This is a genomic window from Pseudomonas sp. 44 R 15, assembly GCF_900004965.1.
Lineage (GTDB): Bacteria > Pseudomonadota > Gammaproteobacteria > Pseudomonadales > Pseudomonadaceae > Aquipseudomonas > Aquipseudomonas orientalis_A.
The window spans coordinates 192,186-236,659 of sequence record NZ_CVTU01000099.1 but is presented as its reverse complement, the minus strand read 5'-3'; the positions used below and the strand labels follow the sequence as shown (position 1 = coordinate 236,659).

40 protein-coding genes and 1 pseudogene are annotated in these 44,474 nt (G+C 62.7%); 21 read left to right on the top strand and 20 right to left on the bottom strand.

Annotated features, from left to right (window positions below):
• The 13 genes from tagH to BFP93_RS17255 all read left to right on the top strand — a co-directional run.
• Window positions 1-585, top strand: a 585-nt coding sequence (tagH, locus tag BFP93_RS17315) for a type VI secretion system-associated FHA domain protein TagH (RefSeq protein WP_141687984.1), incomplete at its 5' end; no start/stop codon positions are given.
• 56 nt (window positions 586-641) lie between these two features.
• Entirely contained in the window at window positions 642-1,151 is a 510-nt protein-coding gene (gene tssJ, locus BFP93_RS17310; protein WP_065886923.1) for a type VI secretion system lipoprotein TssJ, read from the top strand.
• 18 nt (window positions 1,152-1,169) lie between these two features.
• Window positions 1,170-2,504, top strand: coding sequence for a type VI secretion system baseplate subunit TssK (gene tssK / locus BFP93_RS17305; protein ID WP_065893988.1), 1,335 nt, complete (start codon window positions 1,170-1,172; stop codon window positions 2,502-2,504).
• Window positions 2,505-2,510: 6 nt separating this feature from the next.
• On the top strand, window positions 2,511-3,800 hold the full coding sequence (locus BFP93_RS17300) for a DotU family type VI secretion system protein (RefSeq protein WP_065886925.1): 1,290 nt from the start codon (window positions 2,511-2,513) through the stop codon (window positions 3,798-3,800).
• Complete coding sequence (tssM, locus tag BFP93_RS17295; RefSeq protein WP_065893987.1) at window positions 3,797-7,297, top strand: type VI secretion system membrane subunit TssM; 3,501 nt, start codon at window positions 3,797-3,799, stop codon at window positions 7,295-7,297. The genes BFP93_RS17300 and tssM overlap by 4 nt, the downstream gene beginning before the upstream one ends.
• Complete coding sequence (gene tagF / locus BFP93_RS17290; RefSeq protein WP_065893986.1) at window positions 7,294-7,947, top strand: type VI secretion system-associated protein TagF; 654 nt, start codon at window positions 7,294-7,296, stop codon at window positions 7,945-7,947. The genes tssM and tagF overlap by 4 nt, the downstream gene beginning before the upstream one ends.
• Complete coding sequence (locus tag BFP93_RS17285) at window positions 7,948-8,667, top strand: PP2C family protein-serine/threonine phosphatase (protein WP_065893985.1); 720 nt, start codon at window positions 7,948-7,950, stop codon at window positions 8,665-8,667.
• Window positions 8,664-11,654, top strand: coding sequence for a serine/threonine-protein kinase (locus tag BFP93_RS17280; protein WP_065893984.1), 2,991 nt, complete (start codon window positions 8,664-8,666; stop codon window positions 11,652-11,654). Before BFP93_RS17285 ends, BFP93_RS17280 begins: the two co-directional genes overlap by 4 nt.
• The gene (locus tag BFP93_RS17275; protein ID WP_065893983.1) at window positions 11,654-12,358 is read left to right on the top strand and encodes an ABC transporter ATP-binding protein; all 705 of its coding nucleotides are present in this window, start codon (window positions 11,654-11,656) and stop codon (window positions 12,356-12,358) included. The genes BFP93_RS17280 and BFP93_RS17275 overlap by 1 nt, the downstream gene beginning before the upstream one ends.
• Entirely contained in the window at window positions 12,358-13,542 is a 1,185-nt protein-coding gene (locus BFP93_RS17270) for an ABC transporter permease (RefSeq protein WP_065893982.1), read from the top strand. The genes BFP93_RS17275 and BFP93_RS17270 overlap by 1 nt, the downstream gene beginning before the upstream one ends.
• Window positions 13,535-15,247, top strand: a complete 1,713-nt coding sequence (locus BFP93_RS17265; RefSeq protein WP_065893981.1) for a formylglycine-generating enzyme family protein — start codon at window positions 13,535-13,537, stop codon at window positions 15,245-15,247. Before BFP93_RS17270 ends, BFP93_RS17265 begins: the two co-directional genes overlap by 8 nt.
• Before the next feature lie 84 nt (window positions 15,248-15,331).
• Window positions 15,332-16,255 (top strand): type VI secretion system-associated lipoprotein TagQ, encoded by a 924-nt coding sequence (gene tagQ / locus BFP93_RS17260; RefSeq protein WP_065893980.1) that lies wholly within the window; start codon window positions 15,332-15,334, stop codon window positions 16,253-16,255.
• Window positions 16,256-16,379: 124 nt separating this feature from the next.
• Window positions 16,380-16,754 (top strand): hypothetical protein, encoded by a 375-nt coding sequence (locus tag BFP93_RS17255; RefSeq protein WP_057723695.1) that lies wholly within the window; start codon window positions 16,380-16,382, stop codon window positions 16,752-16,754.
• A gap of 129 nt (window positions 16,755-16,883) precedes the next feature.
• Here BFP93_RS17255 and BFP93_RS17250 read toward each other — a convergent pair whose 3' ends face one another.
• The 7 genes from BFP93_RS17250 to exbB all read right to left on the bottom strand — a co-directional run bounded on the left by BFP93_RS17250 (window position 16,884) and on the right by exbB (window position 24,550).
• A complete protein-coding gene (locus tag BFP93_RS17250) occupies window positions 16,884-17,129 on the bottom strand; it encodes a DUF6124 family protein (protein WP_065893979.1) in 246 nt (81 codons plus the stop codon).
• 505 nt (window positions 17,130-17,634) lie between these two features.
• Window positions 17,635-19,035 (bottom strand): aminoacyl-tRNA deacylase and HDOD domain-containing protein, encoded by a 1,401-nt coding sequence (locus tag BFP93_RS17245; RefSeq protein ID WP_065893978.1) that lies wholly within the window; start codon window positions 19,033-19,035, stop codon window positions 17,635-17,637.
• A 206-nt stretch (window positions 19,036-19,241) separates the two neighbouring features.
• Complete coding sequence (recG, locus tag BFP93_RS17240) at window positions 19,242-21,317, bottom strand: ATP-dependent DNA helicase RecG (protein ID WP_065886936.1); 2,076 nt, start codon at window positions 21,315-21,317, stop codon at window positions 19,242-19,244.
• A gap of 8 nt (window positions 21,318-21,325) precedes the next feature.
• Window positions 21,326-22,246, bottom strand: coding sequence for a hydrogen peroxide-inducible genes activator (locus BFP93_RS17235; protein WP_057723306.1), 921 nt, complete (start codon window positions 22,244-22,246; stop codon window positions 21,326-21,328).
• A 157-nt stretch (window positions 22,247-22,403) separates the two neighbouring features.
• The gene (locus BFP93_RS17230; protein WP_065886937.1) at window positions 22,404-23,150 is read right to left on the bottom strand and encodes an energy transducer TonB family protein; all 747 of its coding nucleotides are present in this window, start codon (window positions 23,148-23,150) and stop codon (window positions 22,404-22,406) included.
• Complete coding sequence (gene exbD / locus BFP93_RS17225; protein ID WP_003195519.1) at window positions 23,147-23,572, bottom strand: TonB system transport protein ExbD; 426 nt, start codon at window positions 23,570-23,572, stop codon at window positions 23,147-23,149. Before exbD ends, BFP93_RS17230 begins: the two co-directional genes overlap by 4 nt.
• A gap of 6 nt (window positions 23,573-23,578) precedes the next feature.
• Window positions 23,579-24,550, bottom strand: coding sequence for a tonB-system energizer ExbB (gene exbB, locus BFP93_RS17220; protein ID WP_065893977.1), 972 nt, complete (start codon window positions 24,548-24,550; stop codon window positions 23,579-23,581).
• 190 nt (window positions 24,551-24,740) lie between these two features.
• On the opposite strand from exbB, the gene BFP93_RS17215 reads away from it, so the two are divergent.
• Entirely contained in the window at window positions 24,741-25,592 is an 852-nt protein-coding gene (locus tag BFP93_RS17215) for an SDR family oxidoreductase (protein WP_065893976.1), read from the top strand.
• A gap of 187 nt (window positions 25,593-25,779) precedes the next feature.
• Here BFP93_RS17215 and BFP93_RS17210 read toward each other — a convergent pair whose 3' ends face one another.
• The 6 genes from BFP93_RS17210 to BFP93_RS17185 all read right to left on the bottom strand — a co-directional run bounded on the left by BFP93_RS17210 (window position 25,780) and on the right by BFP93_RS17185 (window position 31,088).
• A complete protein-coding gene (locus BFP93_RS17210) occupies window positions 25,780-26,520 on the bottom strand; it encodes a hypothetical protein (RefSeq protein WP_065893975.1) in 741 nt (246 codons plus the stop codon).
• A gap of 56 nt (window positions 26,521-26,576) precedes the next feature.
• Window positions 26,577-26,957: a RidA family protein gene (locus BFP93_RS17205; protein ID WP_003176922.1), complete on the bottom strand. Its 381-nt coding sequence runs from the start codon at window positions 26,955-26,957 to the stop codon at window positions 26,577-26,579.
• Window positions 26,958-26,996: 39 nt separating this feature from the next.
• Entirely contained in the window at window positions 26,997-29,102 is a 2,106-nt protein-coding gene (spoT, locus tag BFP93_RS17200) for a bifunctional GTP diphosphokinase/guanosine-3',5'-bis pyrophosphate 3'-pyrophosphohydrolase (protein ID WP_058424246.1), read from the bottom strand.
• Between the two features lie 60 nt (window positions 29,103-29,162).
• The gene (gene rpoZ / locus BFP93_RS17195; protein WP_003176920.1) at window positions 29,163-29,426 is read right to left on the bottom strand and encodes a DNA-directed RNA polymerase subunit omega; all 264 of its coding nucleotides are present in this window, start codon (window positions 29,424-29,426) and stop codon (window positions 29,163-29,165) included.
• A 167-nt stretch (window positions 29,427-29,593) separates the two neighbouring features.
• Window positions 29,594-30,214 (bottom strand): guanylate kinase, encoded by a 621-nt coding sequence (gene gmk / locus BFP93_RS17190; protein WP_003213284.1) that lies wholly within the window; start codon window positions 30,212-30,214, stop codon window positions 29,594-29,596.
• A gap of 10 nt (window positions 30,215-30,224) precedes the next feature.
• Window positions 30,225-31,088 carry a YicC/YloC family endoribonuclease gene (locus BFP93_RS17185; protein ID WP_065886942.1) on the bottom strand — a complete coding sequence of 288 codons (864 nt, stop codon included), beginning with the start codon at window positions 31,086-31,088 and terminating at the stop codon, window positions 30,225-30,227.
• Between the two features lie 289 nt (window positions 31,089-31,377).
• On the opposite strand from BFP93_RS17185, the gene rph reads away from it, so the two are divergent.
• Both rph and BFP93_RS17175 read left to right on the top strand, forming a co-directional pair.
• On the top strand, window positions 31,378-32,100 hold the full coding sequence (rph, locus tag BFP93_RS17180; RefSeq protein ID WP_016975928.1) for a ribonuclease PH: 723 nt from the start codon (window positions 31,378-31,380) through the stop codon (window positions 32,098-32,100).
• Window positions 32,101-32,122: 22 nt separating this feature from the next.
• Complete coding sequence (locus BFP93_RS17175; RefSeq protein WP_065893974.1) at window positions 32,123-32,491, top strand: DUF4870 domain-containing protein; 369 nt, start codon at window positions 32,123-32,125, stop codon at window positions 32,489-32,491.
• A gap of 223 nt (window positions 32,492-32,714) precedes the next feature.
• Here the strand turns inward: BFP93_RS17175 and BFP93_RS17170 are convergent, their stop codons facing one another.
• Entirely contained in the window at window positions 32,715-33,494 is a 780-nt protein-coding gene (locus BFP93_RS17170) for an exodeoxyribonuclease III (RefSeq protein WP_003195493.1), read from the bottom strand.
• Window positions 33,495-33,576: 82 nt separating this feature from the next.
• On the opposite strand from BFP93_RS17170, the gene pyrE reads away from it, so the two are divergent.
• Window positions 33,577-34,221: an orotate phosphoribosyltransferase gene (gene pyrE / locus BFP93_RS17165; protein WP_015373297.1), complete on the top strand. Its 645-nt coding sequence runs from the start codon at window positions 33,577-33,579 to the stop codon at window positions 34,219-34,221.
• Window positions 34,222-34,353: 132 nt separating this feature from the next.
• Here the strand turns inward: pyrE and argB are convergent, their stop codons facing one another.
• From argB to coaBC, 4 genes and pseudogenes are all read right to left on the bottom strand, one after another.
• Window positions 34,354-35,259: an acetylglutamate kinase gene (argB, locus tag BFP93_RS17160; RefSeq protein ID WP_065893973.1), complete on the bottom strand. Its 906-nt coding sequence runs from the start codon at window positions 35,257-35,259 to the stop codon at window positions 34,354-34,356.
• 20 nt (window positions 35,260-35,279) lie between these two features.
• Window positions 35,280-36,695 (bottom strand): annotated as a pseudogene (locus BFP93_RS17155) (phosphomannomutase/phosphoglucomutase); the annotation flags it as partial.
• Window positions 36,696-36,941: 246 nt separating this feature from the next.
• The gene (gene dut / locus BFP93_RS17150; protein ID WP_065893994.1) at window positions 36,942-37,397 is read right to left on the bottom strand and encodes a dUTP diphosphatase; all 456 of its coding nucleotides are present in this window, start codon (window positions 37,395-37,397) and stop codon (window positions 36,942-36,944) included.
• A 5-nt stretch (window positions 37,398-37,402) separates the two neighbouring features.
• Entirely contained in the window at window positions 37,403-38,611 is a 1,209-nt protein-coding gene (gene coaBC, locus BFP93_RS17145) for a bifunctional phosphopantothenoylcysteine decarboxylase/phosphopantothenate--cysteine ligase CoaBC (RefSeq protein WP_010207499.1), read from the bottom strand.
• 154 nt (window positions 38,612-38,765) lie between these two features.
• On the opposite strand from coaBC, the gene radC reads away from it, so the two are divergent.
• A complete protein-coding gene (gene radC / locus BFP93_RS17140) occupies window positions 38,766-39,440 on the top strand; it encodes a RadC family protein (protein WP_065893972.1) in 675 nt (224 codons plus the stop codon).
• A gap of 54 nt (window positions 39,441-39,494) precedes the next feature.
• On the opposite strand, the gene BFP93_RS17135 is transcribed toward radC, so the two are convergent.
• Window positions 39,495-41,087, bottom strand: a complete 1,593-nt coding sequence (locus BFP93_RS17135; RefSeq protein WP_065893971.1) for an ABC transporter substrate-binding protein — start codon at window positions 41,085-41,087, stop codon at window positions 39,495-39,497.
• Between the two features lie 458 nt (window positions 41,088-41,545).
• Between BFP93_RS17135 and rpmB the strand changes: the two genes are divergently transcribed.
• Both rpmB and rpmG read left to right on the top strand, forming a co-directional pair.
• Window positions 41,546-41,779, top strand: coding sequence for a 50S ribosomal protein L28 (rpmB, locus tag BFP93_RS17130; RefSeq protein ID WP_003176907.1), 234 nt, complete (start codon window positions 41,546-41,548; stop codon window positions 41,777-41,779).
• Window positions 41,780-41,790: 11 nt separating this feature from the next.
• Window positions 41,791-41,946 carry a 50S ribosomal protein L33 gene (gene rpmG / locus BFP93_RS17125; RefSeq protein WP_003176906.1) on the top strand — a complete coding sequence of 52 codons (156 nt, stop codon included), beginning with the start codon at window positions 41,791-41,793 and terminating at the stop codon, window positions 41,944-41,946.
• A 254-nt stretch (window positions 41,947-42,200) separates the two neighbouring features.
• Here the strand turns inward: rpmG and BFP93_RS17120 are convergent, their stop codons facing one another.
• A complete protein-coding gene (locus BFP93_RS17120) occupies window positions 42,201-42,563 on the bottom strand; it encodes a cupin domain-containing protein (RefSeq protein ID WP_065886947.1) in 363 nt (120 codons plus the stop codon).
• 230 nt (window positions 42,564-42,793) lie between these two features.
• Here BFP93_RS17120 and BFP93_RS17115 point away from each other — a divergent pair, with 230 nt between their 5' ends.
• The gene (locus BFP93_RS17115) at window positions 42,794-44,287 is read left to right on the top strand and encodes an aldehyde dehydrogenase (RefSeq protein ID WP_065893970.1); all 1,494 of its coding nucleotides are present in this window, start codon (window positions 42,794-42,796) and stop codon (window positions 44,285-44,287) included.
• Window positions 44,288-44,474 lie beyond the last annotated feature (187 nt).

Sequence of the window (44,474 nt, the reverse complement as noted above, 5' to 3'; positions counted from 1 at the left end):
GCCGACCTCTTGCAAGCCTTCCTGCGCGGTGCCGGCCTCGATCAGTTGCGTCTGGATCGGGCCGATGCCTGCGCCCAGATGGAAAGCATCGGCCGCAGCTACCGCCTGATGGTCGAAGGCCTGATCGACGTGTTGCGTGCCCGCACCAGCCTCAAGGGCGAATTTCGCATGCAGCAAACCATGATCCGCCCCGCCGAAAACAACCCGTTGAAATTCGCTCCGAATGCCGACGAAGCGTTACTGCTGCTGCTTCGTCACGGCAACCCGGCCTTCATGGCGCCGGACGTTGCCGTGCGTGACAGTTTCGACGACCTGCGCGCGCACCAACTGGCCGTGATGGCGGGTGTGGAAGCGGCGCTCAAGCACTTGCTGCTGCGCTTTGAACCGGCGCAATTGGAGGAACGCATGGGCAAGCCCGGTGGCCTCTCAAGTATTTTCAACGGCTCGCGCCAAGCCCAGTACTGGCAGCAATTCACCGAGCTCTACAGCAATATTTCCCGCGAGGCCCAGGAAGATTTCCAGGACCTGTTCGGCCGCGAATTCAGCCGGGCCTACGAAGCGCACAGTGCACGACAGCGACGCTGAGCCGCGTCGCAGTAATGGATAAAACGGATAGCTAAAAACGTCATTGAGGACGCAGGATGATTCCCAGGTTTTTACTTGCAGCCGCCACCGCGCTGCTGCTGACGGCGTGTGCCAAAGACGCGACCAAACCCGAAACCGCCGCCGACGCTGAAGCGGACACGGCCGCCGTCGAGCTGCATTTTCACGCGATCGCCGGGCTCAACCCCGGTGCCAGCGGGCAGCCCGCGCCCGTGCGGGTGCGCATTTTCGAGCTGAAAAACGCCGCGACGTTCGCGCGCTCCGACTACTTCGCCCTGGCTGACCGTGCGCAATCCACCCTTGGCCTGGACCTGCTGGACCAGGACGAAGTGGTGATCCAGCCCGGCCAGCAACTGAGCATTCAGCGCGATCTTGACCCGGCCACCCGGCAGATCGGCCTGCTGGTGGGCTACCGCGAGCTGGACCGTGCGCAATGGCGCGCCGTTATCAACGTGCCGCCACGCCAATACAGCGAATATCAGATCAGCCTCGATGTGCGTGCCGTGCGCGCCGACGTCGTGGCTACCCCCTCCAGCCCAGCCCAATAACAAGCAATCGGAGCCCCCATGTCCTGGAACAATCGCGTGGTCTGGTCGGAAGGCATGTTCATCGGAACGCAGCACTTCCAGCAGCATGACCGTTACCTGGAAAACCTGATCGACGCCCGCAGCCGCCCTTTGTCCGCGGGTGCCTGGGGTTTTTCCGAGTTGCTGATCGACCAGGGCCTGCTCGCCCAGGGCAAGCTGGCAATCGTGTCGGCCCGTGGCCTGCTGCCTGACGGTACGCCGTTCAATATCCCCCAGGACGATCTGGCGCCGAGTCCGCTGAACATCGACGACAGCCTGCGCGACGGCCTGGTGTACTTGGCCCTGCCGCTCAAGCGTGCCGGTGCGCGTGACACGGTGGATGAAGGCGAGGCGTTGGAAGCCGCGCGTTATGTGAGCCAGGTGCGCGAAGTGCGCGACGATAACGCGCCCTTCGAAAACCGCGCGCCGGTGGCCGTGGGTTCCCGCGCCCTGCGCCTGCTGACCGCCCAGGACGGCATCAGCGACTACGCCGCCATCGGGCTGGTGCGCATCAAGGAAAAGCGCGCCGACCGCGCACTGGTGCTCGACGACACGTACATTCCGCCCGTGCTGGATGTAGCTGCGAGCAAGCCGCTGACGGCCTTTCGCAGCGAACTGCTCGGCCTGCTGCACCAGCGTGGCGAAGCCCTGGCCGGCCGCGTGGTCGCGTCGGGTGCCGGTGGCGCATCGGAAATCGCTGACTTCATGCTGCTGCAACTGGTCAACCGCGCCCAGCCGCTGATCCAGCATGTGAGCCAGTTGAGTCCGTTGCACCCGGAGCGTTTCTTCAGTGAGCTGGTGAGCCTGGCCGGTGAGTTTTCGACATTCTCCACCTCTGGCCGCCGCCCCCAGGAATATCCGCAGTACCAGCACGACGATTTGGCCCTGAGCTTCACCCCGGTCATGGCCGCCCTGCGTGAGGCGCTGTCGATGCTGATCGACAGCAAGGCCACGCCGATTCCGATTGTGGAGAAAGCCTACGGTATCCATGTGGCGATGCTGGCGGACAAGACCCTGCTCGACAGCGCCAGTTTCATCCTCGTGGTACGCGCCGACGTGCCCGGCGAAACCCTGCGCGCGCGCTTCGGCCAGCAGAGCAAAGTCGGCGCGGTGGAGCACATCCGCGACATGGTCAACCTGCAATTGCCGGGCATCGGCCTGCTGCCATTGCCGGTGGCGCCACGCCAATTGCCCTACCACGCGGGCAGCACCTATTACGAGCTGGACCGCGGCAGCGAGCACTGGCAGCAGTTGAGCAATTCCGGCGGTTTCGCCTTCCACATCGCCGGGCAGTTCCCGGGCTTGAACCTGGCCTTCTGGGCGATCCGAGGATAATCCGCGATGCATCCCAATGATGATGACCGCACTCAGTTCATGCCGCGCCCGGGCGGCCGAGCACCCGAACCTGCGCGCGCGGAACCTGCACCGTTGTCGATGCCGGCCGCGCCGATGCTCACCGGCAAAAGCCAGGGCCTCAACCCGCTGGAAAGTGCCGCCGGCCCCTTGCTGGCCTTGCTGACGCGGTTGCGCAACACCATCGCGCACCCGGCGCCGGCCAGTTTGCGCGCGCAATTGCTGGCCTATCTGCGCCAGTTCGAAGAGCGCGCCGAAGCCGCCGGCGTGGCGCGCAACGAGGTGCTGCTGGCGCGTTACGCGCTGTGCACCGCCCTCGACGAAGCCGTGCTGAGTACGCCCTGGGGCAGTACCAGCGATTGGGGCAAACAGAGCTTGCTGATCACCGTGCACAACGAAGCCTGGGGCGGTGAAAAGGTCTTTCAACTGCTCGACCATTGCCTGCAAAGCCCACGGGAACGCCTGTACCTGCTGGAGCTGCTGTACCTGTGCATGTGCCTGGGGTTTGAGGGCCGCTACCGCGTGATGAACGACGGGCGCAGTCAATTGGAAGCCTTGCGCGAGCGCACTGCCGCCGCGATTCGCAGTGCCCGTGGCGAACACGAGCGTGAGCTGTCGCCGCACTGGCGCGGCGTGACCGTGGCGCGGGATCGCCTGGCGCAATTCATGCCGCCGTGGATCGCCGTGGCGATTGGCCTGGCGCTGTTGCTGGCGCTGCTGTTTGGCCTGCGCATGAAGCTGGCCTCGGATGCGGAGCCGGTGTTCAAGAATATCCATGCCCTGGGCGAGATCCCGGTGCAGGCCATCGACCGTCCGGTGGCGCAACCGAAAGTGATCGAGCGGCCGCGCCTGGCCGGCTTTCTGGCTGAAGACATCAAGGCCGGCCGCGTGGCTGTGGAAGACAAGGTCGACCGCTCTGTGGTGACGATTCGCGGTGATGAGCTGTTTGCGTCCGCCAGTTCCAGCATTGTCGATGACTACCAGCCGCTGATGCTGCGCATCGCCGACGCCATTCGCAAGGTCAAGGGTCAGGTGCGTGTCACCGGTCACAGCGACAACCGTCCGATTGCGACGTTGCGCTTCCCGTCGAATTGGGCGCTGTCCGAAGCGCGGGCCAAGTCGGTGCTGGAGATCCTGGCGGCCAAGACCGGCCAAGGTGACCGCTTCAGCGCCGAAGGCCGCAGCGACACCGAGCCGTTGGCGACCAACAGTACTGCCGAAGGCCGTGCCCGCAATCGTCGGGTTGAAATCACCGTATTGGCGGAGGGCGTCGAGTGAAGGCGTTTTTCAGTTTCATGATTCGCTGGGTGATCCCTGTGCTGGGGTTGATCGCCCTGGGCCTGATCATCTGGTTTGTCGGGCCGTTGCTCGACGTATTGGTGCCCGAGGGACGCCGCTGGGCGCTGATCATCCTGGTGTTCGCGCTGTGGATTGCCTACCGCGTGTTGCGCATCATCCAGGCCCGCCGCCAGGCCGCCGAAGTGATGCGCAGCCTGGCCGCCGAAACCCCGGCCGACCCCAACAGCGTGGCCACCGCCGAAGAGCTCTCGACCCTGCGCCAGCGCATGGACGAAGCCCTGACGCTGCTCAAGAAAGCCAAGCTCGGCGGCGACGAACGCCGCAATCTGTATGAGCTGCCGTGGTACGTGATCATCGGCCCGCCGGGTTCGGGCAAGACCACCGCACTGGTCAATTCCGGGCTGCACTTCCCGCTGGCGGCGCAATTGGGCGCCGGTGCTGTGCGCGGCGTCGGCGGCACGCGCAACTGCGACTGGTGGTTTACCGACCAGGCCGTGCTGCTCGACACCGCCGGGCGCTACACCACCCAGGACAGCAACTCCACAGTGGATAAAGCCGCGTGGCTGGGCTTTCTCGACCTGCTGAAAAAACAGCGCTCGCGTCGACCCATCGACGGCGCCTTCATCGCCATCAGCCTGTCGGACCTGCTGCTGGGTACAGACGCCGAGCGCGCCGCCCATGCCGCTGCGATTCGCCTGCGCATCCAGGAGCTGTACACCCAACTGGGCGTGCGCTTCCCGATCTACCTGATGCTGACCAAGCTCGACCTGGTGCCGGGTTTCATGGAGTTCTTCGACAACCTGAGCAAGGAAGAGCGCGCCCAGGTGTGGGGCATGACCTTTGCCCTGGACGACGGCAAGCACAGCGACAGCCCGCTGGTGCACCTGCAAAGCGAATTCGCCGGTCTGGAACAGCGCCTCAACGAACGCCTGGTCGAACGCCTGCAACAGGAACGCGACCCGGCGCGGCGCGACCTGATCTACGGTTTCCCGCAGCAATTCGGCGCCTTGAAGGACTGTCTGCAGAGCTTCCTTGAGGGCGTATTCAAACCCAATGCCTTTGAAGAGCGCGTGCTGCTGCGCGGCGTGTACTTCACCAGCGGTACCCAGGAAGGCAGCCCGATTGACCGCCTGATCGGCACCATGGCCCAGAGCATGAACCTGGACCGCCAGCACCTGGCGCGCCAGAGCGGCACCGGGCGCAGTTACTTCATCGAAAAACTCTTCACCGCCGTGGCCTTTGCCGAACGTGGCCTGGTCGGGGTCAACCCGAAAGTCGAGCGGCGCCGCAAGTGGCTCGCCCGGGGTGTCCTCGCGGCCACGGTGGCCTTGGTGGTGGTGGTCAGCAGCCTGTGGTGGGTGAGTTATCGCGCCAACCAGGCGTATATCGCCCAGGTCGATCAGAAGGTCGCACCCCTGGGCCAGACCGTGCAGAACCTGAGCCCGGCGCAGCGTGACGTAGTGGCCGTGCTGCCCTTGCTCAACGCGGTGAAGCACCTGGCCGGGGATTCGCCAAGCTGGTCAGAGGGGCTGGGGCTGTACCAGGGCGACATGCTCGAAGCCGAATCTGCAAGCGTCTATCGCAAGTTGCTGATCGCGGTCTTCGCCCCGCGCCTGGTCACGCGCATCGAAGAGCAACTGCACGGCGGCGGCAACTCGGACTTCCTCTACGAAGGCCTCAAGGCCTACCTGATGCTGGCCGACAACGAGCATTACGACCCGGACTTCATCAAGGCCTGGATCGCCCTCGACTGGGACCGCAACCTGCCACGCGACCTGCCGGCCGATCAGCGCCAGGCCTTGACCGGGCACTTGCAGGCACTGTTTGACCGTCACCCACCGAATGCGCGTCTTGACCCACGCCTGATCGACGACCTGCGCCGCCAACTGCAACAACTGCCGGTGGCCCAGCGTGTCTACGACCGGGTCAAGCGCCAGAAACTGCCTGAAGGGGTACCGGACTTTCGCCTCAACGAAGCGGCCGGCCGTGATGCCGCACTGGTGTTCAGCCGCAAGAGCGGCAAGCCGTTGGGCGAGCCGTTGAGCGGGTTTTTCACCGCCAAGGGCTATCGCCAGGCGTTTTTGCTGAGCAGCCTGAACCAGACCGGCACCCTGGCTGAAGAGCAATGGGTACTGGGCCAGGCACAGGCCGACCAGCAGAACGTGGTCAGCCTGGCCGCCGATGTGCGCCGCCTGTATTTCCAGGACTATCAGCGCCAGTGGGACGCGTTGCTCGCCGACATCGACTTTGTGCCGATCACCAGCGTGGCCCAGGCTGCCGATGTGCTGCGAGTGATTTCCGGCCCCACCTCGCCGTTGAAGAAACTGCTGGTGGCAGTGGCCAGGGAAACCGACCTGCAGGCCGAAGAGCGCCAGTTGGCCGCCAAGAGCGTGCCGGTGGAGGGCGGCGTCGACAAGCTCAAGGAGCGTCTGGGCAGCCTGCTGGGCCAGGAGCAGCCGAGCGCCAGCGCGCCCGCAGCGGCGGATGATCCGGTCACCGCGCACTTTGCCGAACTCAACAGTATCGTCAGTAAAAACGAAGGCGAGCCGGCGGCTATCGACGGACTGCTGGCGGATATGAATGCGCTGTATGTGCAGGTCAGTGCAATGGTCGGTGCCAGCGGCGATGCGTTGCTTGGCGAAGCGAAGAACCAGGCGGCGGCTGCGGCCACGCGGGTCAGCCTGAATGCCGAGCGCCAACCGCCGCTGGTGCAGGGCATGGTCAAGTCGGTGGTCAATTCCACCACCAACAGCATGATGGGCGGGGTGCGTAACCAGCTGAACGCGGCCTGGGCCAGCGAAGTGGTCAACGTGTATCGCCAGTCCCTGGCCGGGCGCTACCCGATGTCGCCCGGCAGTGCGCGGGACGCGACCCTGGATGACTTCGGCCAGTTCTTCGGCGTCGGCGGGGTGATGGATAACTACTTCCGCAAGTACCTGCAGCCCTATGTGGACACCTCGGCGCAGACCTGGCGCTGGCAGCCGGGCGCGGCGCAGAAGCTCGGTATCGCGCCGGGCGTGCTGCAGACCTTCCAGCGCGCGGCGGCTATTCGTGATGCGTTCTTCAGGTCCGGTGGCACGCAACCTGTGGTGCGCTTCGAACTCAAGCCGGTGTCGATGGACCCGACCATCACCCAGTTCCTGCTGGACCTCGACGGCCAGCAACTGAGCTACGACCACGGCCCGAGCCGCCCGGTGGCGATGCAATGGCCGAACCCCGGCAGCATTGGCGTGGTGCGTATTTCCATCATGCCGCCGTCGGCCAGCGGGCGTTCCGGTGTGACGCTGGACGGCCCGTGGGCCTGGTTCCGCCTGCTGGAGCAATCGGACCTCACCCCCGGCAACTCGCCGGACCGTTTCAACCTGCGCCTGCGGGTCGACGGCGCGAGCATCGCCTACGAATTGCGCGCCAACAGCGCCTTCAACCCGTTCAAGAGCCGCGTGCTCAGCGGCTTCAGCCTGCCGGAGCGGCTATGACGACGCTGGGTTTCTACGGCAAGTTGGCCAGTCGCGGTGACTTTGTCAGCCGCGCCTTGCCCCAGAGTTTTATCGGCCCCTGGGACAGCTGGCTGGCGGCGGGGCTGCTCGCCAGCCAGAACAGCCTGGGCGGTGACTGGCTCAACGCTTATCTGGTCAGCCCGCTGTGGCGTTTTGTGCTGGCGCCCGGGGTGTGCGGACCGGATGCGGCGGCAGGTGTGGTGATGCCGAGTATCGACCGGGTCGGGCGGTATTTCCCGCTGGCCGTGGTGGTGTTGCTCGACCACGACACCAACCCCGCGTCTCTGGTCGGCGGGCCGGATGCCTGGTTTGAGCAGGCCGAAGAGCTGTTGCTCAGCACCCTGGACAGTGGCGCTACCTTCGAAAGCTTCAATGCCGGCCTCGACGCCCTGGGCGTTCCGGCGAGTGAGCCGCGTGCGGTCGACAGCCGTTTCGCCGGCCTGCAGCGCGTGGCCGCCACCGAGCCCCACGGGCGCATCACCGCGCTGGCCGAACAAGCCTGCGAAGGTGCCAGCCTGTGGTGGGGACGCGGTTCGCAGCGTATTTCTCCCGGTTTATTACGGTGTCAGGGCTTGCCTGCCGCCAGCGATTTTGCGCAGTTTCTGCTCGGACAAGAAGGTGTGGTGTAGATGGGGGCAACTTACAAATCCGCGAGCAAAAGCCATGTGGGCATGGTCCGCCAGGTCAACGAAGATGCGTGCCTGGAGCTGCCGGAGAACCGCCTGTGGGTGGTCGCCGATGGCATGGGCGGGCACGCGGCGGGGGATTACGTCAGCAGCCTGATCGTCGACAGCCTGCGCGCCGTCCCGGTGGGGCGCTCCCTCGACGAATACGCGGCCGCCTTGCGCAACGACCTGATCCGCATCAATGCGGCGGTACGTGAAGAGACCGCCAACCGTGGCGTGACCATGATGGGCAGCACCGTAGTGGTGCTGGCCGCGCGCGGCTTGCGCGGGGTGTGCCTGTGGGCCGGTGACAGTCGCCTGTATCGCCTGCGCGACGGTGAGCTGGAAAGCCTCTCGCGCGACCACAGCTACGTGCAGGACCTGCAAGACAGCGGCCTGCTCAGCGAAGCCGATGCCCGCGTGCACCCACGGGCCAATATCGTCACCCGCGCAGTGGGCGTGGAAGCGCAACTGGACGTGGCGTCGGTGGAGCTGTTGATCGCCCCCGGCGACAGCTACCTGCTGTGCAGCGACGGCCTGACCAAGACCGTCGAGGATCATGAGATTGGCGAAGTGCTCGGCCACGACGCACCGGATGAAATCGTGCGCAGCCTGGTGCACCTGGGGCTCAATCGCGGCGCGCCGGACAACATCACCACGATCGTTGTGAAGGTCTCCTCATGAAGATCGAGATCCCGGGCTATGTCATCGAAGGCGAGATCGGCGAAGGCGCCATGGCCAACGTCTACCTGGCGACCCAGCGCTCGCTGGAGCGCAAGGTGGCGTTGAAGGTGATGGCGGCAGCGCTGGCGGCCGATCCGACGTTCTGCGAACGCTTCCTGCGCGAGGGCAAGACCCTGGCGCGCCTGTCGCACCCGCACACGGTGACCATCCATGACATCGGCAATGTCGGCGAGCTGTATTACATGGCCATGGAGTACCTGCCCAACGGTACGCTCAAAGAGCGCATTGCCGCCGGGCTGACCCCGGAGCAGGGCGTGACGCTGATCCGCCAGATTGCCTCGGCGCTCGGTTATGCCCATGCCCAGGGGCTGGTGCACCGCGATGTGAAGCCGGCGAACATCCTGTTCCGCGCCGATGGCACGGCGGTGTTGTCGGACTTCGGTATCGCCAAGTCCCTGGACGACCGCACCCAGTTCACCCAGGCCGGTTTCGCCGTGGGCACGCCGAGCTACATGAGCCCGGAGCAGGCACGCGGTCAGGAGATCGATGGTCGCGCCGACCTGTATGCGCTGGGCGTGGTGCTGTACGAGATTCTGGTCGGCGAGTTGCCCTACCGCGGAACCGATGCGCTTTCGACGGCGCTCGCGCACCTGACTGAGCCGTTGCCGGAATTGCCGGTGCACCACGGCCGTTACCAGGAGGTGCTGCGCAAGCTGTTGGCCAAGGACCCGGCGGAGCGTTATCCGGATGCCGACGCATTAGTGCTGGCCCTGGACAACCTGCCGGCGGACTCGTCGGAGGCCACCTTGGTACGGCCGCTGCCGATCCCGCTGAGTTTTGACTTGGCGGGCATCACGCCTGTCACCGTCGACATACCCACCGACAAACCGCAGCCGCAGCCGATAGTGCGCCAACCGGTCGTGACGCCAACGCAGCACAACGCCCCGTCCGAACAGCGCCGTGGGCCAGTGTTGGCATTGGCCGCCGTGGCGGTTGCGGTGGCACTGGCCATCGGTGGTGCCAGCTATTGGTGGTTGAGCGGCGCCGACGAGCCGGTCAAGCCGCCCGCTGCCGTGGTGCCTGAAAAGGCGCCTGCAGCGGTGCCGCCAGCGGCGGTCGCGGTGGCTGATGGCGGCCAGCGTCCGTTATTGATGGCCGGCAAGAAAACCCTGTTCCAGCGCGTGCTCAGCAAGCCCGGCGCCAAGCTTTCAGCGGACGCGGGCAGCGCGCCGGGCAAGGCGCTTCCGGCGTTTTCCGTGCTCTACGTCTACCAACGCAAAGACATCGACGGCAGCCCTTGGGTACGTGTCGGCGCCGCCACCGACGGGCGCAGCGACGGTTGGCTGCCGGCCGCCCAGGTCAGCGACTGGAAGCAAAGCCTGGTATTGAAATTCACCGAACGCTCGGGGCGTGCGCCAGTGATGTTCCTGCGCCAGTCCGGCGAGGTGGAAAAACTGCTCGCCGATCCGGCTGCGGCGAAAAGCGCGTTGGCCAGGGCGCAGAACAACCGCGAGGACAACCAGCAAGTCCTGGCCCTGGAACCCACCGCCAGCGCGGTGCCGCAAAACCAGTTCTACCTGTTGCCGATTTTTGATTCCAAAGAGAGCTTCGACGAAAACGGCCAGCCGGTGCAGCTGCTCAACGTGGCGTCCATCGACCCTGGCAGCAGCGCAGTCGCCAGGCCTTCGGCGCCCGCAATCAATGCCCATGCCGACGCCTTCCGTACCGCCGTGGTGCTGGTGGTCGACACCACCGTGTCGATGCAGCCCTATATCGATCAAGTGCGCGATGTGGTCCACGAGCTGCAAACACGCATCGCCGAGCGCGGCGAGTTGGACAGCGTCAGCTTCGGCCTGGTGGGCTTTCGCAACAGCATCAAGAAAACCCCCGGCCTGGAATATGTGGCCAAAACCCTGATCACCCTCGATCAGGGCCGCGATCCGCAGCGTTTCCTCGACCTGGCGCGGCAGGTCAAGGCCTCGACGGTGTCCAGCCACTCGTTCAACGAAGACGCGTTTGCCGGCGTGATGCAGGCGGTGGACGGCATGGACTGGTCCGGCTACGGCGGGCGCATCATCCTGCTGGTCTCCGATGCCGGCGCGCTGCGCAAGAACGACCCGTTCGCGGCCACCCAGATGAACGAAGCCGAAGTGCGTCAGGCGGCGCTGGGCAAGCAGATCAAGATCTACGCGCTGCATCTGCGCACCGATGCCGGCAAGAAAACCCATGCCGGCGCCGAAAGCCAGTATCGCGTCCTCACCGCCGACGCCAACCCGCAGATCGGCGACCTGTACACCCCGGTGCCGGGTGGCGATGTGCGCAAGCTGGGCGAGCGCGTCGATGAGATCGGCACGGTGTTTGCCAACCTTGTGCATCAGGTGCGCAGCAACGCGCCGCAGCCGGTGCCGTTACTCAGTGCCGCGCCGAGCCTGGCGGACAAATCCGCAGCCGTCGGTTATGCCATGCACATGGACTTCCTCGGCCGCAAGACCGCCAGCCAGGCGCCGCAACTGGTCAGCGCCTGGACCGCCGACCGCGACCTGACCAACCCGGCGCTGCCGGCGTTCCAGGTGTGCGTGATGCTGACCAAGCTGCAACTCAACGACCTGCAACAGTCGCTGAAGTTGATCGTCGATGCGGCGCGCAAGACCCAAAGCTCGCCCAAGGACTTCTTCCAGGAAATCGCCAGCGCCTCGGCCTACATGAGCCGTGACCCGCAAGCCCTGCGCAAGGGCGGCAACCTGGCCGACGGCGGCCTGTTGGGCGAGTACCTGGAGGGGCTGCCGTACCGCAGCAAATCGCTGAACATGACCCAGGACCTGTGGTTGTCGTTGAGCGTGGCCGAGCAGGAGGATTTCATCGACGAGCTGGATTCGAAAATCCGTCTCTACGAGACCTTCCACAATGACCTGGCCAACTGGGTACGGTTCGGCGATGCCGAGCCGGGCGATGCGTTGTACCGCGTGCCGTTGTCGACGCTGCCGTGATGCTGAGCCTGAACGCGGTGCACAAGAGCCGGGGCGTCGGCAGCCAGCGCTACAGCCTGATAATTCCGGCGCTGCACCTGCGCGCGGGTGAGCAACTGGCGATTGTCGGGCCCAGCGGCTGCGGCAAGAGCACCTTGCTCGATATGCTCGCACTGGTGCTGGCGCCGGACCGGATCGGGCAGTTCGAACTCAACCGGATCGACATCGATGGGCTGTGGCGCGCCGACCGGCAAACCGATCTCGCCCAGTTGCGCAGCCGGCATTTGGGCTATGTGCTGCAAACCGGCGGGCTGCTCGAGTTTCTCGATGTGCGCGGCAATATTGCCTTGCCCCGGCAGTTGCTGGGTTTGAAGGACGACGGCAGCGTGGTGCACCTGGCCGAGCAATTGCAAATCAGCGATCAACTGCACAAGCGTCCGGCGGCGCTGTCGGTGGGCCAGCGCCAACGCGTGAGCTGCGCCCGCGCCCTGGCCCATGCACCGCAACTGGTGTTGGCCGACGAGCCGACGGCGTCCCTCGACCCGCTCAATGCCGAGCGCGTGATGCAAGCCCTGCTGGCCCAGGCCCGTGAACACCGCGCCGCCTGTGTGATCGCCACCCATGATGAACCCCTGGCCCGCGCCAGTGGCTTGCAGGTGCGCCGCATCGGTTGCCGTCGCGATGCCGACGGCGGTGTCACCGCGACGCTCGGGGAGGCCTGCTGATGCGCATCGGCCTGGTGGCGTCCCTTGCCTGGCAGGACTACCGCAACGATGCGTGGCTGTCGGCCTGCTCGGTACTGGCGCTGGTGGCAGTCATCGCGCCGTTGCTGGTGTTATTTGGCCTGAAATTTGGACTGGTTGGCAGTTTGACCCAACGCCTGGAGACCGACCCCGCGACCCGTGAAATTATTCCGTTGGGCGGCGGTCGATTCAGCAGCGCTTTCGTCGAGCAGCTTGGCCGGCGTAGCGATGTGGCGTTTGCCATACCGCGTACGCGGCAGATTGCGGCGACCGCGCAAGTGGGTGGCCTGGTTTTGGAAATGCTGCCGACCGCGCCGGGTGACCCGCTGCTGGCCGGCTTGCCGATCCCTGAGGGCCTGGACCAGATCGTGCTCAGCCACACCGCCGCCGAGAAGCTCGCGGCGCGGCCCGGCGACTGGCTGGAGACGCGCTTTGCGCGGCAACTGGCGGGGCGCGTCGAGGCCCAGCGGACGCGGGTGCAGGTGCGCGCGGTATTGCCGTTGGAGGCCTTTGCCCGTGACGGGCTGTTTGCGGACCTGGTGTTGCTGGAGGCGGTGGAAGATTATCGCGATGGCCGCGCCGTGCCGGCGCTGGGGTGGGCGGGTGACACCGTGGCGGTGGGCGAGCAGCGTGTGTACCCGGCGTTTCGCTTGTATGCGCGCGGACTCACCGACGTGGAACCGCTGCGCCTGTATTTCGCCGGGCAGAATCTGCTGGTGTCGACCCAGGCGCAGACCATCGCCCAGGTGCAGTCGTTGAGTCGTAACCTGTCGGTGGTCTTCTGGATCATCTGCGGGTTGGCCTTGGCCGGTGCGTTTGCGGCGACCTTCGCCGGCGCGTTGGCGGCGGTGGCGCGCAAGCGTCGGGAGTTGTCAGTGTTGCGCCTGCTGGGGTTTTCCACCGCCGCGTTGTTGCTGTTCGTGGTGCTGCAGGCGCTGTACAGCGCGAGTGTTGCCGCGGTGCTCAGTGCCGGGTTGTATGGCCTGGCCGAGGCGGGTTTGAACCGATTATTCGTGCAGGTGCCGGGCGAATACGCCAGTCATCTGTTGGCGCGTCACTACGGCCTGGCCCTGGCTGCCGTGCTCGGCGTCAGCGCCGTGGCGGCGGCGTGTGGGGGTTGGCGAGTGGCGCGTATCCAGGCTTCTGAAGGAATCAGAGATGTTTAAGTTACTGGGCGCCTGTATGGCGCTGAGCCTGGCCTCGCTGGCCTGGGCCGATGAGGCAAGCGACAAGCTCGACAACCCCAAGCCGTTGCCGGACGACGTGAGCCTGCCGCTGCCGTGCGAAGGCCAGATGGTGTTCCGCTACGCCTATGTGTTGGCCCAGGGCACCCTGGACGACCGCGAGGTCAGCCTCGGCTATCCCTTTGCCGAAGGCGAGGCGGGCTACCAGCAATCGTTTATCTCCGGTTACCGGCGCGACTTCATCAATGGCCAGTTCACCCTCAAGGATCTGCCGAAAGACTGGAACAAGGTCATCGCGCCGCTGATGCCCAAGACCGACGCCAAAACCCCGCTCAAGCCGATGCTCTACTTCATCGGCAAGTACGAAGTGACGGCCCGCCAGTACGCCCAGGTAATGTCCCAGGCGCAGTCCCTGGCCAGCGGCGAGCCGGCCCCTGCCTGCGATGCGCCTGAGGGCATGGCCGGGCGTCTGCCCAAAGTGAAATTGTCGCGTTTCGAGGCCGAGCGTTTCTCGGCGGTGTACAGCGCCTGGCTGATGAAATACCACCGCGAGTTGCTGCCGGTGAGCGGCCGTGGCGCCTCGGCCGACGATGGCGGCCTGGGCTTTGTGCGCTTGCCCACCGAAGTGGAGTGGGAGTACGCCGCGCGCGGTGGCCAGGCAGTGAGTCGTCAGGATTTGGAAGGGCGCCTGTTTCCACGCCGCGTCGAGGGCAGCGAAAGCGACGGGCCACTGGGCGATTACGCCGTGTTCAACCAGGTCGCCGGTGGCACCGGGCAGGCCGCGCGGTTGATGCCCATCGGCACCAAATTGCCCAACCCGATCGGTATGTTCGACGTTATCGGCAACGCTGCGGAAATGGTCCAGGAATCCTTCCAGCTGGTGCACGCCGGGCGCCGCCAGGGCACCTATGGCGGCTTCGTGGTCAAGGGCGGCAATTACCTGGAGGGCGAAGGCACGTTGTTCACCGGCATGCGCCGCGAATACCCGCTGTTTGCCGCCGACGGCACCGAGCAAAGCAACGAGACCACCGGGTTTCGCGTGGCGATTGGCGCGCTGTCGGCGCCGCGTTCGCGCTACAAGGAACTGTTCGCCCAGTGGCAGAAAGAAGGTCGCCTCGCCTCGCTGACCGACGCCATCGACGACGCCCAGGACCCGACCAAGCGCCTGGACAGCATCATTGCCGCCAGCGTCGATCCCAAGCTGCAAGCCGAACTGGGACTGGTCAACGAAGAACTCAAGCGCAACGTGTCGCTGATCGCCCAGCAGCGCGAAGAGGCGGCGGGCAACCTGATCCAGTCCGCTGCGTTGGTGGCCGAGACCATCAGCAACTACAACATCCGCCTGGCCAACCTGCAGAAAAGTCGCCAGCAGGCTGTGGATAACAAGGACACGGCCAGCGCGCAGTTATTTGACATGGCCATTACCAATGGGCGCAGCGCGCTGGATGGTGCAGTGTCGATTTACATCGACAACCTGGCCACCGGCACGCGCTACACCGATGCGGTGATCCAGGCCCAGTTTCAACGGATCAAGGAAGAGTTGGATCGCAAACCGGTGCTCGGCAAGAGCCTGGTGACGCGCGCAACACTGTTCGTTCGCCATGTCGGCAACTACCGCAAGCAACAGCGGGCCGACCCGGCAACGATCTTGAAGGAATTGCTCGCAGCAAGCGGTCAGCGGTCTTGATCGTTGGCTGTCCGGCGAGCTTGGAAGGGACTCAGACGGCGGTGGGCCGTGCTGGGCAAGTCAAACTTAATAGAGATCACACCTATGCTTTTTTCCCGTAAGTCGGTTTCCAAGCGTCACCTGCTGCTGATCGCGGCCGGTTTCAGCACCGTGCTGACCGGTTGCGCTACGTCGCCTGCGTCCAAGGTCGCGTCGAGCACCAAGGTCGAGTACTACCCGAACTGCTACGAGCCGGTGCAGCACCTGCGCGCCACCGACTCGAACATGACCAAGTCGGTCGTGACCGGTGCCGCGATCGGCGCGGCAGGCGGTGCATTGCTCGGCGCCCTGACCGGCGACAAGGAAAAGCGCGGCCGTAACGCGGCTATCGGCGCAGCGGGCGGTGCCCTGGCGGGCGGCGCGGCGGGCTACTACACCGAGCGTCAGAAGCAGATCGCCGATGACAACCAGCGCATCGCTTCCTACTCCACCGACTTCAACAAAAGCGCCTCCGACATCGACCGCAGCACCGCCTATGCCAAGGCTTCGCAGCAGTGCTACCAGAGCGCATTCACCAAGCTGGTGGCAGACCGCAAGGCCAAGACCGTCAACGACACCGAAGGCCGCAAGCGCCTGGCGGAAATCGTGGCAGGCTTGAAGGAATCCAACGACCTGATCGTTGCGGTCAACGGCAAAGCCAGCGAAGACCTGAACAACTACACCCAGGCCTACGAGAAAGACCTGCAGCAAGTGGGTGTGCAGCGTAACGACGTGGTCACCGTCGCCACTGCCGACACCACACCGGTCGCGCCGCCGGCCAAAGGCAAGAAAGTCGTCAAGCCGCCGAAAAAGAAAGTGCTGCCTGTGGTGCCAAAAGAAGCGGTGACCACCGAGAAGAGCATCCAGACCGTGCAGGCCAAGCAAGCTGAAAGCAAGCAGGTCGCCAGCGCCGGCAAGGCTCAGCTCGAAGGCAGCTGCCGCGATCCAAACCTGGCCGACTGGGCGCCGGTGCCTTGCCCTAACGTTTAAGCAACATGTTGCTATAAGCGTTAAACGCCAACCGATCTCCCGCTAAAGCGCGAGATCGGTGGCGTTCTCTTTGCAAATCGTTACACTGCTGCGGCCACTCAATAATTACACCGAGGCCGTGTGCATGAAATTTCGTCTTCTCCTGTGGGTGCTGGGCCTGATGATGGGCAAAGCCAGCCGCACCAATCCCGCCTTTCAGCAGCAGCTGGGTGACAAAGACCTGGCCTTCCAGTTGCAGACCCTCGACGGCAAGGTTGCCCGTCACTTCATCGTCAAAGACCAGCGCATCACCAGCCACTCGGGCGTACACCCGACGCCGGCGTTCGCGATTGCGTTCAAGGATGCCGCCTACGGCTTCGCCACGATGCAGGCGAAGAACAAGCAACTGGCGTTCATGACGGGGATTCAGGACAAGTCGATCCAGATCAAGGGCAACCCGGCGCTGGTGATCTGGTTCCAGGGGTTGACCAAGTATTTGAAGCCGAAGAAAAAGAAGTAGGCCTGATCGTTCCCACGCTCTGCGTGGGAACGCCGCTTTGGACGCTCCGCGTCCGCTCTTAAGGGGTGACGCGGAGCGTCACGGGATGCATTCCCACGCGGAGCGTGGGAATGATCAGAACTCGATCAATTAGGCCAGTTCAGCTTGCCCCGAGACGGTGACTACTCGATCAGCCAGCAACTGTGCCAGCTCGATTAACTGCGTAACGCCCAGCAGTTCCTCTCGTTTCGGTCCTTCAAGGTCAAAGGCCAGGTCGCAACTCAGCGCATTGGCCGAGGCGAGTGTTTCGCTGAGGTTGACCAACAGATCTTCAGTGCTGATTCCATCGGCCACGGTAAATAGCCGCACGGGGGGATTTGGGGTGGGTTTGATCATGGTGAAACTCCGGAGATATTAAAGGAGCTGCCATTGATCGCCGCGACGCGATGGGGGTGGCAGCTGTACGCAGGTTCGCGGACCGACTCTCCAGAACATCGGCATACCCGAAGGTATCCCGCGCACAGCCGCCATAGCGCCGCACAGTAGACGACAAAAAAGCGCCAACTGAAAGGACACGATGACGCTTTGGCGTCTGAAGAAATACGGGCCGCGACGCCCGACCGCTGTGTGTGCAGCGGTGTACGGAGACTAGGGATTGAGTGTCCTAGGGGCAACCTCAACGCCTTGTAAGACGTTTCTGTTTATCCCAATACCTGGCCGAACGGACAGTTGTTTGGCTTTGCGCCAGCCCAGCTGAAGAAAAAGAAGTAGGCTTTCAGGGAGACCGAGTTGGATTCATCGGGGGCAAGCCCCCTCCCACAAACGGCCATATTCCAAGGCCGGAACGCGATCAAATGTGGGAGGGGGCTTGCCCCCGATAGCGGTTTTACAGGCTATCGATTCAGCCCTGACTGAACTGGGAGGCCAGTTCGCGGAGCAGCACCTCGGCATCCAGCACCTTGCCCACCACTTCCTCAGCCTTCTCACGGCTCAAGCCCAGGCGCTCAAGCAGCGCATCCGGAATCGCCTCATCCGGCCCGGACCCAATCCCCCGGCTACGCAACAGGCGCACGGCCAGGCATACCAGGTTCGGGTATTCAGCGTACTGCCCGTCATAGGTGGGGTCGTGCTGGAAGCGCAGCGCGGTGGACAGCTCGTCCGGCATGTCCCAGTAGCGCATCAACCACGCACCGATCTGTTCGCGGCTGATACCGAGCAGGTGTTGCTCGATATAGCTGTGGCACACATGCGGGTTGACCTCCAGGTGGCGGCAGATCAGCGAGAAGTGCGGCGGGAATACGTGGGCCAGCAGCAGGTAGCCGAAGTTATGCAGCAGGCCGGCGAGGTAGGTCAGGCCGGCTTCGGGGCGCTGGGCGCGGGGCATGGCGCGGGTCAGCCCTTCAATCACGGCGGCGGTGTAGATTGATTGGTGCCAGTACGGCGTGGACTGGTGCGGGCGGTCCTTGGGCAGGCTCAGGGTTTTACCCAGGGCCAGGCCCAGCGCCAGGTTGATCACCAGATCGAAGCCCAGCACCCGCACGATGGCGTCTTCCACCGAGCGGATCTTGCCCGGCGAAGCGTAGTAGGGTGACGCTGCCCAGCTCACCACCTGGGCGGCCAGGGCCGGGTCGGTTTCAACTACGCCGGTGATGTCATCGATGGTGGCGTTGGGGTCGACGCGCAGTTTGATGATCTTCTGCGCGGTATCGGCCAGCGGCGGGATCTCGATGGTCGCTTCCAGGCGTTGCTGAATACGGCGGGCGGTGAAGGCCTGCATCGCCTGGGTGATTTCCTCGCGGTCATCATTGGGGCGGTCGAGGTTGGGGCGAATCTTGCTCAGCGGCTCGCCGAACTGCGCGGCGCTGGCTTTGGTCAGCATGGTCTTGAAGTGCTCGCTGGCGATTTCCAGCAGCAACCCGGCTTCGCCCGAATGCACCAACAGGCTCGACTCGTTGAGCAGGCTGCCTTCATACAGGCAAGGCGAACTGGTGAGTGGCGGCAGGCCCGGCAGCAGGTTCAGTTCGTGTTTGCCCAATATGCGCTCAACGCGCTCCGGTGCCACGGCGGTGAGGCGGCGCCCGGTGAGTTCGGTAAGGCGGTTGAGGTCGAGCAACTGGCTCTGGGGGAACAGCACCATGAGTTCGCCCACAGCATCTTCGAGCAGTACCGCCTGGACCTTTCGCGCAGGGTTCAGGCCAGGCTGTTCGATGACTTCCGTGTAGGGAATGGCGAGCTTTGCGAGCAGCGCCCGAATGACCGGCGGGGCGGTCAGTGGGGCTGTAGCGAGGGCGACTTCTGACATGGCCTGATCCAATTTCGTACAGTCACCGAAGTATAACCAGCTTGTTACACCTGTTGGTTGACTAACTTCGGTTTGTGATCGGGTGCGCGGCCCTTGTAGGAGCGAGCTTGCTCGCGAAAATCGTTAACGATAACGCTGGCATTCTGGATGACCGCGTCGTCAGGGTGGTTTTCGCGAGCAAGCTCGCTCCTACAGGGGGAGGGGCGTCAGACCTGGCCGTATTGCTGCCCGTGCCGCAGCCAGCGGTTGAGCAACGGGCTGACATGCTCCGGCCAACGCTCCAGCAGGGCTTGCGCTGCGTCGCGCACGGCGGGCAGCAGGTCGGCGTCGCGCATCAGGTCGGCGACCTTGAATTGCAGCAGGCCGGTCTGGCGGGTGCCGAGCATTTCGCCAGGACCGCGCAACTCGAGGTCTTTTTCGGCAATGACAAAACCGTCGTTGGTTTCGCGCATGATGCCCAGCCGTTGGCGGCCGATCTGCGACAGCGGCGGGTGATACAGCAACACGCAATGGCTGGCGGCGCTGCCCCGACCGACGCGGCCGCGCAATTGGTGCAGTTGAGCCAGGCCCAGGCGCTCGGGGTTTTCAATGATCATCAGGCTGGCGTTGGGCACGTCCACACCCACTTCGATCACAGTGGTGGCCACCAGCAATTGCAGGTTGCCGGCCTTGAACTCGGCCATCACCGCAGCTTTTTCGGCCGGTTTCATCCGGCCGTGGATCAGCCCCACCTTGAGTTCGCCCAGGGCGCTGGTGAGGTCTTCATAGGTGGTTTCGGCGGCCTGGCAGGTCAGCTCTTCGGACTCTTCGATCAGCGTACACACCCAGTACGCCTGGCGGCCTTCGGCGCAGGCGCCGCGCACCCGCTCGATCACTTCGACGCGCCGCGTGTCGGTGACCAGCACGGTGTTGACCGGCGTGCGGCCGGGCGGCAGTTCGTCGAGGATCGAGGTGTCGAGGTCGGCGTAGGCGCTCATGGCCAGTGTGCGTGGGATCGGCGTGGCGGTCATGATCAATTGGTGCGGGTTCATGCGCCCGCCGACGCCTTTCTGGCGCAGGGCCAGGCGCTGTTGCACGCCGAAGCGGTGCTGTTCGTCGATGATCACCAGCGCCAGGTTCTTGAACTGCACTTCGTCCTGGAACAGTGCATGGGTGCCCACCACCATGGGCGCGCCGGCGGCGATTTGCTCGAGGGAGGCCGCGCGGTTCTTGCCCTTGAGCTTGCCGGCCAGCCACGCGACTTCCAGTCCCAGCGGCTCGAGCCAGCGTTTGAAGGTGATGAAGTGTTGTTCAGCGAGAATTTCCGTGGGTGCCATCAGCGCGACCTGGTAACCGGCTTCCAGGGCCTGCAAGGCGGCGAGGGCGGCGACCACGGTCTTGCCCGCGCCCACATCGCCCTGGATCAGGCGCAGCATCGGTTCCTGCTGGCTGAGGTCGTAGGCAATCTCGTTGCCGACGCGTTGCTGGGCGCCGGTGGGGGCAAAGCCCAGGTTGGCCAGGTATTGCGCGGGCAGGCGCGTGGCCTTGGGCATCGCCGGAGCGCGCAGCGAGCGCATGCTTTCGCGCAGGCGCTGCTGGGACAGTTGATGGGTCAGCAATTCTTCGAAGGCCAGGCGATGCTGCGCCCAGTGATGGCCGAGGGCGAGCTCGTCGACATCGGCGTCGGCCGGCGGGTGGTGCAGGTAGCGAATCGCATCGGCCAGCGGTGCCAGTTGATAGTCGCGCGCCAGTTCCAGCGGCAGCCAGTCGGGCAGGCTTTGCGGGCCGAGCATCGTCAGGGTCTGCATGCACAATTGACGCAGGCGTTGCTGGGTGAGGCCTTCGGTCAGCGGGTAGATAGGCGTGAGGGTGGTGTCCACCGGAGGCGGTTCGTCGCCGGTTATGGCGCGGTACTCCGGGTGGTAGATCTCCAGGCCCGAGGCCCCCGGACGCGCTTCGCCGTAGCAGCGCACGCGGGTGCCGCGCTTGAGGCCTTCTTTCTGCGCATTGCTGAAGTGATAGAAACGCAGGCTCAGGCCGCCGGTACCGTCCTGCAGGCGCACCACCAGGCTGCGGCGCTTGCCCATGACCACGTCGGCGCCGCTGACAGTGCCTTCGATCACCGCGTCCTGACCAGGGCGCAAATGGCCAATGGGCACGACCCGGGTGCGATCCTGGTAGCGCAGCGGCAGGTGGAACAGCACGTCCTGAAGGTTTTCCAGGCCGACCTTGGCCAGTTTCTCGGCCATGGCTTCACCGACACCCTTGAGTGCCGTCACCGGCACCTGCGACAGCTCTGTCATACCGTTACTTAGCTCGCAGCAGGCGGTTTGGCCACCGAGCACAGGCGGATCGAGTCGGCGAGGATCTCAATCGCCTTGGGGCGCGGGAAGCTGGCGCGCCAGGCGATGGCCACGGTGCGGAAGGGCACCGGTGGCGTGAGTGGGCGCACTTCGATCACGCCGGGGGCGTAGTGATGGCTGTCTACCGCCGACAACGGCAGGATCGAAATACCCAGGCCGGACGCGACCATATGGCGAATGGTTTCCAGGGAGCTGGATTCCACCGTGGTGTGCTTGGCGCCGTCGTTGCCCTTGGTCAGTGTTGGGCAGGCTTCCAGGACCTGGTCGCGGAAGCAGTGGCCTTCACCGAGCAGCAGCAGGCTCTTGTCGTTGAGCAGACCGGCGTCGATGCTGTCCTTTTTGGTCCACGGGTGGGAGGCCGGCATCAGCACATAGAACGGCTCATCGTAGAGCGGCAGCGTCAGCACATCCGCCTCATTGAACGGCAGGGCGATGATGATCGCATCCAGCTCGCCGTTGCGCAGTTTGTCGCGCAGGACGTGGGTGAAGTTTTCTTCGATATACAGCGGCATCTGCGGCGCGACGCGGTGCAGTTGCGGGATCAGGTGCGGGAACAGGTAGGGGCCGACGGTGTAAATGGCGCCGACCTTGAGCGGTGCGGTCAGCTGGTTCTTGCCGGCCTGGGCCAGTTCGCGAATGCTTTGCGCCTGCTCCAGCACTTTCTGGGCCTGGGCAACGATGCCTTCGCCCACGGGGGTGAGGCGCACGGCGCTTTTGCTGCGCTCGAAAATCAGTACACCGAGTTCGTCTTCAAGCTTTTTCACGCCCACCGACAGCGTCGGCTGGCTGACGTGGCAGCGCTCGGCCGCGTGGCCGAAATGCTGTTCCTGGGCGAGGGTCACGATGTAGCGTAATTCTGTAAGAGTCATAGCGGGCGTCCATGAAGTTGCGGGCCAAGCATACCGGCTGCAATCGATAGACGCACGTTATCAGAACTTTGCTGGGGATTGAGCGTGGAGTGGCGGGAATTTTGCTGAAGCGAGCAAGCGAATGTGGGAGGGAACGCGCCCCTCCCACATTGCCCGGCTAGCGGCGCCGCTTGTCGATGTTGTAAACAAACGGTGCGACGAGTTCCACACTGCCGTTTTTCAACAGGTCGGCTGGCGGTTTGGGCAAGGGTTGAGCCTTGCGGATCATGTCCAGCGTCGCGCGGTCCAGGTCGGCGTTGCCGGAGCGGCCTTCCAACTCATAGGACAGCACATTGCCTTCGCCATCAACCACGAAGCGCAGGCGGTTCATGCCTTCCTTGCCACGCTGCTGCGCGCCCGGCGGGTACTTCTTGTACTTCTGCAGGTGTGCCAGCAGGGTACTTTGCCAGGATGCCTGGGCGGCCATCTGTTGTGCAGATGGGCCGGGGGCGGGCTGCGCTGATTTTTGCGCAGGCGCGTTGCTCGGCGGGGTTTCGCTCGGTGGCTCCTCGGAAGGTTTTTCCTTGGGCGGCTCGGGCTTCTTCTCCACCGGCTTGGGCGGTTGAGGCTTGGGCTTGGGCTTGACCGGCTTGGGCACCTGGATCGTTGGCTTGGGCGCCTCGGCCAGTTTCGGCAGAGGCAGCTCCTCGACCGGTGGCGGCGGTGGCGCAACGACCTTGGGCGGTGCCGGAGGCGGCGGTGGCGCCGGCAAGGGTGCCAGGTCGATGACCATCGCGGCCGGCGGCAACTGGATCGCCTGGGGCGCGGACCATTGGAGCGCGATGATGATCGCGACGGCATGCACGCCCAGCACGACTGCGAGGCTGGTGCCATAACGCGTCAGTTTGTGGCGCGTCGTGATCATTTCTTGGCTGCCGTCTCAAGTCCGACCAGGCCTACCTTGAGGTAGCCGGCTGCCCGTAGGGCATCCATCACGCTCATCAGGTCGCCGTAGTCCACGCCCTTGTCGGCCTGGAAGAAGATCGTCGTGTCTTTCTTGCCTTGGGTCTTGGCGTCGAGCACCGGCCCCAGGGTTTCAGCCTTGACTTCTTCTTCACCCAGGAACAGACGTTGGTCCGCTTTCACGCTGAGGAAAATCGGCTTCTCCGGCCGTGGCGCCGGCTTGGCGCTGGAGGCGGGAAGGTCGACCTTGATATCCACGGTGGCCAACGGTGCGGCCACCATGAAGATGATCAGCAGCACCAGCATCACATCGATAAACGGTGTGACGTTGATTTCGTGGTTCTCGACGAGCTCGTCGTCGCCTTGATTCAAATGCAGGCCCATGGCCGATTACCCCACTTTCACCATGTGCGGTTGCGAGCTGCGCTCGGTAGGCAGGTGATCGAGGTCGCGGCTGACCAGCAGCAGGACTTCTGCCGAGGCATCCGACACCTGGGCCTTGTAGCCGGCAATCGAACGGGCGAAGACGTTGTAGATCACCACCGCAGGAATCGCGGCAACCAGGCCCAGGGCGGTCGCCAGCAGGGCTTCGGCGATGCCGGGGGCGACCACGGCGAGGTTGGTGGTCTGGGTCTTGGCGATGCCGATGAAGCTGTTCATGATGCCCCACACGGTACCGAACAGGCCGACGAAGGGCGCAGTGGAACCGATGGTGGCCAGCACGCCGGTGCCGCTGCTCATGTTACGGCCGCAGGCGGCAACCAGGCGCTCAAGGCGGAAGCTGACACGCTCCTTGATGCCTTCTTTTTCGCGGGTGTTGGCCGACAGGCGCATTTCTTCCAGCGCGTCGTGCACCAGGGTATTGGCCAGGGTGCCCTTCTTGGTCGCGGTTTCACTCGCTTCCTTGAGGGTGGTGGCTTTTTTCAAGTGGACGATTTCAGTGCGCAGGCGACGCTTGGCGCCCAGCAGCTCGAAGCCTTTGGCGATCCAGATGGTCCAGGTAATGATGGAGGCGATGGCCAGGCCGATCATCACGGCTTTCACCACCCGGTCGGCGTTCTGGTACATGCCCCACGGGGACAGGTCGTGTGCCATGCCCAGGGTGTTGTCTTCTTCCAGCACTACGCCGGTTTCGTCGGCAGGTGCTGCAGCCGGGGCCTGGTCGGCGGTTGGCGCGGCGGCTGGAGCAGCCGGAGTGGCGGCGTTCTGCTCGGCAGCGGCTGGAGCGGCAGGTGCGGTGGCATCAGCGAAAGCGGCGGTCGGCGCCAGCAGTATGCTGAACAGCATCGCAGCAATCGCACGCCAGGCGCGGGATGGGCTGTGAGGCTTGGTTGGCGAAGCGGGGTTTGTATTACGTGTCATGCTGGCCGGACCTGAGTGAAAATAAAGGGTTGATCGTCCTGCCAGACCCCTGTGGGCCGAGGACAAATGGGTGGTTATTATTGCAAGTAATTCTTGTTAACTAAAGTGGCACTGTTACTTTATTTCGCTTTTTACTGGCCGTTGATCCTCTCGCGCGGCTAATCTGGGCCTTTGAGAATGGAGTTTTATGATGTCTGCGCCTTCTGTTGTGATTGTCGGTTGCGGTGATGTGGGTAGTCGGCTGGCTAGCCAATTGCTGGCCGGAGGATGGGAGGTTCATGGCCTGCGCCGCGATATTTCACGCCTTCCCGAGGGCGTTATCGGCATTGCCGGCGACCTGTTCAATAAAGACTGCCCTGAGACCTGGCCGATCGGCGGGGTGGATTACCTGGTGTACTGCGCCGCAGCCACTGACCACGACGAGGCCGGCTATCGCGCAGCGTATGTGCAGGGTTTGAAGCATGTGCTGGAGTGGTTGCAGGATTACGGCCAGGCGCCCAGGCATCTGTTGTTCGTGTCCAGCAGCAGTGTGTACGGGCAGCAGAATGGCGAGTGGGTCGACGAAACCTCTGAAACCCGGGCCAAAGGTTATTCCGGCCAGGTCATGCTCGAAGCCGAGCAGGTGGCGCTCAACAGCGGCATTCCGGCAAGCGTGGTGCGATTGACCGGCATTTACGGCCCGGGCCGTGAGTGGCTGTTGACCCAGGTTCGCCAGGGTTACCGCGTGGCGATCGACCCGCCTTTATATGGCAACCGGATTCACGCGGATGACGCGGCGGGTTTGCTGGCGTTTTTGCTGCGTCATGTGGAGCAGGGCGATTCGCTGGACAAGGTCTATATCGGCGTCGACGACGCGCCCGCACCCTTGGCCGAAGTGGTGGGCTGGTTGCGTGAGTATCTGGGCGTGACAGAGTGGTCCGAGGACGCCAGTGTGCGGCGGGCGGGCAGCAAGCAATGCAGTAATGCGCGGGCCAAGGCGCTGGGTTGGGCACCGACCTATCCGACTTACCGTGAAGGGTATGCCGCTATTTTAAAAGGCTGAATACGATTAAAGAGTTAAGCGTACACCGCCATCTGTAGGAGCGAGCTTGCTCGCGAAAAACTCACAGGCACCGCGTTCATTCAGAAAGCACGCGTTATCGTTGACGTTTTTCGCGAGCAAGCTCGCTCCTACAGACCGGCATTAGGGCAAGCCCCCTCCCACATTTAGCTGCGTATCTGGTCGGTTATTACTTTTCAAGCAACCATTGGCGAGGGCCAGGCGTGAACTGCGGCACTTCATCCGCTTGCGCCGTGTTGATCGCCTGGAAAATCTCCAGTTGCTTGCCCTTGCGCGCAAAGATCCACGGATTGCCCACGCCGTTCAGTTGCAGCCAGATGCTGTCATAACCGCCGCTCATCGAGGCGCAATCGCCCGCCAGGCATAGGGAATAGCGGTCCACACCAGGCAGGCCGACAATCTTGCCATCAGCCTGGAATTGTACGGTGGCGCCATTGCCGACACCGTCGGTGATCTTCCAGTCCCCGCCCATGTAGGCCGCATACAGCGCCCGTTCGAAGTTGGCGCCCAGTGGCGCGCCCTCTGGAGCCGGGTCCTTGGGGCGCATGAACAGTTGCTCAGGCTCATTGTCGTTGGCCACCTGCAGCAGCTTTTTGCCTCTGCGCTTGAGTTCGGTGGCAGCGCTGCCGTAGAACTCCACGCTCCAGGCGCCGGGCTTGTCAGTCAGCAACTTGCCTTCCGCTACTTCAAAACCGTTGTAGTAGCGTGCCTGCAAGGCCTTGGTGTTGACCTCCCATTCCAGGTTCGGGCCAAAGGTCTGCAAGGCTTCGCGCAAAGGGCCGCCCTTGGCTGCCGCATCGATGGCGGCCTGGTTGACCCAGGTCCCGCTGACATCCAGATTGGCAGGGTTGCTGGCACAGCCGCCGAGCAGCAGGGCGAGCAACGAAGAGGCTACAAGCGCTTTGCGCATGACTAAATCCTTCTGAAACAAAGTCGGCGCAGCGATTGAAGCTGCGCCGGGTGTTTTTACTCGATGACCAGAATCGCGTCCATTTCAACCTGCGCGCCCTTTGGCAGGGCAGCAACACCGATGGCGGCGCGGGCCGGGTACGGCTGTTCGAAGTACTTGCCCATGATCTCGTTGACCTTGGCGAAGTGGCTCAGGTCGGTCAGGAAGATGTTCAGCTTGACGATGTCCTTGAACGAGCCGCCGGCCGCTTCAGCCACGGACTTGAGGTTTTCGAAGACCTGTACGGTCTGTGCCTCGAAGCCTTCCACCAGTTCCATGGTCTTTGGGTCCAGCGGGATCTGGCCGGACATGTAGACGGTGTTGCCCGCCTTGATCGCCTGGGAATAAGTACCGATGGCGGCCGGGGCTTTGTCGCTGGTGATTACTGTCTTGGTCATGAATGACTCCTTGTAATGGGCGATGGCTTGTTGGCAGGTTTATGCACGCATGCGGGTGATGCGAATCACCCCGGTCAGCGCGCGCAGCTTCTTGATCACGCGGGCCAGGTGCACGCGGTCGTGCACGCTGACCACCAGCTGGACCACGCTGATGCGCCCATCGCGTTCGTCCATGCTGATTTTCTCGATATTGCCGTCGGCCGCGTTGACGCTGCTGGCCAGCAGGGCGATCAAGCCGCGCTGGTGCTCCAGCTCCACGCGCAGCTCGACGTTGAATTCGCCGGTAACATCCTTGGCCCAGGAAAGCTGGATGCATTTTTCCGGGTTGTGACGGATTTCGGTGATGTTGCGGCAGTTGTCCAAGTGCACCACCATGCCTTTGCCCGCCGACAAGTGGCCGACAATCGGATCGCCCGGGATCGGTGTGCAGCATTTGGCGTAGCTGAGCACCAGGCCCTCGGTGCCGCGAATTGCCAGCGGGCCTTCCGGGCTTGGCAACTGTTCGCCCTCGCCGAGCAGGCGGCGCGCAACCACGTAGGCCATGCGGTTGCCCAGGCCGATATCTTCCAGCAGGTCTTCGATAGTTTCCTGACGGTACTCGTGGAGCATCGCTTGCACGCGCTCCTGCGGGATCTTGTCCAGGGCGCTGTCGAAACCGTTGAGGACCTTGTTCAGCAGGCGTTCGCCCAGGCTGATGGACTCGGAACGGCGCTGCAGTTTCAAGGCGTGGCGGATGTGCGTGCGCGCCTTGCCGGTGACCACGAAGTTGAGCCAGGCCGGGTTCGGGCGCGCGCCGGGTGCACTGACGATCTCGACCGTGGAACCGCTCTGCAGCGGTTCGGACAGCGGCGCGAGGCGACGATTGATCCGGCAGGCAATGCAGCTGTTGCCCACGTCGGTGTGCACGGCATAGGCAAAGTCGACCGCTGTGGAGCCTTTGGGCAGCTCCATGATGCGGCCTTTGGGCGTGAACACGTAGACCTCGTCCGGGAACAGGTCGATCTTCACGCTTTCGATGAATTCCAGGGAGTTGCCGGCACGTTGCTGCATTTCCAGCACGCCCTTGACCCACTGGCGGGCGCGGGCGTGGGTGCCCTTTGGCTGCTCATCGCCGCTGGACTTGTACAGCCAATGGGCGGCGATGCCGTTGTTGGCCATCTCTTCCATTTCGCGGGTACGGATCTGGATCTCGATCGGTACGCCGTGCATGCCGAACAGCGTGGTGTGCAGCGACTGGTAGCCGTTGGCCTTGGGGATCGCGATGTAATCCTTGAAGCGGCCGGGCAGGGGTTTGTACAAATTATGTACAGCGCCCAGCACGCGGTAGCAGGTATCGACCTTGTCGACGATGATCCGGAACGCATACACGTCCATGATCTCGTTGAAGGCCCGGCGCTTGCCGCGCATCTTCTTGTAGATGCCGTAGATGTGTTTCTGCCGTCCGCTGACTTCGCCTTCGATCTCGTCGATCGCCAGGCAATGGCTCAGGGACTCTTCGATCTTGTTGACGATTTCCTTGCGGTTGCCCCGGGCGCGTTTGACCGCCTGGTAGATGCGCGCCGAGCGCATCGGGTGCATGGCCTTGAAGCCGAGGTCTTCGAACTCGATACGAATGGCATGCATGCCCAGCCGGTTGGCGATGGGCGCGTAGATTTCCAGGGTTTCCTTGGCGATGCGCCGGCGTTTTTCGCCGGAGAGCACTTCCAGCGTGCGCATGTTGTGCAGCCGGTCGGCCAGCTTGACCAGGATCACGCGGATATCGCGCGCCATGGCCATGGCCATCTTCTGGAAGTTTTCCGCCTGGGCTTCGGCCTTGGTCTCGAAATTCATCTGGGTCAGTTTGCTGACCCCGTCGACCAGTTCGGCCACGGTTTCGCCAAATTGCGCGCTGAGCGCTTCCTTGGCGATGCCGGTGTCTTCGATCACGTCATGCAGCATCGCGGCCATCAGGCTCTGATGGTCCATGTGCATGTCGGCAAGAATATTTGCCACCGCAAGAGGATGGGTGACATACGCCTCACCGCTACGACGGCGTTGGCCGTCGTGGGCTTGTTCGGCGTAGAAATACGCTCGGCGGACCAGGTTGACCTGGTCGGGGCCGAGGTAGGCCGATAAGCGATCGGCGAGGGCGTCTATGCTCGGCAAAGTGTGAACTCCTGCCGAAGGCTGTGACCCCGCGCCGTGCTACGTCGACCAGGCATAGGCTTAGACGGCCTCGTTGGACTCGTCCTCGAACGCTGCAAACAGCGGTTCGTCTTCAACGATTTCAGCGTTGGCGATGAACTCGTAGCTCATCAGGCCTTCAGCGATTTCGCGCAGGGCCACAACGGTAGGCTTGTCGTTTTCCCACTGGACCAGGGGCTCTTTGCCGCCAGTGGCCAGTTGACGGGCACGCTTGGTAGAGAGCATGACCAGCTCAAAGCGGTTATCCACGTGTTCTAGGCAGTCTTCAACGGTTACGCGGGCCATGGTATTCCTCGGAGCGAATGCAAGATGCGCGCTGCCCGGTTGGGCGAGCGGACTGAGCAGTTTAAAAAAACACCAGCGTTTAGGGAAGCGCTGATTTTTCTCCGGCCCTCGCAAAACCGCTACAAGTGCCAATGTAAAGCCCTTGCAGCCATTTTGGGAAGGGCCAATCAGCCGAGCAGTTCGGCGAGTAATTTGCCGAAACGCTGCTGTTGGCGCTTTTGCTGCAGCTGATTGGCGCGGAAAATCGCCTTCAAATCGTCCAGCGCGTGGGCAAAATCGTCATTGATGATCAGGTAGTCGTAGTCGACGTAGTGGCTCATTTCGCTGACGGCTTCACGCATGCGACCTTCGATGATCTCGTCACTGTCCTGGCCGCGGTTGGTCAGGCGCTGGTGCAAGGCTTCAAGCGAGGGCGGCAGGATGAAGATCGAGCGCGCCTTGGGCATCAGTTGGCGTACCTGTTCGGCGCCCTGCCAGTCGATTTCCAGAATCAGGTCATGGCCTTCATCCAGCGTCTGCTGCAGGTGGCTTTGCGAGGTGCCGTAGAGGTTGCCGAACACTTCGGCGCGCTCCAGGAAGTCACCGTGTTCGATCATCTTGACGAACTCGGTACGCTCGACGAAGTGATAGTGCACGCCGTTCACTTCACCCGGGCGCATGGCGCGGGTGGTGTGGGAAACCGAGATGCGGATCTGCTCGTCAGCGTCGGTCAGGGCCTTGACCAGGCTGCTCTTGCCCGCGCCCGAGGGGGCGGAAATGATGTAAAGGGTGCCGGTGCTGTGGGTCATGGAGGTTGCCTTACTCAATATTCTGTACTTGTTCGCGCATCTGCTCGATCAACACCTTGAGGTTGACCGCCGCCGTGGTGCTGCGCGGATCGAACGCCTTGGAGCCGAGTGTATTGGCTTCGCGGTTGAGTTCCTGCATCAGGAAGTCCAGGCGCCGACCGGCGGCACCGCCGGACTTGAGCACGCGGCGCACTTCGAGGATGTGGGTGCTCAGGCGATCGAGCTCTTCGGCGACGTCGCTCTTCTGGGCCAGCAGCACCATCTCCTGCTCCAGGCGCACGGGGTCGAGGTCGGCCTGCATGTCGGCGAAGCGGTCCAGGACCTTCTGGCGCTGGGTGGCGAGCATCTGCGGTACGAGTTCGCGCAGGGTGACGACGTCCGCTTCGATCGACGTCAGGCGCTCGTTGATCAGGCGGGCCAGTTCGGCGCCTTCGCGTTCACGGCCGGCCTTGAGTTCGTCCAGGCCCTGGGTGAAGAGTGCCAGCGCCTGGGCGTTCAAGGCTTGCGGGTCGGCGGCGTCGGCCACCAGCACGCCGGGCCAGGCCAGGACTTCCAGGGGGTTCAGCGCGGCGGGCTGCTTGATCAGGCCGGCAATGGTTTCGGCGGCGGCGACCAGTTGCGCGGCGCGGTCGCGGTCGACCTGCAGCGGTTTGCCGGTGGTTTCTTCAGTAAAGCGCAGGGTGCATTCCAGCTTGCCGCGGGAAATACCCTGGCGCAACGCTTCACGTACGGCGCCTTCGAGGTCGCGGAAAGACTCGGGCAGGCGTAGATGCGGCTCCAGGTAACGACTGTTGACCGAGCGCAATTCCCAGCTCAGGGTGCCTTGGGCGCCGGCTTTTTCGACACGGGCAAAGGCGGTCATGCTGTGCACCATGGAGGTACCTCGCGTTGGAGAAATAGAGATTGGCCAGGCCGACCTGTAGGAGCGAGCTTGCTCGCGAAGAACTCCAGGGCGCCGCGTTAAATCAGGAGGAGCGCGTGATCGTTGACGTTTTTCGCGAGCAAGCTCGCTCCTGCACAGTAACGAAGGGGCGCGATTGTAGCGCAGTGGGGCGAGCACGCCCAAACGCGCGTATTCGTAACCGGATTTTTAGAAGTGCCCCGAATCGGCTGGCGGCTCTATAATGCTCGGCAGTTTTTCGTCCTCAGTACAGGAATTCCCTATGAAACGTCCAAGTGGTCGCGCTGCCGATCAGCTCCGCTCGATCCGCATCACCCGCAACTACACCAAACACGCCGAGGGGTCCGTACTGGTCGAGTTTGGTGATACCAAGGTGATCTGCACCGTCAGCGTCGAGAACGGCGTGCCGCGTTTCCTCAAGGGCCAGGGCCAGGGTTGGTTGACCGCCGAGTACGGCATGCTGCCGCGCGCCACGGGCGAGCGTAACCAGCGTGAAGCCAGCCGTGGCAAGCAAGGCGGGCGTACCCTGGAAATCCAGCGCCTGATCGGCCGTTCCCTGCGCGCGGCCCTGGACATGTCCAAGCTGGGCGATGTGACCCTGTACGTCGACTGTGACGTGATCCAGGCCGATGGCGGCACCCGTACCGCGTCGATTACCGGCGCCATGGTGGCCCTGGTCGACGCACTGAAAGTGATCAAGAAGCGCGGCGGCCTCAAGGGCGGTGACCCGCTCAAGCAAATGATCGCCGCCGTCTCGGTCGGCATGTACCAGGGCGAGCCGGTGCTGGACCTGGACTACCTGGAAGACTCGGCCGCCGAGACCGACCTGAACGTGGTCATGACCAGCACCGGTGGTTTCATCGAAGTGCAGGGCACCGCCGAAGGCGCGCCATTCCAGCCGGCCGAGCTGAACGCCATGCTGGCCCTGGCCCAGAAAGGCATGACCGAAATTTTCGAACTGCAGAACGCCGCACTGGCTGACTAAGCCGGTCCTCAGGAGAAGCGCGATGAATGACAGCCAGTTACCGGTTCCGGCACCGTCCAGGGAAGTACGCCAGTTGGCGATGTTGTGTCATTTCGCCGCGTTTGCAGGGTTGGTATTCCCCTTCGGCAGTTTGTTGGGGCCGTTGATCCTGTGGCAGTTCAAGAAGGACGTGGACCCGCTGATCGATGATCAGGGCAAGGAAGCCCTGAACTTCCAGATCACGGTGGCGATCGCCTGGCTGGTGTGCCTGCTGCTGGGTTTCGTGGTCATCGGCTTTTTGTTGATGACCGTGCTGGTGATTGGCGCGTTGATACTGACGATCATTGCCGGTATCAAGGCGAATAAGGGCATCGCCTACCGTTATCCGTGGACCTGGCGTCTGGTGAAGTAAACGGTTGCCCACAAAAAAACCGACATCACTGTCGGTTTTTTATACCCGGTTTGATCGTTCCCACGCTCCGCGTGGGAATGCCGCCCGGGACGCTCCGCGTCCTGCTGTAAGCGAAAATCCGGCATTTGCGTAATGGTGACGCGGAGCGTCACGGGATGCATTCCCACGCAGAGCGTGGGAACGATCACATCACTGTCGGTTTTTTTGTACCTGGAGAAAGACCTCAGATGGTCAAGGTCCAGTCGTAGTCCACGATCAGCGGCGCGTGCTGAGAGAAGCGCGGCTGGCGCGGCAGGCGTGCACTGCGCACGAACCGGCGCAGGCCCGGGGTCAGCAACTGGTAGTCGAAACGCCAGCCCAGGTTGAGCATTTCGGCCTGTTCGTTATCCGGCCACCAGCTGTACTGGTCGCCTTCACGGCTGACTTCGCGCAGGGCGTCGACATAGCCCATGTTGCCGACAATCTCGTCCATCCAGGCCCGTTCCGGCGCCAGGAAGCCCGGGGATTGCTGGCTGTCGCGCCAGTTCTTGATATCCAGCTTCTGTTGCGCCACGTACAGCGAGCCACAATAAATGTACTCGCGACGTTTGCGTCGCTGTTTATCCAGATAACGGGCGAAATCGTCCATTAGCTTGAATTTCTGGTTCAAGTCTTCATCGCCGTTCTGCCCCGAAGGAAGCAGCAAGGTCGCGATGCTGACCTTGTCGAAATCGGCTTGCAGGTAACGCCCATAGCGGTCGGCTGTCTCGAAGCCGAGGCCGCTGATGACCGCCTTGGGTTGCAACCGCGAGTACAAAGCCACGCCACCTTGGGTGGGCACTTCGGCATCGCAGGCATAAAGGAAGTAGCCATCCAGTTGGAAGGCTGGGTCGTCCAGTTCAAAGGCGGAGGCGCGTGTGTCCTGCAGGCAGATGACGTCGGCATTCTGTGCTTGCAGCCAACTGAGCAAACCACGCTCGACTGCAGCCTGAATACCATTAACGTTCACACTGATGATCCGCATAAATGGCCCCAAAAATCGCGTGCGTGTATGATACACGCCGTCCACCTAATTAGCTAAATCCGTGGTATCTGAGGCTTTTTTCATGCAGGCGTATCAACGCGATTTCATTCGTTTTGCCATCGATCGCGGGGTTTTGCGCTTCGGTGAGTTCACCCTCAAGTCCGGGCGCACCAGCCCGTATTTCTTCAACGCAGGCTTGTTCAACTCCGGCTCGGCCCTGGCTCAGTTGGGGCGTTTCTACGCGGCCGCCATTGTTGAAAGCGGTATTTCCTTCGACGTGTTGTTTGGTCCGGCCTACAAGGGCATTCCCCTGGCTGCGGCGACGGCGGTGGCCCTGGCGGAGCATCATGGGCAGGACCTGCCGTGGTGCTTCAACCGCAAGGAAGCCAAGGCCCATGGTGAAGGTGGCAGCCTGGTCGGAGCCCCGTTGACCGGCGATGTGCTGATCATCGATGACGTGATCACCGCCGGCACCGCGATCCGCGAGGTGATGCAGATCATCGCCTCCCAGGACGGCGCCAGGGCCGCCGGCGTGCTGATTGCGCTGAACCGCCAGGAGCGTGGCAACGGCGAATTGTCGGCGATCCAGGAAGTGGAGCGTGACTTCGGCATTCCGGTGGTGAGCATTGTGTCGTTGAACCAGGTGTTGCAGTTCCTGGAGGATGATCCGCAGCTCAAGCAGCACCTGCCGGCGGTGCGTGCGTATCGCGAGCAGTTTGGCGTTTAAACCGGAAGTATTGCAGGCGCAGGCAAATGTGGGAGGGGGCTTGCCCCCGATAGCGGTGCATCAGTGCTGGATACTCCAACTGATACGCCGCCATCGGGGGCAAGCCCCCTCCCACATTTGTTTTCAGCGTTTTTAAGGACGCTTGCGATTGCTGATCAGCGTACCTACACCCGTATCGGTGAAGATTTCCAGCAGGATCGCGTTCGGCACCCGGCCATCCAGGATCAGCGAGCTGCCGACGCCGCCTTGCACGGCTTCCAGCGCGCAGCGGATTTTCGGCAGCATGCCGCCGTAGATGGTGCCATCGGCGATCAGTTCGTCGACTTGTTGCGTCGTCAGGCCGGTCAGCACTTGGCCTTCCTTGTCCATCAGGCCGGCGATGTTGGTCAGCAGCATCAGCTTTTCAGCCTTCAGTGCCTCAGCCACCTTGCCCGCCACCAGGTCGGCGTTGATGTTGTACGACTCACCGTTGGCGCCCACGCCGATAGGCGCGATCACCGGGATGAAGTCACCCTTGACCAGCAGGTTGAGCAGATCGGTGTTGATGCCGATCACTTCGCCCACCTGGCCGATGTCGATGATTTCCGGCTGGGTCATTTCCGGTGTCTGGCGCGTCACGGTCAGTTTTTTCGCGCGGATCAGTTCCGCGTCCTTGCCGGTCAGGCCAATGGCGCTGCCGCCGTGGCGGTTGATCAGGTTGACGATGTCCTTGTTGACCTGGCCACCGAGCACCATTTCCACCACGTCCATGGTCTGCGCGTCAGTGACGCGCATGCCATCGATGAAGTGACTCTCGATCGACAAACGCTTGAGCAGGTCGCCGATTTGCGGCCCACCGCCGTGGACGACAACCGGGTTGATCCCCACGGCTTTCATCAGCACGATGTCGCGGGCAAAGCCGGTTTTCAGCTCGTCGCTTTCCATGGCATTGCCGCCGTACTTGATCACCAGCGTCTTGCCGACATAGCGTCGAATGTAAGGCAACGCTTCGGACAGGACCTTGGCGGTGTTGGCAGCGGCTTCGCGTTCGAGGGTCATTCAGGGCTCCGGTGAAAAAATCAGAACGGTAATTGGAGATCAGGGGCAACACGTTTCAACTGGACGTGAAAGACGTCCTTGATGCGCTGCAACTCAGCCTCGGTATCCGCCTCGAAACGCAGCACCAGCACCGGTGTGGTGTTGGACGCACGAACCAGGCCCCAGCCTTTGGCGTAATCGACTCGCACACCATCAATGGTGGTCAGGTTGGCGCCTTCGCCCCATTGCGCATCGTGCAATGCGTCAATGATGCTGAATTTGCTCTCCTCGGTCACATGGATATTGATCTCTGGCGTAGAAATATCATTCGGGAAGGTCTGAAACAGCGCTTGCGCGGTGGATTTTTCCTTGCTGAGTATCTCCAGCAGGCGCGCAGCGCTGTAAATGCCATCGTCGAAACCGAACCAGCGCTCCTTGAAGAATACGTGACCGCTCATTTCGCCGGCCAGCAAGGCACCGGTTTCCTTCATTTTCTTTTTGATCAACGAGTGACCGGTCTTCCACATCAGCGGGCGACCGCCGTATTCCTTGATCAGCGGCGTGAGGCGACGAGTGCACTTCACGTCGAAGATGATTTCGGCGTTGGCGTTGCGCGCCACCACGTCACGGGCGAACAGCATCAGCAGGCGGTCCGGGTACACGATCTCGCCGGTTTCGGTCACCACGCCCACGCGGTCGCCGTCGCCGTCGAAGGCCAGGCCGACGTCGGCGCCCACTTCCTTGACCTTGGCGATCAGGTCCACCAGGTTTTCCGGCTTGCCGGGGTCCGGGTGGTGGTTGGGGAAGTTGCCGTCGACGTCGCAGAACAGGGGAATCACTTCACAATCGAGGGCTTCGAGCAATTGCGGAGCGATCACGCCGGCCGCGCCGTTGCCGCAATCCACCACCACTTTGAGGCGGCGGGCGAGTTTGACGTCGCGGGTGATTTCGTCGGAGTAGCGCTGCAGGATGTCGACCTTGGTGATGCTGCCGGTGCCGCTGCTCAGGTCGTTGGTTTTCAGGCGAGTGTGCAGGGCCTGGATCTGTTCGTTGGCGAGGGTGTCGCCGGCGATAACGATTTTGAAGCCGTTGTAGTCCGACGGGTTGTGGCTGCCGGTCAGCATGACGCCGGACTTGCCGGCCAGGACGTTGGCGGCGTAATACAACGCAGGCGTAGGCACCAGGCCGACGTCGCTGACATGGCACCCGCTGTCCGCCAGGCCCTGGATCAGTTGCTCCACAAGCTCCGGGCCGGACAGGCGGCCGTCACGACCGACCGACACGTTCGGCTCGCCCTGGGCCAGGCTCTGTGAGCCGATGGCGCGGCCGATCCAGTAGGCGGTTTCGGCGGTCAGGGTCTTGGGCACCACGCCACGAATGTCATAGGCACGGAAGATGCTGTCGGGAAAGCTCGGGGCTACGCGGGCTGCGGTACTCATCGCGGGGGGAAACTCCATCTGAAAGGGGGCAAGGCTGGCCTGATGTGGCTGGCCGGCAGGCTCAAACTGAAGGGTATGACGACGTTTTCGGCAGAGAGTTCGTGGTGTAAAAGTGCCATCGGAGCTTCAGTCCTGCGCTCATATCTGCGTAACCTGTTGATTTTATTTAATAAAATCCGCTGATAATTTTCGCGCATTCTTCATCCTGAAAAACCTGGCGGTGGCGTCTGGCCGGGCAATTGCGCCCGGCCCTGTTCAGCTTAGTCAGTGACTGCCGGAATGCCCAAAACCACCTGCGCCGCGATGGGTTTCGTCGAATTCCTGCACCAGTTCGAACTGCGCCTGGACCACCGGCACCAGCACCAGTTGGGCGATACGCTCGCCGACCGCAATGTTGAACGCGGTCTGGCCGCGGTTCCAGCACGACACCATCAATTCGCCCTGGTAGTCGGAGTCGATCAGGCCCACCAGATTGCCCAGCACGATGCCGTGTTTGTGGCCCAGGCCGGAGCGCGGCAGGATCAGGGCCGCCAGGCCCGGGTCGCCGACGTAGATCGACAGGCCGGTGGGGATCAGGATCGTCTGGCCCGGCTCCAGGACCGTGTCCTGCTGGAGCATGGCGCGCAGGTCCAGGCCGGCGGAGCCTGGGGTGGCGTAGGCCGGAAGGGGGAATTGGCTACCGATGCGTGGGTCGAGGATCTTGGCTTGCAAAGCGTGCATGGACATTAAACCTGGTTCAGCCGTTGGGCGATAAAAGAGATCAGTTGGCGGGCTATCTTGCCCTTGCTGGTCTGGGCGAAAACGGTGGCGTGCAACTCGCGGTCGATCACGCTGATGGCATTTTCCTCACTGTTGAAGCCGATGCTCGGGTTGGCGACATCATTGGCAACGATCAGGTCGAGGTTTTTGTCTTTCAATTTGCGCGCGGCGTAGTCCAGCAAATGTTCGGTCTCGGCGGCGAAGCCGACGCTGAACGGACGGTCCGCACGTGTGGCAATGGTGGCCAGAATGTCTGGGTTGCGTACCATTTGCAGGAGCAGACCATCGCCGCTTGTAGGGTCTTTCTTGAGCTTTTGCGGTGCAACGACTTCCGGCCGGTAGTCTGCAACCGCTGCCGAGGCGATGAACAGGTCGCACGGAATGGCCGCTTCACAGGCCGCCAGCATGTCGCGGGCGCTGACTACGTCGATTCGGGTCACACGATCGGGCGTCGGTAAATGCACCGGGCCGGTGATCAGGGTCACACGTGCGCCTGCCTCAACCGCAGCTTCAGCCAGGGCAAAGCCCATTTTTCCTGAGCTATGGTTGGTGATGTAGCGCACCGGGTCGATGTTTTCCTGAGTCGGGCCCGCAGTGATCAGTACGTGTTTGCCGGTCAGGGCCAGGTGCTGGAAGCATTCGGCGGCACACAGCGCCAGGTCGGTGGCTTCGAGCATGCGGCCCATGCCGACGTCGCCGCAGGCCTGGCTGCCGGACGCCGGGCCGAAGACCTTGAGGCCACGGCTTTGCAGGAGTTGGGTGTTGGCCTGGGTGGCCGGGTCGCGCCACATGGCCTGGTTCATCGCCGGGGCAATGGCGACAGTGGCGTCGGTGGCCAGTACCAGGGTGGTCAGCAAGTCATCGGCGATGCCCTGGGCCAGGCGTGCGATCAGGTCGGCGGTCGCCGGCGCGATGAGCACCAGGTCGGCCCATTTGGCCAGTTCGATATGGCCCATGGCGGCTTCGGCCGCCGGGTCCAGCAGGTCCAGGTGAACCGGGTGGCCGGACAAGGCCTGCATGGTCAGCGGGGTGATGAACTCACTGCCACCACGGGTCATGACCACGCGCACTTCGGCGCCCTGGTCCAGGAGCCTGCGAACCAGTTCCGCGCTCTTGTAGGCGGCAATGCCGCCGCCGACGCCGAGAACGATGCGTTTCCGATACAGACGCTGCATTGGTTTGCCTTTCCAGTTCAGTGAAGCCAGTTCAGTGACGCCTGCGATGACCCCTCCCCAGGTGAAATCGCATGCAAAAAAGAGGGCCTACGATAACACAGCGTCCGCCCGGCAACAGCGGCGCATACGGCGTACATCATGGAAGGGAGGTGGGATGAGTATTCGCAATTGGCCTGCTGCCGAGCGGCCGCGAGAGAAGCTGTTGGAGTGGGGCGCGGCCAGTCTGTCCGATGCCGAATTGCTGGCGATTTTCCTGCGCACCGGCGTATCCGGCAGGAGCGCCGTGGACCTGGCGCGTCATCTGCTGGCGCAATTCGGTGGGTTGCGCCCGCTGCTGGAGGCCAGCCAGGCGCTGTTCAATCAGCAGCTGGGCCTGGGGCCGGCGAAGTTTGCCCAATTGCAGGCGGTGCTGGAAATGTCCCGGCGCCACATGGCCGAGCGCCTGCGCAACGATTCGGTGCTGGAAAGCCCGCTGGCCGTCCGCGAATACCTCAAGGCGCTGCTGCGTCATGAGTCTCACGAAGTGTTTGGCTGCCTGTTTCTCGACTCCAAGCATCGGGTGCTGGGTTTCGAGGCGCTCTGCGAAGGCACCATCGATACCGCCCTGGTCTATCCCCGGCAAGTGGTCAAGCGTGCGCTGGCGTACAACGCGGCAGCGTTGATCCTGTGCCACAACCATCCTTCGGGAAGCGTAGACCCCAGCCCGGCTGATCGAAAATTGACCAAGATTCTACAAAAAGCCCTGGAAATGGTGGACGTACGGGTGCTGGACCACATCATCGTGGGCGATGGTGATCCGTTGTCGATGGCGGAATACGGATGGATGTAGAGGGCCGCTGCACGTTTAGAGCTGCAAGCCACAAGTCGGCTTGCAGCTTGCAGCTTAAGGCTTGACGCTGACCTTGGAATAATCCTGCCGGCCAAACGGGCTCACCTGATAGCCCTCGATATTCTTGCGTGTCAGGGCAAACGCCGTGGGATGCGCCAGGGGCAGCCACAGGGCCTGCTGCTGGATCTGCGCCTGGGCCTGCTGGTAGAGCTTGGTGCGCACGCCCTGTTCGCTGGTGGTCTTGCCGGCGCTGATCAGCTTGTCCAGCGCAGGGTCGCAGTAGCGGGCGAAGTTGGTACCGGATTTGACGGCTGCGCAGGAAAATTGCGGGGTCAGGAAGTTGTCCGGGTCGCCATTGTCACCGGCCCAGCCCATGAAGAGCAGGTCGTGTTCGCCGGCTTTGGCGCGGCGAATCAACTCGCCCCACTCGATCACGCGGATGTCGGCCTGGATGCCGACCTTGGCCAGATCGGCCTGCAGCAACTGAGCGCCAAGATTCGGGTTGGGGTTCAGCAGGCTGCCGGTAGGGCGTGTCCAGATCGTGGTTTTGAAGCCGTCCTTGAGGCCGGCGCGGTTCAGCAGTGCCTTGGCTTTGGCAAGGTCTTGTGGATAACCCGGCAAGTCCTTGGCGTAGCTCCAGGTATTGGGCGGGTAGACACCATTGGCCGCTTCGGCGGTGCCTTCGAATACCGCCTTCAGGTAGCTGCCTTTGTCAAAGGCCAGGTTGATCGCCTGGCGTACCTCGGGCTTGTCCAGTGGCGGGTGCTTGCTGTTGATGGCGACGAAGGCGGTCATGAAGGCGGCGGTTTTTTCCACCTTCAGCGCCGGGTCTTTTTCGGCCTCGCCCACATCCAGGGGCTTGGGCGAAAGGGCGATCTGGCACTCGTCGCGATGCAGTTTCTGCAGGCGCACATTGGCATCCGGCGTGATGGCGAAGATCAGGTTATCCACAGTCGGTTTGCCGGCGAAGTAGTCCGGGTTGGCCTTGTAGCGCACCACCGCATCCTTCTGGAAACGCACGAAAACGAACGGGCCGGTGCCAATGGGCTGGCTGTTGAGCTTCTCCGGGGTGCCGGCCTTGAGCAGTTTGTCGGCATATTCGGCCGGGTAGATCGAGGCAAAGCCCATGCTCAGCGCTGCAAGAAACGTGGAGTCGGCGTGATCAAGGGTGAAGCGCACGGTCAGCGGGTCGAGGGCATCGATCTTCTTGATCAGCGCCGGCAACTGCAGTGATTGCGCGTGGGGGAAGCCGCTCTGGGCGATCTTGTGCCACGGGTTGGCCGGGTCGAGCATACGTTCGAAGCTGAAGCGCACGTCTTCGGCCGTCAGGGTGCGGCTGGGGGTGAAATACTCGGTGCGATGGAATTTCACGTTCGGGTGCAATTTGAACGTGTAGGTCAGGCCATCCGGGGAGACGTCCCAGCTGTCTGCCAGGCTCGGCACCAGCTTGCCGGCGGTAGCGTCGTAGTCCACCAGACGGTTCATCAGCACATCCGCCGAGGCGTTGGTGGTGGTCAACGAGTTGTACTGCACCACGTCGAACCCTTCGGGGCTGGCCTCGGTGCAAACGCTTAAATTGGTGGCGGCAACGGCCATCGGAGCGATGAAAAGGGGGGCTAGCAATAGCGGTAGGGCAGCGAGGCGCATATTCGGTTTCCTGTGCAGATCGAAGGCCCATCTGCGAGTGCAGTCTGGAAAAGCCCTACCGTAGTGGCCTGTTGATTAAATGACTAGCCCATTTTTGCCTGTGCTTTTGGCCAAAATGCTGTTTTGATGGCGCCTCAGCGCGTTTCAACGTGCAGGTCAGAGTGCCTGCAGGCGCTGAAAATCATTCTGTGCGACGAGCGGTCGGCTGTTACAGCGGCCCCTCCTGGCAACGGTTCAGGCGCCAATGGCCGAGATTTACTCAGGTAAAAACACACTCGCTGTTGTTGCACCTGGGTCTTTCTGGTATAAAGCAGCGCTCTTTTCTAGGGGCCCGGTTCCTTCGCTTGTAGGTGTAGCCGGTAAGACCCTAAAGAAACGCGGCGCCTGGCGCCAAATGACTGAGAGATTAAGCGGCCAACCCATGCCGGGTTGGGCATGTGGTTTTAGAGGGCTGAGGCATGTCGAGAGTCTGTCAAGTTACCGGTAAGGGTCCGGTGACTGGGAATAACATTTCCCACGCAAATAACAAAACCCGTCGTCGTTTCCTGCCGAACCTGCAGCATCATCGCTTCTGGGTTGAAGAAGAGAAACGTTTTGTTCGCCTGCGTGTATCTGCCAAAGGCATGCGTATCATCGACAAGCGTGGCATCACTGTCGTGCTGGCCGAAATCCGCGCCGCCGGCAAGATCTAAGGAGCTCTATCATGCGTGAATTGATTCGAATGATCTCTAGCGCCGGTACTGGTCACTTCTACACTACCGACAAGAACAAGCGTACTACCCCGGACAAGCTCGAAAAGAAAATGTTCGACCCGCGCGTTCGCAAGCACGTGATCTACAAAGAAGGCAAAATCAAGTAATTGATTTCCTTCCTTGTGAAAAAAAGCCCGTATCTCACGATACGGGCTTTTTTTTGCCTGGCGTCTGATCGTCTGATCGTTCCCACGCTCCGCGTGGAAACGCCGCCCCGGACGCTCCGCGTCCCGGTTTTGGCGCAAAGATCCGAGATCTGCGCGGTGGTGACGCAGAGCGTCACAGGATGCATTCCCACGCAGAGCATGGGAACGATCAACAAACTCACGATACGGGCTTTTTTTTGCCTGGAATGCGCTGATCAGGCTTTCTGTTCGAACACCACGTAGATCTTGCGGCACGCTTCCAGCACTTCCCAGGTGCCGCTGAAGCCGGCCGGGATGACGAAGCGGTCGCCGGCGCGCAAGGTTTTGGCATTGCCTTGGGCATCACGCAGTACGGAAACTCCCTGCACGATCTCGCAATATTCATGCTCGGTGTAATTGACCGTCCACTGCCCGACTTCGCCTTCCCAGACGCCCGCGTTCATTTGCCCGCAGGGGCTGTTGTAGTGGTTGTAGATCGTCTGTTCAGGGTCGCCCTTGAGGATTTTCTCGGCGGCAGGGCGATAGCGATCGGGGGCGGTATTGGCTTGGCTGAAATCGACGATGTCCTGGATGCTCATGTGCTTATCCCGTCTGGCCTGCGTTTGGAGAGGCCAAAGTCTATGTTTATTAAAATGAACATCGCAAGGGCGTTTGCCGCCGTTATGTCAAATATATTGAAACATCCCCAGCCGCTGGTTTAGGGTGGCAAGTGCCTTGAGCCGAACAGCAGGCTGGCCAGGCAAGCATTCGTGGAGGCGCCGGGATCAATCTTCCAGGCCCTTGTATCCAATAAGAGGAGCAGACTTGCATGACCACCCTGACCCGTGCCGACTGGGAACAACGCGCCAAGGACCTGAAAATCGAAGGCCGCGCGTACATCAATGGCGAGTACACCGCCGCCGTTTCCGGTGATACGTTCGAATGCATCAGTCCGGTCGATGGTCGTCTGCTCGCCACCGTGGCCAGCTGTGACGCCGCCGACGCCCAGCGTGCCGTGGAAAACGCCCGTGCCACTTTCAATTCCGGGGTCTGGTCGCGCCTGGCACCGGCCAAGCGCAAGTCCGTCATGATCCGTTTCGCCGCGCTGCTCAAGGCCAATGCCGAAGAGCTGGCGCTGCTGGAAACCCTGGACATGGGCAAGCCGATCAGCGACGCCCTGAACATCGACGTCCCCGGCGCGGCCAATGCCCTGAGCTGGAGCGGCGAGGCAATCGACAAGATCTATGATGAAGTGGCGGCCACGCCCCATGATCAACTGGGGCTGGTGACCCGTGAGCCCGTGGGCGTAGTCGGTGCGATCGTTCCGTGGAACTTCCCGCTGATGATGGCCTGCTGGAAACTCGGCCCGGCCCTGTCGACCGGTAACTCGGTAATTCTCAAACCGTCGGAAAAGTCCCCGCTGACCGCCATCCGTATCGCCGCCCTGGCCGTTGAAGCCGGCATTCCAAAAGGCGTGCTCAACGTGCTGCCGGGCTATGGCCACACCGTGGGTAACGCGCTGGCGGTGCACATGGACGTGGACACCCTGGTGTTTACCGGATCCACCAAAATTGCCAAGCAGCTGTTGATCCGCTCCGGCGAATCGAACATGAAGCGTGTGTGGCTGGAAGCAGGCGGCAAGAGCCCGAACATCGTGTTTGCCGATGCGCCGGACCTGCAAGCCGCCGCCAACTCCGCCGCCAGCGCCATCGCCTTCAACCAAGGTGAAGTCTGCACCGCCGGTTCGCGCCTGCTGGTGGAGCGTTCGATCAAGGACACTTTCCTGCCGCTGGTCATCGAGGCCCTCAAGGGTTGGAAGCCCGGTAACCCGCTGGACCCCGCCACCAACGTGGGTGCGCTGGTGGACACCCAGCAGATGAACAACGTGCTCTCGTACATCGAAGCCGGCCATGCCGATGGCGCCAAGCTGGTCGCCGGTGGCAAGCGCACGCTGGAAGAAACCGGTGGCACCTACGTCGAACCGACCATTTTCGACGGTGTGACCAACGCCATGAAAATTGCCCAGGAAGAAATCTTTGGTCCGGTACTGTCGGTAATCACCTTCGACAGCGCCGAAGAAGCCATCGCCATCGCCAACGACACCCAATATGGCCTGGCGGCGGGGGTGTGGACGGCGGACATCTCCAAGGCGCACCTGACTGCCAAGGCCCTGCGTGCCGGTAGCGTGTGGGTCAACCAGTACGACGGTGGCGACATGACCGCTCCGTTCGGGGGCTTCAAGCAGTCGGGTAACGGTCGCGATAAATCGCTGCATGCGTTCGACAAATATACCGAACTGAAGGCGACCTGGATCAAGCTGTAACCCTGCTGGAAACAGCGCAGGGCAACTGTGGGAGGGGGCTTGCCCCCGATGGCGGCCTCTGGGCCGACCAGGGTGTTGGATTGGGTTGAGTAAATATCCGTTTCTGCGGTAACGGCTGCTTAGGGTTCCGCTTTTACAGCGGCTCACTTTTGAAAAGCGCAAAAGTAAGCAAAACGCTCTTGCCCCA

What these genes read in the sequence shown, in the direction of transcription:
- tssJ (WP_065886923.1), top strand. Translation starts at nt 642, where the DNA reads ATGATTCCCAGGTTTTTACTTGCAGCCGCCACCGCGCTGCTGCTGACG.
- tssK (WP_065893988.1), top strand. Translation starts at nt 1,170, where the DNA reads ATGTCCTGGAACAATCGCGTGGTCTGGTCGGAAGGCATGTTCATCGGA.
- BFP93_RS17300 (WP_065886925.1), top strand. Translation starts at nt 2,511, where the DNA reads ATGCATCCCAATGATGATGACCGCACTCAGTTCATGCCGCGCCCGGGC.
- tagF (WP_065893986.1), top strand. Translation starts at nt 7,294, where the DNA reads ATGACGACGCTGGGTTTCTACGGCAAGTTGGCCAGTCGCGGTGACTTT.
- BFP93_RS17285 (WP_065893985.1), top strand. Translation starts at nt 7,948, where the DNA reads ATGGGGGCAACTTACAAATCCGCGAGCAAAAGCCATGTGGGCATGGTC.
- BFP93_RS17280 (WP_065893984.1), top strand. Translation starts at nt 8,664, where the DNA reads ATGAAGATCGAGATCCCGGGCTATGTCATCGAAGGCGAGATCGGCGAA.
- BFP93_RS17275 (WP_065893983.1), top strand. Translation starts at nt 11,654, where the DNA reads ATGCTGAGCCTGAACGCGGTGCACAAGAGCCGGGGCGTCGGCAGCCAG.
- BFP93_RS17270 (WP_065893982.1), top strand. Translation starts at nt 12,358, where the DNA reads ATGCGCATCGGCCTGGTGGCGTCCCTTGCCTGGCAGGACTACCGCAAC.
- BFP93_RS17265 (WP_065893981.1), top strand. Translation starts at nt 13,535, where the DNA reads ATGTTTAAGTTACTGGGCGCCTGTATGGCGCTGAGCCTGGCCTCGCTG.
- tagQ (WP_065893980.1), top strand. Translation starts at nt 15,332, where the DNA reads ATGCTTTTTTCCCGTAAGTCGGTTTCCAAGCGTCACCTGCTGCTGATC.
- BFP93_RS17255 (WP_057723695.1), top strand. Translation starts at nt 16,380, where the DNA reads ATGAAATTTCGTCTTCTCCTGTGGGTGCTGGGCCTGATGATGGGCAAA.
- BFP93_RS17250 (WP_065893979.1), bottom strand. Translation starts at nt 17,129, where the DNA reads ATGATCAAACCCACCCCAAATCCCCCCGTGCGGCTATTTACCGTGGCC.
- BFP93_RS17245 (WP_065893978.1), bottom strand. Translation starts at nt 19,035, where the DNA reads ATGTCAGAAGTCGCCCTCGCTACAGCCCCACTGACCGCCCCGCCGGTC.
- recG (WP_065886936.1), bottom strand. Translation starts at nt 21,317, where the DNA reads ATGACAGAGCTGTCGCAGGTGCCGGTGACGGCACTCAAGGGTGTCGGT.
- BFP93_RS17235 (WP_057723306.1), bottom strand. Translation starts at nt 22,246, where the DNA reads ATGACTCTTACAGAATTACGCTACATCGTGACCCTCGCCCAGGAACAG.
- BFP93_RS17230 (WP_065886937.1), bottom strand. Translation starts at nt 23,150, where the DNA reads ATGATCACGACGCGCCACAAACTGACGCGTTATGGCACCAGCCTCGCA.
- exbD (WP_003195519.1), bottom strand. Translation starts at nt 23,572, where the DNA reads ATGGGCCTGCATTTGAATCAAGGCGACGACGAGCTCGTCGAGAACCAC.
- exbB (WP_065893977.1), bottom strand. Translation starts at nt 24,550, where the DNA reads ATGACACGTAATACAAACCCCGCTTCGCCAACCAAGCCTCACAGCCCA.
- BFP93_RS17215 (WP_065893976.1), top strand. Translation starts at nt 24,741, where the DNA reads ATGTCTGCGCCTTCTGTTGTGATTGTCGGTTGCGGTGATGTGGGTAGT.
- BFP93_RS17210 (WP_065893975.1), bottom strand. Translation starts at nt 26,520, where the DNA reads ATGCGCAAAGCGCTTGTAGCCTCTTCGTTGCTCGCCCTGCTGCTCGGC.
- BFP93_RS17205 (WP_003176922.1), bottom strand. Translation starts at nt 26,957, where the DNA reads ATGACCAAGACAGTAATCACCAGCGACAAAGCCCCGGCCGCCATCGGT.
- rpoZ (WP_003176920.1), bottom strand. Translation starts at nt 29,426, where the DNA reads ATGGCCCGCGTAACCGTTGAAGACTGCCTAGAACACGTGGATAACCGC.
- gmk (WP_003213284.1), bottom strand. Translation starts at nt 30,214, where the DNA reads ATGACCCACAGCACCGGCACCCTTTACATCATTTCCGCCCCCTCGGGC.
- BFP93_RS17185 (WP_065886942.1), bottom strand. Translation starts at nt 31,088, where the DNA reads ATGGTGCACAGCATGACCGCCTTTGCCCGTGTCGAAAAAGCCGGCGCC.
- rph (WP_016975928.1), top strand. Translation starts at nt 31,378, where the DNA reads ATGAAACGTCCAAGTGGTCGCGCTGCCGATCAGCTCCGCTCGATCCGC.
- BFP93_RS17175 (WP_065893974.1), top strand. Translation starts at nt 32,123, where the DNA reads ATGAATGACAGCCAGTTACCGGTTCCGGCACCGTCCAGGGAAGTACGC.
- BFP93_RS17170 (WP_003195493.1), bottom strand. Translation starts at nt 33,494, where the DNA reads ATGCGGATCATCAGTGTGAACGTTAATGGTATTCAGGCTGCAGTCGAG.
- pyrE (WP_015373297.1), top strand. Translation starts at nt 33,577, where the DNA reads ATGCAGGCGTATCAACGCGATTTCATTCGTTTTGCCATCGATCGCGGG.
- argB (WP_065893973.1), bottom strand. Translation starts at nt 35,259, where the DNA reads ATGACCCTCGAACGCGAAGCCGCTGCCAACACCGCCAAGGTCCTGTCC.
- dut (WP_065893994.1), bottom strand. Translation starts at nt 37,397, where the DNA reads ATGCACGCTTTGCAAGCCAAGATCCTCGACCCACGCATCGGTAGCCAA.
- coaBC (WP_010207499.1), bottom strand. Translation starts at nt 38,611, where the DNA reads ATGCAGCGTCTGTATCGGAAACGCATCGTTCTCGGCGTCGGCGGCGGC.
- radC (WP_065893972.1), top strand. Translation starts at nt 38,766, where the DNA reads ATGAGTATTCGCAATTGGCCTGCTGCCGAGCGGCCGCGAGAGAAGCTG.
- BFP93_RS17135 (WP_065893971.1), bottom strand. Translation starts at nt 41,087, where the DNA reads ATGCGCCTCGCTGCCCTACCGCTATTGCTAGCCCCCCTTTTCATCGCT.
- rpmB (WP_003176907.1), top strand. Translation starts at nt 41,546, where the DNA reads ATGTCGAGAGTCTGTCAAGTTACCGGTAAGGGTCCGGTGACTGGGAAT.
- rpmG (WP_003176906.1), top strand. Translation starts at nt 41,791, where the DNA reads ATGCGTGAATTGATTCGAATGATCTCTAGCGCCGGTACTGGTCACTTC.
- BFP93_RS17120 (WP_065886947.1), bottom strand. Translation starts at nt 42,563, where the DNA reads ATGAGCATCCAGGACATCGTCGATTTCAGCCAAGCCAATACCGCCCCC.
- BFP93_RS17115 (WP_065893970.1), top strand. Translation starts at nt 42,794, where the DNA reads ATGACCACCCTGACCCGTGCCGACTGGGAACAACGCGCCAAGGACCTG.